Origin of the sequence: Paenibacillus sp. FSL R5-0490, assembly GCF_001956215.1 — a bacterium.
Classification (GTDB): Bacteria; Bacillota; Bacilli; order Bacillales; family Cytobacillaceae; genus Cytobacillus.
The window spans coordinates 56452-113921 of record NZ_MRTQ01000012.1; the positions used below are offsets into that span (position 1 = coordinate 56452).

At 42.9% G+C, this 57470-nt stretch carries 59 protein-coding genes, 1 tRNA gene, 1 other RNA gene and 1 riboswitch (2 of these 62 only partly in view); of the genes, 15 read left to right on the forward strand and 46 right to left on the reverse strand.

Annotated elements, in window-relative coordinates; all coding sequences use genetic code 11:
- Both BK139_RS11735 and BK139_RS11740 read right to left on the reverse strand, forming a co-directional pair.
- Positions 1–808, reverse strand: partial view of an acetyl-CoA C-acetyltransferase gene (locus BK139_RS11735; protein WP_076258844.1) — the 5' portion only. It extends 368 nt beyond the left edge of the window; 808 of the gene's 1176 nt are visible here — the first part of the coding sequence; it begins with the start codon at positions 806–808; its stop codon lies beyond the left edge, outside the window.
- A 39-nt stretch (positions 809–847) separates the two neighbouring features.
- The gene (locus BK139_RS11740) at positions 848–3229 is read right to left on the reverse strand and encodes a 3-hydroxyacyl-CoA dehydrogenase/enoyl-CoA hydratase family protein (protein WP_076259009.1); all 2382 of its coding nucleotides are present in this window, start codon (positions 3227–3229) and stop codon (positions 848–850) included.
- A gap of 263 nt (positions 3230–3492) precedes the next feature.
- On the opposite strand from BK139_RS11740, the gene BK139_RS11745 reads away from it, so the two are divergent.
- From BK139_RS11745 to BK139_RS11755, 3 genes are all read left to right on the forward strand, one after another.
- The gene (locus tag BK139_RS11745) at positions 3493–3624 is read left to right on the forward strand and encodes a YuzL family protein (protein ID WP_076258846.1); all 132 of its coding nucleotides are present in this window, start codon (positions 3493–3495) and stop codon (positions 3622–3624) included.
- Between the two features lie 144 nt (positions 3625–3768).
- Positions 3769–4041: a hypothetical protein gene (locus BK139_RS11750; protein WP_035329342.1), complete on the forward strand. Its 273-nt coding sequence runs from the start codon at positions 3769–3771 to the stop codon at positions 4039–4041.
- A 15-nt stretch (positions 4042–4056) separates the two neighbouring features.
- Complete coding sequence (locus BK139_RS11755) at positions 4057–4404, forward strand: spore coat protein (protein WP_053433798.1); 348 nt, start codon at positions 4057–4059, stop codon at positions 4402–4404.
- Between the two features lie 246 nt (positions 4405–4650).
- Here BK139_RS11755 and BK139_RS11760 read toward each other — a convergent pair whose 3' ends face one another.
- From BK139_RS11760 to BK139_RS11780, 5 genes are all read right to left on the reverse strand, one after another.
- On the reverse strand, positions 4651–4899 hold the full coding sequence (locus tag BK139_RS11760) for a YusU family protein (protein WP_076258848.1): 249 nt from the start codon (positions 4897–4899) through the stop codon (positions 4651–4653).
- Positions 4892–5659 carry an IucA/IucC family C-terminal-domain containing protein gene (locus BK139_RS11765; RefSeq protein WP_286148611.1) on the reverse strand — a complete coding sequence of 256 codons (768 nt, stop codon included), beginning with the start codon at positions 5657–5659 and terminating at the stop codon, positions 4892–4894. The genes BK139_RS11760 and BK139_RS11765 overlap by 8 nt, the downstream gene beginning before the upstream one ends.
- On the reverse strand, positions 5656–6480 hold the full coding sequence (locus tag BK139_RS11770; protein WP_076258855.1) for an ABC transporter ATP-binding protein: 825 nt from the start codon (positions 6478–6480) through the stop codon (positions 5656–5658). The genes BK139_RS11765 and BK139_RS11770 overlap by 4 nt, the downstream gene beginning before the upstream one ends.
- A gap of 81 nt (positions 6481–6561) precedes the next feature.
- Positions 6562–7617 (reverse strand): FecCD family ABC transporter permease, encoded by a 1056-nt coding sequence (locus BK139_RS11775; RefSeq protein ID WP_076258857.1) that lies wholly within the window; start codon positions 7615–7617, stop codon positions 6562–6564.
- Positions 7617–8618 (reverse strand): FecCD family ABC transporter permease, encoded by a 1002-nt coding sequence (locus tag BK139_RS11780; RefSeq protein WP_076258859.1) that lies wholly within the window; start codon positions 8616–8618, stop codon positions 7617–7619. Before BK139_RS11780 ends, BK139_RS11775 begins: the two co-directional genes overlap by 1 nt.
- 205 nt (positions 8619–8823) lie before the next feature.
- Here BK139_RS11780 and BK139_RS11785 point away from each other — a divergent pair, with 205 nt between their 5' ends.
- From BK139_RS11785 to BK139_RS11800, 4 genes are all read left to right on the forward strand, one after another.
- Positions 8824–9792 (forward strand): ABC transporter substrate-binding protein, encoded by a 969-nt coding sequence (locus BK139_RS11785; protein ID WP_076258861.1) that lies wholly within the window; start codon positions 8824–8826, stop codon positions 9790–9792.
- Positions 9793–10060: 268 nt separating this feature from the next.
- Entirely contained in the window at positions 10061–11554 is a 1494-nt protein-coding gene (locus BK139_RS11790) for a spore germination protein (RefSeq protein ID WP_076258864.1), read from the forward strand.
- A 54-nt stretch (positions 11555–11608) separates the two neighbouring features.
- Positions 11609–12709, forward strand: a complete 1101-nt coding sequence (locus tag BK139_RS11795) for a GerAB/ArcD/ProY family transporter (protein WP_076258866.1) — start codon at positions 11609–11611, stop codon at positions 12707–12709.
- On the forward strand, positions 12706–13764 hold the full coding sequence (locus BK139_RS11800) for a Ger(x)C family spore germination protein (RefSeq protein ID WP_076258868.1): 1059 nt from the start codon (positions 12706–12708) through the stop codon (positions 13762–13764). The genes BK139_RS11795 and BK139_RS11800 overlap by 4 nt, the downstream gene beginning before the upstream one ends.
- 31 nt (positions 13765–13795) lie before the next feature.
- Here the strand turns inward: BK139_RS11800 and rodA are convergent, their stop codons facing one another.
- The 4 genes from rodA to BK139_RS11820 all read right to left on the reverse strand — a co-directional run bounded on the left by rodA (position 13796) and on the right by BK139_RS11820 (position 17751).
- A complete protein-coding gene (gene rodA, locus BK139_RS11805; RefSeq protein ID WP_076258871.1) occupies positions 13796–14968 on the reverse strand; it encodes a rod shape-determining protein RodA in 1173 nt (390 codons plus the stop codon).
- 245 nt (positions 14969–15213) lie between these two features.
- Entirely contained in the window at positions 15214–15996 is a 783-nt protein-coding gene (locus BK139_RS11810) for a DUF4931 domain-containing protein (protein WP_076258872.1), read from the reverse strand.
- Positions 15997–16385: 389 nt separating this feature from the next.
- A complete protein-coding gene (locus BK139_RS11815) occupies positions 16386–17141 on the reverse strand; it encodes a FixH family protein (RefSeq protein WP_286148617.1) in 756 nt (251 codons plus the stop codon).
- Between the two features lie 154 nt (positions 17142–17295).
- A complete protein-coding gene (locus tag BK139_RS11820; RefSeq protein ID WP_286148618.1) occupies positions 17296–17751 on the reverse strand; it encodes a hypothetical protein in 456 nt (151 codons plus the stop codon).
- Between the two features lie 122 nt (positions 17752–17873).
- On the opposite strand from BK139_RS11820, the gene spoIIP reads away from it, so the two are divergent.
- Positions 17874–19007 carry a stage II sporulation protein P gene (gene spoIIP / locus BK139_RS11825; RefSeq protein WP_076258876.1) on the forward strand — a complete coding sequence of 378 codons (1134 nt, stop codon included), beginning with the start codon at positions 17874–17876 and terminating at the stop codon, positions 19005–19007.
- Between the two features lie 209 nt (positions 19008–19216).
- On the forward strand, positions 19217–19987 hold the full coding sequence (locus BK139_RS11830) for a (S)-benzoin forming benzil reductase (RefSeq protein ID WP_286148621.1): 771 nt from the start codon (positions 19217–19219) through the stop codon (positions 19985–19987).
- Positions 19988–20020: 33 nt separating this feature from the next.
- Here BK139_RS11830 and BK139_RS11835 read toward each other — a convergent pair whose 3' ends face one another.
- Positions 20021–20656, reverse strand: a complete 636-nt coding sequence (locus BK139_RS11835) for an adenine nucleotide alpha hydrolase family protein (RefSeq protein ID WP_076258878.1) — start codon at positions 20654–20656, stop codon at positions 20021–20023.
- Between the two features lie 265 nt (positions 20657–20921).
- Positions 20922–21749, reverse strand: a complete 828-nt coding sequence (locus tag BK139_RS11840) for a DUF2935 domain-containing protein (protein WP_076258880.1) — start codon at positions 21747–21749, stop codon at positions 20922–20924.
- Between the two features lie 126 nt (positions 21750–21875).
- Here BK139_RS11840 and BK139_RS24360 point away from each other — a divergent pair, with 126 nt between their 5' ends.
- Positions 21876–22007 (forward strand): hypothetical protein, encoded by a 132-nt coding sequence (locus BK139_RS24360; protein ID WP_258751946.1) that lies wholly within the window; start codon positions 21876–21878, stop codon positions 22005–22007.
- A 38-nt stretch (positions 22008–22045) separates the two neighbouring features.
- Here the strand turns inward: BK139_RS24360 and def are convergent, their stop codons facing one another.
- The 4 genes from def to BK139_RS11860 form a co-directional block, all read right to left on the reverse strand.
- Positions 22046–22624: a peptide deformylase gene (gene def / locus BK139_RS11845; RefSeq protein WP_076258883.1), complete on the reverse strand. Its 579-nt coding sequence runs from the start codon at positions 22622–22624 to the stop codon at positions 22046–22048.
- Positions 22617–22808, reverse strand: a complete 192-nt coding sequence (locus tag BK139_RS11850) for a helix-turn-helix transcriptional regulator (protein WP_076258886.1) — start codon at positions 22806–22808, stop codon at positions 22617–22619. Before BK139_RS11850 ends, def begins: the two co-directional genes overlap by 8 nt.
- Positions 22809–23019: 211 nt before the next feature.
- Entirely contained in the window at positions 23020–24510 is a 1491-nt protein-coding gene (locus BK139_RS11855; RefSeq protein ID WP_076258888.1) for a potassium/proton antiporter, read from the reverse strand.
- A 344-nt stretch (positions 24511–24854) separates the two neighbouring features.
- Positions 24855–25397: a GNAT family N-acetyltransferase gene (locus BK139_RS11860; protein WP_076258890.1), complete on the reverse strand. Its 543-nt coding sequence runs from the start codon at positions 25395–25397 to the stop codon at positions 24855–24857.
- Positions 25398–25668: 271 nt separating this feature from the next.
- On the opposite strand from BK139_RS11860, the gene liaG reads away from it, so the two are divergent.
- The gene (liaG, locus tag BK139_RS11865) at positions 25669–26523 is read left to right on the forward strand and encodes a LiaG family protein (RefSeq protein ID WP_076258893.1); all 855 of its coding nucleotides are present in this window, start codon (positions 25669–25671) and stop codon (positions 26521–26523) included.
- Between the two features lie 333 nt (positions 26524–26856).
- On the opposite strand, the gene BK139_RS11870 is transcribed toward liaG, so the two are convergent.
- The gene (locus BK139_RS11870; RefSeq protein WP_076258895.1) at positions 26857–27855 is read right to left on the reverse strand and encodes an LLM class flavin-dependent oxidoreductase; all 999 of its coding nucleotides are present in this window, start codon (positions 27853–27855) and stop codon (positions 26857–26859) included.
- Between the two features lie 139 nt (positions 27856–27994).
- On the opposite strand from BK139_RS11870, the gene BK139_RS11875 reads away from it, so the two are divergent.
- Positions 27995–28711 (forward strand): 3-ketoacyl-ACP reductase, encoded by a 717-nt coding sequence (locus BK139_RS11875; RefSeq protein ID WP_076258898.1) that lies wholly within the window; start codon positions 27995–27997, stop codon positions 28709–28711.
- A gap of 98 nt (positions 28712–28809) precedes the next feature.
- Here BK139_RS11875 and BK139_RS11880 read toward each other — a convergent pair whose 3' ends face one another.
- The 4 genes from BK139_RS11880 to BK139_RS11895 form a co-directional block, all read right to left on the reverse strand.
- Positions 28810–31938, reverse strand: a complete 3129-nt coding sequence (locus tag BK139_RS11880; protein WP_076258900.1) for an MMPL family transporter — start codon at positions 31936–31938, stop codon at positions 28810–28812.
- Positions 31939–32014: 76 nt separating this feature from the next.
- Positions 32015–32464, reverse strand: coding sequence for a MarR family winged helix-turn-helix transcriptional regulator (locus tag BK139_RS11885; protein ID WP_076258903.1), 450 nt, complete (start codon positions 32462–32464; stop codon positions 32015–32017).
- 231 nt (positions 32465–32695) lie between these two features.
- On the reverse strand, positions 32696–33331 hold the full coding sequence (locus BK139_RS11890; protein ID WP_076258906.1) for a DUF4352 domain-containing protein: 636 nt from the start codon (positions 33329–33331) through the stop codon (positions 32696–32698).
- Between the two features lie 67 nt (positions 33332–33398).
- Positions 33399–34775, reverse strand: coding sequence for an alkaline phosphatase (locus BK139_RS11895; RefSeq protein ID WP_076258908.1), 1377 nt, complete (start codon positions 34773–34775; stop codon positions 33399–33401).
- Positions 34776–34945: 170 nt separating this feature from the next.
- Between BK139_RS11895 and BK139_RS11900 the strand changes: the two genes are divergently transcribed.
- Complete coding sequence (locus BK139_RS11900; RefSeq protein WP_076258910.1) at positions 34946–35485, forward strand: flavodoxin family protein; 540 nt, start codon at positions 34946–34948, stop codon at positions 35483–35485.
- Positions 35486–35521: 36 nt separating this feature from the next.
- Here BK139_RS11900 and BK139_RS11905 read toward each other — a convergent pair whose 3' ends face one another.
- The 6 genes from BK139_RS11905 to BK139_RS11930 form a co-directional block, all read right to left on the reverse strand.
- On the reverse strand, positions 35522–36622 hold the full coding sequence (locus BK139_RS11905; protein ID WP_076258912.1) for a mechanosensitive ion channel family protein: 1101 nt from the start codon (positions 36620–36622) through the stop codon (positions 35522–35524).
- Positions 36623–36722: 100 nt separating this feature from the next.
- A complete protein-coding gene (crcB, locus tag BK139_RS11910) occupies positions 36723–37091 on the reverse strand; it encodes a fluoride efflux transporter CrcB (RefSeq protein WP_076258914.1) in 369 nt (122 codons plus the stop codon).
- Complete coding sequence (locus BK139_RS11915) at positions 37088–37465, reverse strand: fluoride efflux transporter FluC (protein WP_076258916.1); 378 nt, start codon at positions 37463–37465, stop codon at positions 37088–37090. The genes crcB and BK139_RS11915 overlap by 4 nt, the downstream gene beginning before the upstream one ends.
- A 60-nt stretch (positions 37466–37525) precedes the next feature.
- Positions 37526–37586: riboswitch (Fluoride riboswitch) on the reverse strand.
- A gap of 58 nt (positions 37587–37644) precedes the next feature.
- Complete coding sequence (locus BK139_RS11920) at positions 37645–38082, reverse strand: hypothetical protein (RefSeq protein ID WP_076258918.1); 438 nt, start codon at positions 38080–38082, stop codon at positions 37645–37647.
- Between the two features lie 41 nt (positions 38083–38123).
- Complete coding sequence (locus tag BK139_RS11925) at positions 38124–38285, reverse strand: anti-repressor SinI family protein (protein WP_286148630.1); 162 nt, start codon at positions 38283–38285, stop codon at positions 38124–38126.
- A gap of 34 nt (positions 38286–38319) precedes the next feature.
- A complete protein-coding gene (locus tag BK139_RS11930; protein ID WP_076258921.1) occupies positions 38320–38925 on the reverse strand; it encodes a TetR/AcrR family transcriptional regulator in 606 nt (201 codons plus the stop codon).
- Between the two features lie 160 nt (positions 38926–39085).
- Between BK139_RS11930 and BK139_RS11935 the strand changes: the two genes are divergently transcribed.
- Entirely contained in the window at positions 39086–39493 is a 408-nt protein-coding gene (locus BK139_RS11935) for an LAGLIDADG family homing endonuclease (protein ID WP_076258923.1), read from the forward strand.
- Between the two features lie 107 nt (positions 39494–39600).
- Here BK139_RS11935 and BK139_RS11940 read toward each other — a convergent pair whose 3' ends face one another.
- The 15 genes from BK139_RS11940 to BK139_RS12015 all read right to left on the reverse strand — a co-directional run bounded on the left by BK139_RS11940 (position 39601) and on the right by BK139_RS12015 (position 54601).
- Positions 39601–39849, reverse strand: a complete 249-nt coding sequence (locus BK139_RS11940) for a PepSY domain-containing protein (protein WP_076258925.1) — start codon at positions 39847–39849, stop codon at positions 39601–39603.
- Between the two features lie 538 nt (positions 39850–40387).
- Positions 40388–40724, reverse strand: a transfer-messenger RNA (tmRNA) gene (ssrA, locus tag BK139_RS11945).
- 152 nt (positions 40725–40876) lie between these two features.
- Positions 40877–41344 (reverse strand): SsrA-binding protein SmpB, encoded by a 468-nt coding sequence (gene smpB, locus BK139_RS11950; RefSeq protein WP_009331807.1) that lies wholly within the window; start codon positions 41342–41344, stop codon positions 40877–40879.
- Between the two features lie 149 nt (positions 41345–41493).
- On the reverse strand, positions 41494–43818 hold the full coding sequence (rnr, locus tag BK139_RS11955; RefSeq protein WP_076258928.1) for a ribonuclease R: 2325 nt from the start codon (positions 43816–43818) through the stop codon (positions 41494–41496).
- Positions 43819–43854: 36 nt separating this feature from the next.
- A complete protein-coding gene (locus BK139_RS11960) occupies positions 43855–44601 on the reverse strand; it encodes an alpha/beta hydrolase (RefSeq protein WP_076258930.1) in 747 nt (248 codons plus the stop codon).
- Between the two features lie 178 nt (positions 44602–44779).
- On the reverse strand, positions 44780–45013 hold the full coding sequence (gene secG, locus BK139_RS11965) for a preprotein translocase subunit SecG (RefSeq protein ID WP_035329304.1): 234 nt from the start codon (positions 45011–45013) through the stop codon (positions 44780–44782).
- A 184-nt stretch (positions 45014–45197) separates the two neighbouring features.
- Complete coding sequence (eno, locus tag BK139_RS11970; protein ID WP_048008419.1) at positions 45198–46493, reverse strand: phosphopyruvate hydratase; 1296 nt, start codon at positions 46491–46493, stop codon at positions 45198–45200.
- A 64-nt stretch (positions 46494–46557) separates the two neighbouring features.
- Entirely contained in the window at positions 46558–48093 is a 1536-nt protein-coding gene (gene gpmI / locus BK139_RS11975; RefSeq protein WP_076258933.1) for a 2,3-bisphosphoglycerate-independent phosphoglycerate mutase, read from the reverse strand.
- A complete protein-coding gene (tpiA, locus tag BK139_RS11980; RefSeq protein ID WP_076258936.1) occupies positions 48086–48847 on the reverse strand; it encodes a triose-phosphate isomerase in 762 nt (253 codons plus the stop codon). The genes gpmI and tpiA overlap by 8 nt, the downstream gene beginning before the upstream one ends.
- Before the next feature lie 73 nt (positions 48848–48920).
- Complete coding sequence (locus tag BK139_RS11985; protein ID WP_076258938.1) at positions 48921–50105, reverse strand: phosphoglycerate kinase; 1185 nt, start codon at positions 50103–50105, stop codon at positions 48921–48923.
- A 262-nt stretch (positions 50106–50367) separates the two neighbouring features.
- Positions 50368–51375 (reverse strand): type I glyceraldehyde-3-phosphate dehydrogenase, encoded by a 1008-nt coding sequence (gene gap / locus BK139_RS11990; RefSeq protein WP_076258940.1) that lies wholly within the window; start codon positions 51373–51375, stop codon positions 50368–50370.
- A gap of 45 nt (positions 51376–51420) precedes the next feature.
- Positions 51421–52443: a sugar-binding transcriptional regulator gene (locus BK139_RS11995; protein ID WP_076258943.1), complete on the reverse strand. Its 1023-nt coding sequence runs from the start codon at positions 52441–52443 to the stop codon at positions 51421–51423.
- Positions 52444–52578: 135 nt separating this feature from the next.
- Positions 52579–52827 carry a glutaredoxin family protein gene (locus BK139_RS12000; RefSeq protein WP_076258945.1) on the reverse strand — a complete coding sequence of 83 codons (249 nt, stop codon included), beginning with the start codon at positions 52825–52827 and terminating at the stop codon, positions 52579–52581.
- A 17-nt stretch (positions 52828–52844) separates the two neighbouring features.
- A complete protein-coding gene (gene rpoN, locus BK139_RS12005; protein WP_076258947.1) occupies positions 52845–54176 on the reverse strand; it encodes an RNA polymerase factor sigma-54 in 1332 nt (443 codons plus the stop codon).
- A 353-nt stretch (positions 54177–54529) separates the two neighbouring features.
- Positions 54530–54601: transfer RNA gene (locus BK139_RS12015), tRNA-Arg, on the reverse strand.
- Positions 54602–54907: 306 nt separating this feature from the next.
- Between BK139_RS12015 and clpP the strand changes: the two genes are divergently transcribed.
- Entirely contained in the window at positions 54908–55513 is a 606-nt protein-coding gene (clpP, locus tag BK139_RS12020; protein WP_061791821.1) for an ATP-dependent Clp endopeptidase proteolytic subunit ClpP, read from the forward strand.
- Positions 55514–55556: 43 nt separating this feature from the next.
- Here the strand turns inward: clpP and BK139_RS12025 are convergent, their stop codons facing one another.
- The 3 genes from BK139_RS12025 to BK139_RS12035 form a co-directional block, all read right to left on the reverse strand.
- Complete coding sequence (locus BK139_RS12025; protein WP_009331822.1) at positions 55557–55814, reverse strand: HPr family phosphocarrier protein; 258 nt, start codon at positions 55812–55814, stop codon at positions 55557–55559.
- Between the two features lie 29 nt (positions 55815–55843).
- Positions 55844–56794 carry a DNA-binding protein WhiA gene (whiA, locus tag BK139_RS12030; RefSeq protein WP_035329289.1) on the reverse strand — a complete coding sequence of 317 codons (951 nt, stop codon included), beginning with the start codon at positions 56792–56794 and terminating at the stop codon, positions 55844–55846.
- Between the two features lie 119 nt (positions 56795–56913).
- Positions 56914–57470, reverse strand: partial view of a gluconeogenesis factor YvcK family protein gene (locus BK139_RS12035; RefSeq protein ID WP_076258951.1) — the 3' portion only. Its footprint extends 421 nt past the window's final position; the window shows 557 of its 978 coding nt (coding positions 422–978); its start codon lies off the right edge, out of view; it ends in the stop codon at positions 56914–56916.

Genomic DNA, 57470 nt, shown 5'->3' on the forward strand with positions numbered 1-57470 from the left:
GCTTCAATCCTGATGATTCTGCTTTTTCCCGGTCCATAACCATTACGGCTGCTGCTCCATCACTTGTCTGAGATGAATTTCCGGCTGTGACACTTCCGGTTACCGAGAATGCGGGACGCAGTTTTCCAAGTGATTCCATCGTGGAATCTGCACGAACACCTTCATCCTGGCTAAATTGGATTGTTTTTTCTGTAAGCTTATTGTCTTTTCCAACAGATCTGAACGTTACGTCTACAGGTACAATTTCATCTGCAAATTTTCCTTCCTGGATTGCCTTAGCAGCCTTCTGATGACTTCTGACAGCAAATGCATCCTGGTCTTCACGTGTAATGCCATACTTTTTTGCAACCTCTTCAGCTGTATGTCCCATACCCATATAATATTGAGGAGCTGTTTCCGCCAGTTTGGCGTTCGGGCGGACTACATGCCCCATCATTGGCACCAGGCTCATAGATTCTGCTCCGCCGGCGATAATTGTATCTGCATGGCCAATCATGATTTTTTCAGCTGCATAGGCAATTGCCTGCAGGCCTGAAGAACAATAGCGATTGATCGTTATCCCCGGCACTTCATGTGAAAGTCCGGCAAGGGCGCCGATATTCCTGGCCATGTTCAGCCCCTGTTCTGCTTCAGGCATAGAACATCCGATAATTAAATCATCGATATTTCCTTCATAATTTCCTGCACGCTTTAGGGTTTCTTTTACTGCGAGTGCTCCTAAGTCATCCGGCCTGACATTTGCAAGCGTACCTTTTTTGGCTTTGCCGACCGGTGTCCTGGCACCTGCAACTATAACCGCTTCTCTCATCATGTTCCCTCTCTTTCTATTAATGTCCCACTCTATCACTTAATTGCGCAATGGTTTCCCTTTTAAAAGCATGTGCTGCATACGCTGCTGTGATTTTGGTTCCGCAACAAGGCTAAGGAATGCTTCGCGCTCCAAGTCAAGCAAGTATTGCTCATCAACTTCTGTTCCGTATGGCACTTTTCCGCCTGCAATTACATAGGCAAGCTTTTTGGCAATTTTCAAATCATGCTCTGAAATATAGCCGGAGTAAAGCATTGCCTGTGCTCCCAGCAGAAGGGTTGCATAACCTGTTTCACCGACAACAGGCACCTTTTTGCGGACAGGGGGCTTATAACCTTTCTCATGCAGTGCAAGGACAGCCTGCTTTGCATCATAAAGGAGATGATCCCCATTCACACTGATGCCATCTGCCAGGTTCAGGAAGTTATTGTCTCTTGCTTCCTCGCCAGATGTTGAAACTTTTGCCATTGCAATCGATTCAAACACTTTATTCGCAACCTTTTGAAGGTCAAATTCCACACCATTTGGCATATTTTCAAGATGCTTCAAATAAAGCTCCTTGTTTCCGCTTCCTCCCGGGATCAGGCCGACACCCGCTTCAACCAGCCCCATATATGTTTCGCTTGATGCCTGAATATGTGCAGCAGGCAGACATACCTCAGCCCCGCCGCCAAGTGTCATGCCAAATGGAGCGGCAACAACCGGCTTTGCGCTGTACTTAATTTTCATCATGGCATTCTGGAAGTGGCGGACTACCATATCCAGCTCATAAATATTGTCATCCTGCGCTTCCATGAGAATCATTCCAAGATTGGCGCCTACACAGAAGTTCTTGCCCTGATTCCCGATTACAAGCCCTTTGTAGTTCTTCTCCACTTCGTCTACCGCAAAGTTGATCATCTGGATAATATCCAATCCAATGGCATTGCTCTGCGAATGGAACTCCAGCAATGCAACCCCATCGCCTATATCAACAAGGCTTGCACCGGTATTCTTTTTAATAACACCTTTTTGCTTCTTAAGCTGTTTTAAATTAAGTACTTTAGGGTTTTCCTCGATTAATCTGTACTCGCCATTATGATAAAAATATTTCCGTCCCTCTTCTTCTTTGTAGAAGGAATTAATGCCTTTTTCCAGCATCTCTTTTACCCATGCCGGCACTTCTTCGCCTGCTTCCTCCATTTTTCGAACCGATTTCTCTACTCCAATGGCATCCCAGGTTTCAAACGGGCCCAGTTCCCAGCCAAAGCCCCATTTCATCGCACGGTCTATCGCTGTCACATCATCAGCTATTTCGCCGTGAAGCTGTGCTGAATAAAGAAGAGCCGGGCTTAGAATGTTCCACAATAATTGGCCAGAGCGATCATCTGAGTATACAAGCGCTTTCAATTTTCCCGCAGTGCCTTTTTCCTGTTTGGCCAGTTCAGTCGAAGCTGTCTTAAGCTTTTGGCGCGGGCCATATTCCAAAGTTTCCGGATTCAGCTCCAGAATCTCTTTGCCTTTTTTCAGGAAAAATCCTTGCCCTGTTTTGCTTCCAAGCCAGCCTTTTTCCTGCATCACTTTCATGAAGTCCGGAACTTCAAAAACATCCTTTTCTTTCCCATCCACCTGGCCATAAACATTGTTTGCCACGTGTATAAATGTATCAAGCCCTACCACATCAAGTGTTCTGAAGGTAGCACTTTTCGGCCTGCCTATCAGCGGCCCTGTGATGGAATCTACTTCGCCGACACTGTATCCGCCCTTCAGCATCTCCTGCACTGTAACCAGCAGGCCATACGTGCCGATCCGGTTGGCGATAAAGTTCGGTGTATCTTTTGCTTCAACTACTCCTTTACCCAGTACATCTTCGCCAAACTGCTTCATAAATGACAGCACTTCAGAAGAAGTGTTTTTAGTAGGTATGACTTCAAGAAGCTTTAAGTAGCGGGGAGGATTAAAGAAGTGCGTTCCCAGGAAGTGTTTTTGAAAATCTTCCGAGCGCCCTTCTGACATTGCTTCAACAGATATCCCTGACGTATTGGAGCTGACAATGCTCCCAGGCTTACGGTGCCGGTCTACTTTTTCAAAAACCTGCTTCTTTATGCTGAGGTTTTCCACAACAACTTCAATAATCCAATCGACATCCTTCAGACGCTCCATGTCATCTTCAAAGTTTCCTGCCTCAATCAAAGCCATATTCTTTTTAGAAGTTAATGGGGCGGGCTTTTGTTTTAACAGCTTTTGGCGGTTCCCTTCACTGATTCGATTGCGGACTGCTTTATTTTCAAGAGTAAGACCCTTCGCCTTTTCGGCATCCGTTAATTCGCGAGGCGCGATATCCAGTAAAAGTGTTGGAATTCCGATATTGGCCAGATGGGCTGCGATCCCCGATCCCATTACTCCTGAGCCTAAAACTGCCGCCTTTTTTATTTGTTGGATCAACTTTGTTTCCCCCTTTTGCTTTTTTGAATGAATACTCATTCATTTTATTTTCAAAAAAAATATGCTTCTCTTCTGAATGAGTTCTGTTAGTTATAACTATAAAATATTTGCAAAATTTACGCAATGATTTTAAGCGGAAATTTAAAAATGTTTTGAAATTTTATATTGTCTCAGCTGTAATTTTTTTGTGCAATTTGTGATAAGTGTTTTGGACACTCTAAAAAGGAAACATTTTTAATTCGTGAGCAGAGGTGAAAGAAATGGGAAAAATGAAAAAAGATCCTTCTAAGGCAGGAGTCAGCGCTGCTAGTGTCCAGGGAGATGCAGGCCCGACTGTTGAGAGGGAAGGACCTAAGAAAAGAAATAGCCAAAATAATCAATATAAGCGATGAGCCGTTTTTTTTGAAAACAGGCTGCCTTCGGTCTTTTTATAATTTGCATTATGCAGATAGGTAAATCATCTTCAGCAGAATAGCAAACATTTTTCAGAGGCAAGATATGTTCGAATAACGCTATTAGAATTGGAGGAACAAATTATGCAGCAGCAAAATATGAACATGCAGAATCAGCAGGGCATTATGCAGCAGCCTCCTGCTGTCATTTCCACTAAAGATGCCCTTTACTTAACAGACATGCTTTCATGGAATCTTCTGGCATGTAAAAAAGCGCATTTTTACGCGCAGCAATGCCAGGACCAGGAGCTAAAAACACATTTCGAGCAATGCGGCCAAATGCATCAGCGTCACTATGAACAGCTGCTTGTTCATTTAAACCAGCAAAGTCAGCAAAACTTTATGGGAATGCAATAGGAAGGAGCATTGAAAATGAACCAGAACCAGAATCCCAATACGATTCAAAATCCCGAAACACAGGTAAATAAAACACCCCAAATGAATGAGCGGGATTTTACAAATGATATTCTATCTACTGAAAAGTATATGACAGATGCCTATTCGGTTGCCTTAAATGAGGCAAGCCACCAAAGCCTGTATCAGGATATTCTTGCGGCATTTAATGAAACACAAAACCAGCAGAGAGAATTTTACAATCTAATGTTCAGAAAAGGCTGGTATAAGGTTGAAGCTGCAGATCAGCAAAAGCTCCAGCAATCCTATCAGCAGTTTCAGGGCTACACCAATCAATTGCCTTATGGCAATGGCCAGATGCAATAAGAAAAGCGGAAGCGCCTTGTCCACCCCCGACAAGCACAAGACGAGCCTCACGGAAAGGCGTTCTTTGCCTTTTTGGGAGGCTTGGCTTGTGACCTCGAGGGGGTAGGCGCTCCTCCTAAAAGCTAACGCTTTTAGTCGTGCGATGATGTTGCTGTCGAAGTGTTCCTTGTGGAGCTAGACAATTATTGCAATATGCTAAAAGAACCGCTGCTTTTGATGGCAGCGGTTTATTTAAATACATAAGGTTTACTTTTTTTTGCTTCTCATCTCTTCATTCAGTGTTTTTATTTCAGCTATGAGAGTTTTCATTTCTTCTTTTGCATCAGGATAAGTATCATTCCAGTGCTTAGCTAAAGGCGGCATGGATTTCGCAATAAAAGAGTACAGTGCCCATGCTTCAACCTTTTCTTTTAACTCCGGAGAGGCCTCGCCGATTAGGAGTTCGGTATATTTTTCAAGCAGGCCATCCAGCTGTTCCTTCAAACGATCATTCATCAGGAATCCTCCTTTTACTGTTGCAGGAAAGTGGACAAGTCCCGCATCGTTTACCGCTGCTGGTCAAGTAGGAGTAGCAGCATGTTTTCCTGGGCCTTACTGCTGTGCCGGTGTTTTCAATTACAATTTTCCTGCTGTCAAATTTCTTTAAGGGATTCGTATTTTCATCGCCGAATAAATTGCCCGGAGCTTGCTCCAGGATAAACCTATAATCTTCAGCCGCCCTTTCCGAATGTGTTTCCAGGGGTAAAATCTTTTCGTAAAGCCAGAACAGATAAATGGCTATATTCTCCCAAAGAATTAGTTTAGAGACTTTTCCTTCGCTAGCTATTCTATTGATCAGCGGAAAGATATGGCCATTAAAAAGAGTCCTCACCGCATCCTCTCTCCATTGATCCCTATCCATCCCGGCCCCTTGGCCCTGAAGGCGGGTAAAGTGAAAGCCCGGAAGCCACAGACCGTCTATTTCCTGACTTAGAAATGTTATATTTTCATGGCTGATATCCAATTTCACGTTCCAGGATGACATGCAATACAAGTAAATGACAGGCAGAAAGGCATACCTTTTTATTAAAATAGAAGCTGCCGTTTTATTATCAGGTGCTCCTAAATGGTTTTTCACTTCCTTCAGATATGCCCCCGTTTGAGATGGGTCCAGCAAATTTTCCACTTTAATGGTTAAAGGAGAGCTTTCCCCTGAATCCCGGGCAAGTCTGAATTTCCCGAGAGCTTCTGCCTGTTCTCCTGTTAATTTAATCATCCCTGAAGTCCTTGCCCCTTTAAAATACATCGCCCTTTTCCATACGGGATGCATAGCGGTGTGCCGAATAATGGATCTATCGTCACTTCGCATTCCATGCCAAACACGTTTTTAACCAATCCGCAATTAATGACATGTTCCGGCTTGCCCTGAGCAAAAACCTTTTGATCCTTTATCGCAACAATATTATGAGCATAGCGGCAGGCCAAATTCAGATCATGAAGCACCATGACGATGGTACGCTGTTCCATTTCATTCAGCTCGAATAATAAATCAAGGATTTCAATTTGATGTGTCATATCCAAATAGGTTGTTGGCTCATCCAGCAGAATAGTATCTGTATCCTGTGCCAAAGTCATGGCAATCCAAGCCCTCTGACGCTGCCCCCCTGATAGGGAATCGACTGTCCGGTCTTTCAATTCTTCCATACCTGTTGCCTTCAAAGCATTTCTGACTTTTAATTCGTCTTCAGTAGACCATTGCTTCAGCCATGTTTGATAGGGGTATCTTCCCTGTTTGACAAGCTGAAGAACTGTAAGCCCTTCCGGAGCTGAAGGAGATTGTGGCAGAATCGCCATCTTTCTGGCAACATCTTTTGTGGAAAGTTTGGCTATAGCTTCACCTTCCAATAATACAGCACCAGATTTCGGCTTTAGCAGCCTGGCAATAGATCTTAGCAATGTCGATTTCCCGCAGCCATTTCCACCAATAAATACAGTGATTTCCCCTTTAGGTATTTCCAGGTCCAGTTCATTAATAATAATGGTGTCTCCATATGACAAGGTTAAGTCTTTGGTAGCGATTGCTTGCCCTGCTGTCATCTCTGCCCTCTCCTTTTCCTAATATTTATATCTATAGGCTCTCCAGTTGCCTGTATCATACGAGTTTCAAGCTTTTCCAGCTTATGCGTTTCTTGTCTTGAAAAGCAGGTAAATGAAGTAAGGTGCGCCAATGCTTGCTGTAAACACCCCCGCCGGAATTTCAAGCGGCGAGAACAAAGTCCTGCCTATCAGATCGGCTGCCATGACCAGGATTCCTCCAATCAATGCAGAAGCCGGAAGCAAAGCGCCAAAAGCAGAGCCTACCATCCTTCGTGCCATATGAGGAGCCATTAAGCCGACAAAGCCTATCCCTCCGCCGAATGCGACAGCTCCGCCAATTAATGCCGTGCTGACCATCAGCAGCAGAAAACGGTATTTCTGTACAGTGCTGCCTACACCCATGGCAATATCATCGCCAAGTTCCTGGATATTGACATTACGTGACAGAACAAACGCCAGTACCAGAAACACGAGCGTCCAAGGGACCAATATGGCGACATTATCCCAATTTGAACCGTAAACTGTTCCGGTTATCCAGATATTCGCCTGGCTGGCCTGGTAAATTGGTCCAAAGACCATCATCAAAGTGGTCAGCGCCTTCATTAAACTTGCAAGTCCAATTCCAATTAAAACAAGGCGTATTGGCGACACTCCATCCTTGTAGGCCAGAAAATAAACAAGGAAAGCCAGAATAGCAGCACCCGCAAAAGCTGCAAGAGGCATCCAATTAATACTTACAGTTAATGCATTGTTTTTATCACTAAAGAAAGCAAGAAAACCTACAACTGCTACAGATGCTCCCCCTGTAATCCCGATAATATCAGGAGATGCAAGCGGATTTCTAATAATCCCCTGCAGAATGCCCCCCGCTGCAGCAAGCGCCATTCCCACCATCAAGGCAACGATGATTCTTGGAAGTCTGAATGACTGAATGATCAGCCTATCCATATCCGAACCACCGCCAAAGAATACCTGCACTACCTTTAGAGGGCTGATCTTCATTTCACCCGTGCCGGTGCTGATCACGAATACTCCAGCAGCAGCTGCTACCAATAATAAAAATGTGATAAGTGCTTTCCTGTTTACTAAAAAAGATATCTTATCGCCAAAAAAGCGCAAATTATAATATTTTTTCATTATTTATTGAACCCCCTTCTGGCAATATATACAAAGAAAGGAGTTCCAATAACGGCGGTCATGACACCGACAGGTACTTCCTGCGGCATGATGATGTACCTGGATGCTATGTCTGCAATCAGAAGGAGCATCCCGCCGAGAAGACCCGCATAAGGAATAACCCAGCGATGATCAATGCCTACGACAGCCCGGGTCAAATGTGGAATGACAATGCCGAGGAAACCAATGGGACCTGCGACAGCTACCGCCCCTCCTGACAGAAGAACAATAACAATGCCTGCACCCAATTTAAGCAATCCTGTTTTCAAGCCCAGCCCCTTCGCAACATCCTCACCCATTGACAGGACGTTCAATTTTCCAGCAATGATGAGTGAAAAGATCCAGCCGGCCAGTAAATATGGGAATACAGCTGCGAGGGTCTCAAGCTTCCTTCCGGATACAGACCCCGCCAGCCAAAACAGCACCTGCTCAAGGGCAGTCTCATTAATGACGAGAAAGCCTTGTGTCATTGAAGCAAACATGGCACTCATCGCCGCACCGGCAAGGGTTAATTTCATAGGCGTCAGCCCTTCCCTGCCGATAGAGCCGATAATATATACAAATATAAATGAAACAGCTGCTCCCAGAAATGATACCCATGTAAAGACCTGCAGATTACTGATGGAAAATAGCGTTACTGTAATGACAACTGCAAATCCGGCACCTGCGTTAATTCCGAAGATTTCAGGAGCAGCAAGAGGATTCTTTGTTAATGACTGGAGCAGGACACCCGCAATGGCTAAGCTTGCCCCTACCGCCGCGGCAATCAAAGCTCTCGGCAGACGGACAGATTGAATGATTATGTGTTCATTCGTTCCATCAAAGTTTGTAAATGCATCAATTGCCATCTTCCAGGTTGTGTCGGTATATCCGTATACAATACTGAAAGACATTAATACTAATAAAAGGAGAACAGCTGCCAATAGCCCAGCCCATCTCAGAGAATTTGTTTTTAATAGCATAGCGAGACCCTTCTTGCGTCTATTTTATAAGGTATAGTTACATTTTCAGTCTATTGTACAGAGGATTAGCTGTCAACGAGTTTGAAAATCATTTTCAATGAAAATGATTTTCAATTACCTATTGACAATATAAAGCGTTCACATTAGTATAAAAATATCAAATGAAAATGATTATCATTAACAACGAAAAATGGAGGAGTACATAATGAAATTCAAGTCTTTACTAGCCATTCTTTCAGTTTTCACAATCTTGTTCCTGGCTGCCTGCGGGAATAACAGTGAACAGGATGAGAAAGCCGATAAGGAAAAAGAAGGAACCAAAACAGAAGATACAGGCTATACAGTTGAGCATGCAATGGGCACAACTGAGCTTGATAAAGCACCTGAAAAAGTTGTCATTTTGACTAACGAAGGTACTGAAGCATTACTTTCCATGGGTGTTACTCCAGTTGGTGCCGTTCAGTCCTGGACTGGCGATCCGTGGTATGACCATATCGCTGATGATATGAAAGATGTTCAGATTGTTGGTACAGAAAGTGAAGTCAATGTAGAAGCAATAGCAGCGCTGCAGCCGGACCTTATTATCGGCAACAAAATGCGCCAGGAAAAAATCTTTGATCAATTAAATGACATTGCTCCTACTGTCTTTGCTGAAACATTACGCGGAGACTGGAAGGAAAATTTCGAGCTTTACGCAAAAGCTATCAATAAAGAAGAAGAAGGCAAAAAAGTCCTTGCTGATTATGACAGCCGCATCGAAGAAATTAAAACGAGCCTTGGCGATAAATTAGACCAGGAAGTTTCCATTGTCCGCTTCATGGCTGGGGACGTCCGCATCTACCATAAAGACTCCTTCTCAGGCGTCATTCTTGATCAAATTGGACTTGCACGTCCGGAAAGCCAGAATGTTGATGACTTCGCTGAAAAGAATGCTACGAAAGAGCGCATTCCTGCCATGGATGGAGATGTTTTATTCTACTTCACATATGAAACAGGGGATGGCGAAGCAAATAAACTTGCTAAAGAATGGATTGAAGATCCATTATTCAAGAACCTTAAAGTAGCTCAGGAAGGCAATGTTCATGAAGTCAGCGACACCATCTGGAATACTGCCGGAGGCGTTATTGCTGCTAACCTGCTATTGGATGACATTGAGAAATACCTTGTGAAGTAATGCAAAACTTGTGATTGCGCTCCCATAATACCCCCTCTTTTATGAGAGCTCAAATATATATTAACTTCGGCGCCTGCCTAACGGACTCGAGTGGCCAGGCACCGGAGCTTAATAAAAAAGGAACCTGACCCAGGTTCCTTTTTTATTTGCCCTCACTATCTTCTTAAAGTACCCCGACACCTAAACATTATTTTTGTTGCCTTCCATTCATAAGTTTTCCAAAACCGGCAACAATAAGCGTAATGCCGAAAATGATGGTGATTTACCTATGAGGAAATGGTTGAAGAATAAACGGATTAAAGAGGATATAGAGCATAAGGAATGGGAGCAATCCTTCATTAAATCCAAAGACTTTAAAAAAATCTTTTATTATAACCAAAAAACGAATGTGCGTTTTGGACTTACTTTCATGGCTACGTTAATCGATGAAAATATTATCCAGGATGGCATTCTCCCAAACCTGCTCGAAGACGAGTTTCGGGAAATCGAGGACATTAAACAGCTTGTTCCTGTAGCTGATGTGCAGATTTGCGACGACCCTTCTTTAATTGAACAAAAGCTGATGAATGGCTACGTCATGCTGACGATTGAGACAGAGCTCAAACATTTCGGCTTTATAGCTGCGCAAAAAGAAATAGTCAGAGGTTTAAGCCAGCCTGAGGTTGAGTTTTCTGTTATCGGTCCCAAGGAAGCCTTTGTAGAATCAATGGGCCAAAATTTGAATTTAATCCGGAAACGCCTGCCTGTAAAAGAACTGATCATTGAAGAATTCACACTGGGAAGTCTGTCAAAGACTTCAGTCGCAATTCTTTATATGGAAAATATCACGAATGAGGATAATGTAGACACTGTCAGGCAGAGACTTAAGAACGTACAGTTTGATGCCATCACAGACAGCTCTTATATTGTCCAGCTGATTAGCGATAACTCCAATTCCCCTTTCCCTCAGCTGCTTGATACAGAGCGGCCTGATAGGGTCGCGGGGATTTTGGCAGAGGGAAAAATCGCTATTGTGGTTGACGGATCACCCCATGTATTAATAACGCCAACCACCCTCGTTGAGTTTTTCAGCTCTTTTGAAGATTATTTTTTAAATTGGATTTTATCTTCTTTTTTCCGGCTTATCCGCTTGTTCGCGGTTGCGTTTTCTATTCTGATTACACCTATTTATGTAGCAACTCTTTCATATCATTATGAATTGATTCCAAAGGATTTGATGAGTACTTTAATCACATCAAGGCGGGAGATTCCGCTTCCTCCTATTCTTGAAGCGCTGTTTTTAGAGCTTACGATTGAATTGCTTCGCGAGGCTGGAGCACGTCTTCCGACGAAGGTCGGCCAGACAATCGGTATCGTGGGAGGAATTGTAATAGGAACTGCATCAGTAGAAGCAGGCCTGACGAGTAACGTCCTGCTAATTATTGTAGCCCTTGCAGCTCTCGCTTCCTTTACAACACCTGTATACAGGATGGGCAATACGATTCGTTTGCTTCGCTTTCCTTTTCTGTTTTTCGCAGAGTTATGGGGCCTGCTCGGAATTGTATTTTGCTTCTGTGTACTGTTGACTCATTTAACCAGGCTGACTTCACTTGGAAGGCCATTCCTTGAACCGCTCTACCCCCCTCGGGTGGTGGATATGAAGGATGCCCTTATCCGGCTTCCATTTGAAGCACAATCCAAAAGGCCGATTTTTTTAAGAACTAAAAATCCTATCCGTTTTAACAAGAAAAAAGCAAAAAAGAAAAAAGATATTGATGAATAATGAAGCAGGTATCTGCGCAGAGCGTTTTGAGATTATCATATGGAGGTGAACCAGATGAAGGAACAGCCTATACCAGAGAGATTACAAATATCCCCCTTTTTAGTATTTTACATGGTTATGTCCATACAAATCGGAATTGGCGTGTTAGGTTATCAGAGAATTATTGCAATGGATGCAGGATATGATGCCTGGATATCCATTTTATTTGCCGGCGGATGCATTCACGTAATTATTTGGTTAATCTATAAAATCTGCGAGACTGCTGGCGGTGATATTGTAACTGCACATAAATACGTCGCAGGAAACTTTATTGGCAAAGCACTCAGCGCCATTTTCATTGGCTATTTTATCCTTTTTTCCTTAACAGTTTTAAGGACATTTATAGAAGTCATTCAGGTTTGGATGTTTCCGGAAATCAACACCTTCTGGTTCTCCTTCGGCTTTTTGGCGCTTTGTGTATACATTATTTTTGGGGGATTTAGGACTGTCGTGGGTATCGCATTCTTTGGGCTTGTTTTGCCGGCCTACCTTCTCCTTACATTTGGCTGGGCGCTTAAATTCTCCAATTTTTACAATCTGCTGCCCATTTGGGATCATTCCGTAAAAGAGCTGCTTACAGCTTCTTTTCATATGTCCCTTACTTTTATTGGGTTTGAAAGTATCATTTTTTTCTATCCTTTTATTAAAGAACCAAGGAAATCCCAGAAATGGGCTCATTTGGCCGTAATGACAACTACTCTTATATATACAATTTTAGCCATCATTACCTTTGCCTATTTTTCCGAAGACCAGCTGTCTAAACAAATTTGGGCCAGTTTAACAATGTGGAAAATAGTGGAGATGCCCTTTGTTGAACGTTTTGAATATATTGGAATCGCCAACTGGAACTTAATCATTCTTCCTAATATATGCATATCTGTCTGGATCGCCTCACGGCTCATTAAAAGGGTTTTTAATATCCGCCAGAAAGTGGGCGTATTTTTTGTTGTTGCCGCAGTGCTATCCATTATTACTTTCATGGATACAAGAGAAAAAATTAATATGCTTAATGACTATGTTGGTAAAATGGGATTTATTTTTAACTTTATTTATATTCCTTTGCTTTTCGCTGCGGTTATGATTGCCAAAAAGCTGAAAAAGGGGAAGAAGAAATGAAAAATCTGCTGCTTATTTGTTTAGTGCTGCTGCTAGCCGGCTGTGTGGACAAAGAAATACTGGATGATATTAACATTGAAGTAGGAGTTGGCTACGATTTAGCAGAGGATTCAAAAGACAAATACAGAGGGACAGTATTATTTCAGGAATTTCAGCCTGATAAAAGCGTGATAAACCGGACCTTTTCAGGAAATGGTAAGCTCCGCCAAGATCTTTTATTAGATGTAACCCGGCAATCATCTGAGCCGGTTGTGACAGGCGGATTAAAGGTGGCGGTCTTCGGGCCTAAAATTTCGAGGCAAGGGATCTATGACCTTATAGATTCTTTTCAAAGAGACCCAAGTATTGGTGCACGGGTATTTGTTGTGACTTCGGAGGATAAAGCGGAAGACGTAATGATGGGAGAGTATGGAACAAGGGGAAATTCAACTTACATATATAATTTGATACAGCATAATATTGAGCATCGGGATATTCCGAAAACCAACCTCCACATTGCTTCCCGTAATTATTACGAGAAAGGGAGAGACACATTTCTTCCCCGCATCAAAAAGATTGCGGATGATAAAGTGGAGATCATTGGAGTTAGCCTTTTCGACCAGGATAGGGAGGTAGAAATCCTGCCTTTAAAGGATTTGTTCTTTTTTAAGCTGCTGGTTGACAAATATAGTGAAGGAAATTTCGACGTTAAGTTAGAAAAAGGAAATCTTGCTGCTGTAAAGAGCATTAAATCCAAACATAAAATTAAAATTACTGATAATCATGCTTCCATCAACATTAATATTGAAGGCATTATCCGTGAGTATACCGGCACTAAACTGTCTTCAAAGGTGGTTAAGGACGTAGAAAAAAAACTGGAGAAAAAGGTTGAAAAGGAATGTCTCAAGCTGCTTAAACAGTTTCAGGAGCTTGGAATTGATCCAGTTGGACTGGGCCAAATTAAAAAAACACAGCACAGGAATTTTGATTATAAAAAGTGGGAGGATGAATATAAAACGCTTAATTTTGATGTAAAATGCAATGTCACTGTCGAAGAAACCGGCATTATTGAGTAAGAACGGGCTGTCATAAGCCCGCTCTTTCTATTTAATCACTAGTTGAGAACATATATTTTTTATAATGGTAGCGAATCGAGAATATCAGTCCCATGGCCAGCATATTCCCCATCAGCGAGCTTCCCCCATAGCTGATGAAAGGAAGCGGAATGCCTGTGATAGGCAAAAGGCCGATGGTCATTCCGATATTCTGAAAGACATGGAAGGTAACCATGCTGATAACACCTACACAAATATAGGTATAGAAATTGTTCTTCGTTTCCATGCCAATCTTGGTAATATGGTAAATCAGCAGGAAGAAAAGGCTGACCACAATGCTAGCCCCTACAAAACCAAATTCTTCGCCTACAATACTGAAAATAAAATCGGTATGGCTCTCAGGCAGATAGACTTCCCTCGTTCCATATCCTTTCCCGCTTGTTTCCCCTGATCCAATGGCAAGGAGAGAACGTGTCAGCTGAAACCCGGTTGAACTTTGGTAATTATAGGGGTCAATCCAGGAATAGATGCGCGCAAACTGATATTCCTTTACTCCCAGATACTTCTCAAGGATATCCGGATGCCATAAAACAAAATATAAAATGGTGCCTGCGAGAGCCGCACCTGTTCCAAATATAGGCGCAAGCAGCTTCCAGCTGATTCCTGAAATGAAGATCATGCCAAGCATGATTGCCAGAAAGACAAGGCTTGTCCCTAAATCGGGCTGCTGCATAACCAGCAGCAGAGGCACCATTGTTAATCCAGCCAATTTAATCAGCAGCCATAAATCAGTCTGCATGGTTTTGTATTGATTTTTTTGATGATGCTCATCGATCGTTTTCGCTAATACCAGAATAATGAACACTTTAACAAGCTCAGCTGGCTGAAGGGATCCCATCCCAGGAACCTTGTACCATGCTTTTGCCCCATTAATGACAGGAGCTATGCTTGCTGGCGCCACAACCAGGAATCCAAGCAGTACAATGCCGAGGCCATACACATACCAGGAAATTTTCTTCAGCTGATCGGAATCCAGTGTGATTACGGCAGCGATGATTCCTGTTCCAACGGCATACCAGACAACCTGCTTCAATAGGAAGTTTTCTGTATATTGTCCTGTAGTCTGTGCGCTGTAAATAGAGATAGCACTTACCAGGAATAGCAGCATCAATATTAATACTAAGCCCCAATCCAGCTTAGGAGGTGTATATCGATTTGAGGTCATGATCATTCTCCTTTAAAAAACAAAACCATTTACCTTTTAAGGCATAACGGAGCACAGTGCAAGGAATAGCATATGTACCTCACAATATTCCTCGCTACAATATTTCATTATATTTTTTATAGAGACAAATCACAACTTCTAAAAGCGAATGGTTATTATTTCAAATTTTTACGATTACTGAGAATAGTTATTTACGGCCATATTCAGCACAGTCTAAGATTCTCTTTTTTCGGATGCAAAAGGCATTAAGACCCGGTTCTAAACTCTCCGCTAAAATATCTCACTTTTATATCATCTCTCATCCACTCGAGATTATTAGGCACCTGGGGGATGCTGTATCCAATGAAAATAGGCGTAGTAATATAGCGCGGAACAATTTTCGCGTAAATCTCCCTGCCCAGCTTGTAGAAAAACAAGTTATAACTATTACTTGGAAAAGGGAAGGCATTCAGAATATAATGCGCTGCAGTCTGGATGCATTTCGCAAAGTACGGAATATCATCCTGATCGGCAAGCTTCACATTAAATTCATAAAAGCCGATTCTCGGGGAAGTCGATAAAGTGAACACCGTTCCGCTTTCCTCATGAATAAGGAGCCCTTCAAAATCCTGCACCTGAATTCTTTCCTTGTAATCAATATTTTTTAATCCCACAATCTGCATATGCGGGTGGGCGATACTTCCCCCGGATAATGGCCCATGGTTTTTGAAAAATAATACAGATTCATATTCCCCGCTTTCTTCCATTAGCAGCCAATGTTTTAAACCAAATGAAATTAACCTGACCAAATGCTCTTCAGGATAAACCGACAGCTCACCGTCACATTGATCCGTTTCAATCAGCACCGTCTGATAGGAGTTTTCCAGAACAGGAAACTTATTTTTCAGCAAAATAATTGAATCCTCTACGGCAATGATATCGGTCAGCTCCTCCCTTGCACAAAAAGGGCAGCTGATATCCTTATTCCGAATGCTATTAGGCTTTTGGACCCCAATCCCCGTATTAAAATGCAAATGTGTATCTGACATCTCTTTGACACCTGCTTTTCTGTAATCTCTCCTTCTATATTATCATGAAACTGTGAGTGGGGTATCTGTGCCAGTTTCATCGGTGCTCTTAATCGATGATGCTCTTGGGGGCCGGGGAGGGGTTCGGACATTCATCGGATTTTTTCGGGGGTGAGTCTGAAGCTGCACCCTGTTCGGACTCAAACTGGCCGGTTCCTGCCGCTTGTGTCTGAAGTTGCTCTGACTTCCGACTCAAATTGACTTTATCCTGTGGTTTGTGTCTGAAGTTGCTCCGACTTCGGACTTTCACCGGGCTTTTCGGGGGTTTTGTGTCCGAAGTCCCCGCCAAAACTTTATCTGGTAAACTAAAAGAATCAGCGGGGTAATTAATCCTCCCCGCTGAAAAGTATTTAATGCACCGTTAATTCAGTTTCTGTGTGCTCGTGAATGTCGTCGCCTTTTTCGACATGTGTCGTGATGGTGTATGTGCCTGCATTTGTAAACTGATGGCCGGCAGTGTATTTGCCCGGTTCTGGTTCAGACATATTCACCCATTGAGGTGTTTCACCATTCAGCGAGATTTCAAGTTTTACTTTAGCATCCGCGAGCGGTTCCCCTTCATTATCAACCAGGGCAGATAGTTGTGTTTGTTCGTTTGCATGGACTTGGTCAGGGGCCTGCAGCTCAATGGACACCTCACCGCCATGGCCGTGAGAGTGGCCATCTTCATTTTCTTGATCATGCCCCGTTTCTGAGTCCCCTGCTTTGACTTCACCCACTTGTACCGAAACCATTGGCATCGTATGCTGGCTTCTTGCCGTAACATGGGACTGAACATAGTAAAGGCCTTCTTCTGCGAAAGCATGTTCAGCGGTATATTTCCCCTCTGACCCGTGCTTTGCCTCTATCATTTTACCGTTTTCTTTTTGTCCTTCCTGCCAGACTTCAAATTTCACCTCATCCGCATCTTTTACGGCCTCCCCGCCTTGTTTGACAGTGACAGCAAGGGTCACCCTCTCACCAGGATTAATGGTTTCAGGCACCTCGATGACAGCTTCAATAATCTGCGGCACTTCGTCGTTTTTTGCAGGCTTTTCTTCATCAGATTGGCTGCATCCGCCAAGAACCAGCAATCCCGCCATTAGGCTGAATAATATCTTTTTCAATTTAGTGTCCCTCTCTTTATCTATAATGTTCTTTGATAATCTAACTATAAAAGCCATTTGTGATAAAACAATGAAATCTTTTCAAAAAATAAAAGGCCCTTTCAGGCCTTTTGAGATTTAGTACAAAGGATTGCTTTTTATTATGTATTTTATACTAAATGGTTGCAAGATCATTCAGAACCACTTTTTTGTCCTCTTCTTTTGCGATCTCTTCGGCAGCCTCGAAAGCAAGCTTTTTATATTGCTGTACATTTTCTTCATCGCCGGCTATTTTATAGGCGCGGGCCAACGCTTCATAGGCGAATGCCAAATCAAAGTCCCCAATTTTGTTAGAAAGACAAATTTCAAGATTTCTTTTAGCATGAAATAGAGCGGGTTCAGCCCGGTTTAAGACTGTATATACCCTGGATATCTGCCACTCTCCCCTTGAAAGGTTAACAGGGTGCCCGACAATTCCCCAATGATAGCGCGATGTATGTACCATATGGATCATTTCGAGGTTTTCTTCTTCCGTTCTATCAGGATTTTCCATCAGGTCCCATACTTTGTTGAATAAGCTGATGGCCAATTTTCTATGTTCGTCTTTTTCCATTAATACTTGCTGTACCATTTCAGTCATCTCCCTTTTATAGACTCTTTTAATAAATTCGTTAAAAAGCCCGATTTCCCTTTGGCTCTCTTATCTTCTAATTCAGCTTATCCGTCATATATTTAGAGAGTGGAGGGATTGATATGAATTCTAAATTAAGCGTCCATTCTCTTTTCTTTTATATAAACAGCTGGCTTTTCAGTATTTGTGCAGTCATGGCGCTTGCCGGGGCTGTTACGCTTTATCCGGCTGCCTTTTCTTCGTCACATATGAATGTGCTGCTAAAGGATATTAAAGCCGGCCAGCTCTTCATTCACTTTTTAAAAGCTGAGAATCATTATTTTTATAAGGAAGCTCCTGCCGAAAGCTACTCCCTGTCCGGAACCCTATTTAAGCTGGCAACCAATACACAGCCGCAGGATATTAGAACGTTCCTTGGCCGGGAGCTCCCTGGTTTTTCGATTTTTGATACCAGTATTGCCGTTGCCGGAGAGGGTACCGATTTCACCAACCTGCCAGTGGAATCCGCCCCTCCCCTTGAAGTTCTTTTAAAAGAAAAAGAACTGGCTATGAATAACGGCCAGAGTGAGGAAAATGGTGCTCCCCCGGTAATTCCGGACGAAAAGGGGGTTTTCATTTACCATTCCCACAGCTGGGAATCGTTTGCTCCATTATTAAAAGATGTAAAAAATACAGATGAGGCCGTCAGCCCCAATGAACAGGTGAATATTATTGCTGTCGGGAAAAAGCTTAGTGAAGAATTGGCTAGAAAAGGCATAGGTGCGGAGCATGATAAAACCAACATAGCCGCAGAACTGAAAAAGAAGGGCTGGAACTGGGAAAATTCCTATGCGATGTCCAGAGAAACTGTCCAGACTGCCATGACAGAGAATAAAGATGTTAAATTCCTGATTGATATCCACAGGGATTCACTGCCTCGCGGGAAGACTACCGCATTAATTGGCCAGGAGCCATACGCTCGACTGTTTTTTGTCGTGGGCAAGGAGCACAAAAGCTATGAGCAGAACTTAAAAGTGGCTACGGAGCTCCACCAGGCACTGGAAGAAAAATATAAGGGAATTAGCAGGGGGGTCATTGTGAAAGGAAAAAGTGAAGGCAACGGCATATATAACCAGGATCTTTCCGAACGGGCCCTTCTGCTGGAATTCGGAGGTGTGGAAAATAATCTGGATGAACTGAATAACTCCATTAAAGCTTTTGCGGATGTATTCAGTGATTATTACTTGAAGGCAGAGCCGGTCAATGCGAAAGATTAGCGCATGCCACTATTGTCTCCTGTTTACTTTTTTCAGCACCTGTTTTCTTTACCTTCTGTTTGGCATAAGCACGATTACGGTTGCCTGCCTGTTTTCAGGAATGTCCCTCTCCATTATCAATTTAATAGAGGATGAAATGAAGGCATTCAGACAGGAACACAATGGCCGATACAGGAAAAAATAATTGTTTTCTGCTTTAATAGGAGATAATGAAGCAGAAAATAGGAGTGATGAAAGTGAAATTGGCTATTATAACAGGCGCATCAAAAGGGTTAGGAGCGGCCATTGCGAGGAGAATGATGTCTGAAGGAACAGGAATCATATCTGTATCAAGGACCGAAAACCCAGAATTGGCAAAAATTGCTGCAGAGAACAACGTGTTCTTCGCTCAATATTTCTGCAACCTGTCCTCACCGGATGAGCTTGAAACTGTTTTCAGCAAACTGACAGCCTTATTGCAGGAAAAAAATCCGGAGACCGTATATGTATTTAACAACGCAGGGATCATAGATCCAATCGGGACAGCCGGGAATCTCAATCATGCGGCATTAATTCAAAATGCTCATGTTAATTTGATTGCTCCTATGATGATTTCGAACATCCTGCTGCGTGAAGTTTCAAGTGAAATGATCATTATCAATATTACTTCAGGCGCTGCAGAAAGGCCCATACAGGGGTGGAGTGCTTACTGCAGCACCAAGGCCGGAATAAATATGTTCACGGAAACTGCTGCACTGGAATTGCAGACAGCAGGAAGCAGCCATAAGATTATTGCCTTTAGTCCAGGTGTCATGGACACAGATATGCAGGGAACCATTCGCTCTTCAGCAAAGGAAGCATTTCATGATCTGGAGAAATTCCAGGAATATAAGGAGAAAGGAATGCTAAGGGATACGGAAACTGTGGCAAACGCATTGGCAGGTCTGCTTCATAAGGAGATTGAGAGCGGAAAAGTTTATTATGTAAACGACTTCATTTAAAGATGTCAAAAGCCGGCTGGCGGGCCGGCTTTCTTATTTATCTTCCAATATATTACTATCGACGACACCATGGTGAATACGCAGCACTTCATGGTTATTTTCTCTTTGTATAACAAAAAAACCATTTGAGAAGTCGGAGGATAATTCTTTAAAGAAGATGCCCATTATCCCATTCTCATTACTTTCTCCAATGACTAGATGATAATCGGAGCCTTTTTTGACGATCTGGGCCGGCAGCCCTTTATCAGTATCATCAGAAGGATCATAGACCTTTCTGGAAACTTCTGCGACAAGAATATCCACCCCATCAAGCAGCTGGAATAATTCATTGACCAGGGAAGGCTTTACCATCCGCTCCAGCCTGGTTTGAACAGCCTGTCCAATAATAATCTGGGTAATTTTGTACTCCTGTACCACATCAGCGATCACCTTGGCTGTTTTTTTGCCCCCGGCATACTTGGCGAGCATCTCCAGCCCGTATTTCTCTGCTAAACTTTCGAACAAGTATTTTGTCTGAAGCTCGTTAAAGTTAAACTCTTCCTGTTTCCGGTTTTCTACGGAGAGTATATAGCCCTCTCCCTGAAAAGCTTCCTTCAGTTTTTTTCCTCTCTGGGCCAGTCTTTCCGCATGATTGGGATTGCTTACACAAATTAAAATATTTTCCTTCATTTTAACACCTCTCCACCGGATTCTATTTTCAGTATAGCACGAATACCATGGAATAAACCTGGGGCACAAGGGAACCAAAAGTTTGAATCAAAACTTTTTTAGAAAATATGAATAATAATTTTTTTGTCCGGGCATACTAATCCTACAAGTGTAAATCCCCCTTTTTTCAGCTTCCTTTCAAGGAAGCATTTTTTTTGCAAAATTGCCTATTTGCCCGCCAATACAAAAAATAACCCGCCTTTTTAAGAGAGGGTTCCACTAGATATTATCCATAAGACGGTTTTTTTAAAGAACATTTTGAAGCTTCTCCCGCCAGCTCGGGAGCATAATAACTGAGCTTTTTAATTAAATAGCAGGCTTCCGGGAAATGATGCTCGAGAAATCTCAGAGTCGTTTTATTGAGAATTCTTTTGCCGGCATATTTTTGGACTATACCTTTAATATATTCATTCATTTCAATGACAGCAGCTCCCACGTCCCTCGCCATTTCCTGCTGGCGCGGAAACCCCGGCTCCGTGAATCGGAGATACCCCTTCATATGGCGGTTCTGCACGAGGAACCCCTGAAAAATCCTCGTATAAATTTGAGCCTGTTCCTCTACAAAAACCTCAATTGGATCAATTGAATTCCTCAAAAGAATAATATGCCCCAGCTGGTCCTCGAGCCACAAATCCAGCAGATCAAAAAGAGATTGCGGCGGAGCTGTAAGCCCTTTTGCATAATAAAAAAGAAGCCTCAGATATTCCTGATTCTCACTTAATGTGCCGTTAAAATACGTGGGCGAAAGATTAATATTGATCATGTTTTTGATTCTAAGGTTCTGAATTTTTCCTTCAAATTGAAAATAGCCATTTGCAATTGGCCATATCTCCATCACCATTGCAACAGCCTCCCGGGATTCTGCCTGTACAGATGGGGATAATTCGTTAAGCCTAATCCTGAGATCCCGGAAGGCTTGTCTGTAATCATCCGCTCTTTTTACATACTTGCCTTCAGCCGGAGAAAGATGGTCCCTGACAAAAATCGCATGATCTTCAAGAATCTCCAGCCAAAAAGCATGCTCCTCCCACGGTGTCAAACCTATTTCATTCATCCAAATCCCCCCAAAATAATCCTTGTAAATGTATATGCAATTTAAAAGGAAACATGAAGGCCGGTCCGGATAAAAAGGAAGTAATTCAGAAAAAATAAGGTAGCAATCAAAGAAAGGAGAATCGCCATGACAAAGAAGTTCAACAAAGGCAGTAATAATCAAAATTCACCAAGAGGGAATCAATCCCCGATCAGCGGTGATAACAGCAAGGGCAACAAGAGGAATAAGGACCAAAAAGATAAGACTGATTTGGATTAAGAGAAAACCGGCTTCCTGTTGGGAGCCGGTTTTCAATATTAAAAACTATCCATAACTGAGTTTTCCGGAACTTTGAACGGGTCGTTTTTATCAATTCGATCATAAAACATAATTCCGTTCAGGTGGTCGATCTCATGCTGCATGATGATAGACGGAATCCCCTTAAACCGGAGTGTCACTTCCTCGCCATCAAGATTATATGCTTTTACCTTAATGCGCTCATAACGGGGCACATACCCTTTTACATCACGGTCTACAGACAGGCAGCCTTCACCCTCCGGAAGAAAAATGACACCGACAGAGTGGCTGATAATTTTTGGGTTAATTACATAATGTTCCTGTGGCTCACCTTTTTCATTGGTAAAATAAGCTGTAAACATGCGCTTGTTCAGGCCAATTTGGTTGGCGGATAGCCCAATGCCCGGACGCAAGCCATATTTCTTTGCAGGTGCAGGGTCCTGGCTGTTCTTCAAATACTGCATCATCGCAATCAGCGTTCCGCGATCTTCTTCAGTCAAAGGCATTGTGACTTCTTTTGTAACTTCACGCAGGATCGGATCACCCTCACGTACAATATCCTTCATCGTAATGATTGTATCAGCATTAAATTTACTCATAAATAAACAATTCATCTACCTTTACTTTTAGTGTTTTAGATATTTTAAAAGCAAGCTCCAATGTGGGATTATATTTATTATTTTCTATGCAGTTAATTGTCTGCCTGGCCACACTGCATTCTTGAGCGAGCCTTTTCTGAGTTATTCCCAGCTTTTTTCGTATTTCCTTTATTTTATTTTTCATCCTGCCACCTTATGGGCCGAAACTGTTCTTATGGTAGCATTTCAGATGTGAGGATGTCTAATAGTTTGGACATTCACAGCTCCACAAAAAATTTTTTCGTGAAAAATGGAAGATAACCTCGAAATTTTGATTTTTTCCGTTATCTAACTTGCTTATCCGTGAAAATGCAAAAAGCCAGTGCAGATCTTCTCCACACTGGTTCCCTATTTGACTACGCCTCTGCTTCAACCAGAGTTTCAGCTGGTTTTTTCTTTTTCAGCAGCAGCTTTAGCTCTCTTTTATATTTTCTCTTAGTAAGGATGTAAAGAAAATCTCCCTCCTCAATCTGGGTGTTGCCTGTTGGAGTAATTAACTCATCTTTACGAATGATTGCATTGACGAGTGCTCCTTCAGGAAAAGGGATCTCCATCAGATTTTGCCCGATAATGAATGCATCTTCTTCGATTTCGAATTCAATCATTTCAGCATCTGCTTTCCCAAGGGAAACCAATTCCAGGGAATGCATCGGAGTAGCCTTCTCAGGCCCAGTCAGACCGAGCTTTTCAGCTAACAATGTTATGGTTGATCCCTGGATAAGAGCGCTGGTCAGGACAACGAAAAAGACAACATTGAAAATTTCGTGACTTCCTTCCACGCCGGATAGCAGCGGAAAAGTGGCCAGCACAATTGGCACAGCCCCTTTTAATCCTGCCCAGGATAAGAAGATCAATTCTTTCATCGAAAAGCCCATTTTAATGGTGGTTAGAAAAACAGCAGCAGGTCTGGCAACAAATATGAGAAGTGCTGAAAGAGCCAGGCCTTTTAGCAAAATGTCAGATTGGAAAAGTTCATTCGGAAAGACCAGAAGGCCTAAAATAACGAACATCGCAATTTGCATCATCCAGGCAAAACCTTCCGTAAAACGGAAAACAGAGTGGCGATAGGCAATGTCTGCGTTGCCAATCATAATACCGGCCACATATACAGCAAGAAGGCCGCTGCCTCCCAGATAAGCTGTTATTCCATATGTCAGCATGGCAAAACCAGTTGCAAACACAGGATAAAGGCCGCTTGAATCCAAGTTAATTTTATTCAATGACCATATTGCGAACTTGCCAAACAACAGACCGGCTATTGCTCCCACTCCCATTTGGATAAAGAAGGAACCAACAAGTGCGAAAATGCCGGAGCCGGGAGTCATGATCAGCTCAATCATGGCAACTGTCAGGAACACTGCCATGGGATCATTGGAGCCGGACTCGGCTTCCAGTGTTGCGGAAATCCTGGGCTGTATATTTTGCCCTTTTAAAACAGCAAAAACGGCAGCTGCATCAGTTGAACCGACAATCGCACCAAATAGCACTGCGACAGGCCAATCTACACCGAGAATAAACTTTGCTGCCACAGCAACAAGTCCGGTGGTAATCACAACACCTAAGGTTGCCAATGATAAAGAGGGTACAATGACCGTCCGAGCTGTTTTCCAGTTCGTCTGCAGTCCGCCTTCAAACAAAATAATGATAAAGGCTAAAACCCCAATCATCTGCGCAATTCTCGCATTATCAAAATAAATGAATTGCCCCAATCCCATTCCGACCGCGATAAACAGAACAAGAGCTGGGACGCCAAGCCGTGCAGAAAATTTAGTTGTCATTACTCCAATAATAAAAAGAATAGCAGCCAGCAGGATAAGTGCATCTGTGTGCCAAATAAATTCAGCCAATACGATCACCTTCTTTATTCAGATTTAATCAAAGGATATAGGTTATAAAAAATGTTTTTTCTTTGTTGAGGATTACTTTTTATTGCACCAGGAACAGGATAATGCCAGGAGAGATGATGACAGCAGCTCATTGCGGATCTAGCATGGCGCAGAGCTGCTATTAGAAAGAAGTGACAGTGAGTCGCTGGCTTTGTTTCCCGTATACGAGTATCTTTTGCAGCTTCCACTGTCTTTATCGGTTGTTAATGTAACATAAATACATTATAACATATATTATGTAACATCTCACTTCATATGCATGCTTTTTTTTAAAAAAAAATCGGACTTGCCCTTAGGCAAATCCGCTAAATTTCTTTGTATAGATGGATCATCTCATCTTCCACTTTAAACTCCTTATATCCGCAGCGTTTATAGAGGTTTACCGCACTATCCCAGGCAATATTTGTTTCCAGGACAATTTTTATGTAACCGGCTGCTTTGGCATGATCCTCCAGTTTCCGTACCATCATTCCGGCAAGGCCATGACCCCGGAATTCCTTTTTTACAGACATTCGCTGCAGCCTGCACTCCCCATTGCCTTCATGGGTAATTGCACCTGTACACACCAGTTCATTATCAATTAAACCAGCCAAAAAAAGGGCACCTTCAGCGTTATATGTTTCTATAAGGCAGTACAAATCAGGATTTAAGGAATGGTCAATAAACCCGAAGCGTTCCTGGAATCCATTCAATATTAATTCTTTTGCAGCAGTTTCGTAATCTTTTGAGAGCGGTACAATCTTTAAATGCGATTTAATTTTTTTCAGTTCAGCAGCAGTCTGCTTTATTTCACATACCTCAGTCAAACCCACATTAATTGTTTTTCCATTAACAGTTGTTGTTTTCATAGATTCTCCTGTTTTTTCCTTTTATAATAAGGTATTAGCAGTGAAAAGAGAATTCATTCTAGAGAGTAAATATAGACAGAGCTTCTCTCTGGAATTTCTGCTGTTCTGAATACACTCAGTTTCCACTTCCCCGCCAGACGAAAAAGCGTAATCCTATATCCCATACGCCTCAAGTCCTAGCAGGAAATAAAGCTGCGGCTCAATGCGCAAAGACTTCGCCTTTTGTAAGATATACTTAAGAAATCTATAGAATGAAAGCAGGGGAATCACTTTGAAAAGGATACTTGTAATATTTATTATTTTAATCAGTTCCTATTTGCTCTTTACCGGCGTGAACAGCTGGCTCAGCTTTGGAGGCAACAGTACCGAAGCTTCTCTCAGCAAGAGGATAAATACTATCAGCATAGATGTATCAAGCTCAGATACAGTCATTATTCCTGAAAAGAGAAATGATGTCAGAGCGGAGCTTGACGGTAAAGGCAAAGTGAGAGTAAATAAGTCTGGAAACGAAATTCGTGTAGAATATAAAAGAAAGTGGCTGGATGGCTTTCAGTTTTTCAATAACAAAAGCAATCTGAAAGTTTACGTTCCTGAAGATTTCAATAAATCCATGTCCATTGACATCGGTTCCGGCCGTTTGAATTTCGCCGGTGAATCTGAGAGCAAGCCTTTCGAGCTTGAGAGCCTGGATGTTAATATGAGCTCGGGAAAAGTCAGCCTGGCCAACATTAAGACGGATGAATTTGAGCATGAAGGCTCCTCGGGAATGATGGATGCCAATCACTTATTTGCCCGATCAGGCGAAATAGATATGAGTTCAGGCAAAGTGAAGATCCGCAACTACCAGGGCAAGCTTGACGCCGGGGTCTCATCTGGACATCTCGATATAATGGTCGGCAAGCTGATTGACTCTATTAAAGTGGAAGCCAGTTCAGGCTTTGTCCGCCTTGACTTGCCTGATGATGCAGACTTCATCTTAAAAGGCAAAGCAAGCAGCGGCCATATCAGCAGCACTTTCGAATTGGATGATGAAGAGCGGGATAAAAATGATATTTCAGGCAAACATGGATCAGGTGAACACGACATCCGCATCTCTGTATCCAGCGGGAAAGCCGAAATTAATTAAGTCCGGGAAACCGGGCTTTTTTTGATGCTGAATGAGGATAAGGAGAGGTTCATTGCCGGATGGGAACAGATAGGAAGACAGGCAATTACTTATGTGGAAAAATAAAAAGACGGCCATGAATGGGGATAACTTTTTATCCCGGTTATGATTACCTATGTGGATAACTCTATTTTCTCCATGAATTATCCACGCTGTGTGGATGAAACGGGCAAAAAACAACTTTAATTGTGGATACTTCTGAAAAATTCAAAAAATCAATGAATTAGTTATTCACATTTTGAAACAGCGGGAAGTTAATCCTCAACCGCTGGATTAATTGTGGATTACAAATACTCAACTTAATCCGAAAGCTTCAGCCAGCATTGTGTATGAATTTAGCTTGCCCTGAAAATCATGGATATTGGTGATGATCATAAACTCATCTGTTGCGTAGATTTCGCTGAGCAGCTGCAATTCTTCTTTTATTTTTCGGGGAGTACCAACCAGCATTCTTTTGCGGTTTTCAGCTATTTTCTTTTTTTCCGCATGTGTGAGCTGGATACTTTCAGATTCTGTGCTTGGGATTAATCTAGTATCCCTCCCTTTTTCAACTGCCAGAAGCCACATATCCTGGCTCAATGCCAGCTTTTCAGCCTCTTCCTGTGTCTGTGCGCATACAATAAAAATACACACATTTGCTTTCGGTTCAGACAAAGCTGCTGAAGGCTGGAATTGACTGAAATATGTATCCATTACTCTCTTTCCATTGGCAGGATTGATAAAGTGCCCATACGTAAAGGCAGCTCCCGCTTCCGCAGCCAGCCTTGCTCCGCGATGTGTGATTCCAAGAAGCCACAATAGTGCAGGGTCTTCAGCCTCTGGAAAAGCTTTGACTTGCTGATAAGGATGTCCTTCTGGAAGCTCCTTGTTCAAAAACCCCTGCAAATCCCTAAGCTGTCTCGGAAATTCATTCAGACTTTTCCTTACGCCATCTGTCAGGGCAAGCCGGGTGGATGCGGATCCTCCGGGGGACCTCCCAACGCCCAAATCGATTCTTCCAGGAAATAATGTCTGGAGAACATTAAAATTTTCGGCAATTTTATAAGGACTGTATTGCGGCAAAAGTACACCGCCTGAACCAACCCTGATTTCGCTGGTGCTTGATGCAATATGTGAGATAAGAATTTCCGGTGAGGAGCCAGCCATTCCATTCGAATTATGATGCTCAGCCACCCAAAAACGAGTGTAGCCAAGCTGTTCTGCCATTTGAGCTAGCTTGACTGTTTTACGAAAAGTTTCAGCGGCAGTATCCCCTTTCGCCACGACTGATTGATCCAATACACTGAGCTTCATGAGAACTCCCCTTTCATTGAAGTGATCTTATCATAATGTCTGCAGCTTCCTCAAACGTGTCAGCTGCGCAAGCGGTTTATTAGGAAATTCACCTCCTTTCTGGTAGTATATGAATGATTTTTTTAGAGGAGGAAAAACGATGCATACATTAAAAGGCAAAACAGCTCTCATCACGGGAGCAGGCAGAGGAATCGGCCGTGCAGCAGCCATAGCGCTCGCAAAAGAAGGCGTCCATATTGGTTTGCTTGGCCGCACGATTGAAAATCTGGAAAAAGTGGCGGATGAACTTAGCCAGTACGATGTGAATGTATCTGCTGCAGCAGCCGATGTTGCCGACCTCGAAGCTGTTACTCATGCAGTCGAGCATATTAAGTCAGACCTTGGCTCTGTGGATATCCTGATTAACAATGCCGGAATCGCCAAGTTTGGAGGATTCCTGGAGCTTTCTCCCGCTGAGTGGGAAAGCATCATTAAGGTCAACTTGATGGGTGTTTATAATGTTACAAGAGCGGTTCTTCCTGAAATGATTGAACAGAAGTCCGGAGATATTATCAACATTGCATCCACAGCAGGCCAAAAAGGTGCGCCTGTCACCAGTGCATACAGCGCATCCAAATTTGCCGTTTTAGGCTTAACAGAGTCCCTGATGCTTGAAGTTAGAAAACACAATATTCGAGTTAGCGCGTTGACTCCAAGTACGGTTGCCACTGACCTTGCGATTGAAACAAACCTGACTGACGGCAACCCTGAAAAAGTCATGCAGCCGGAAGATCTGGCAGAATTCATGGTAGCACAGCTGAAATTGAACCCTCGGGTGTTTGTGAAAACAGCCGGCATGTGGTCGACAAATCCATAAGGTTTAGCAGAAAGCCTCAATGCATAATTGGGGCTTTCTGCTTCTGCTTGAAATTAACCATCAAAAAAAGACTGCCATAAAGACAGTCTCCACTTAAATTAATTTGCATTTCTTTTAAACGGCCACCAGTTTGCCTGACCGAAGTTTTTGACCATGACCGGTATAAATAGCGGAAGCACGACCAGTGCGTAAAGCATCAATCCGATCAGAACGATGGACGCGATCTGCAATAGCGACAGCATTCCGGACGGCATCATAGCAGCGAATGTTCCGCCCAGGATTACAGCAGCTGAAATAATAACAGTACCCATCTTTTTCATGGATAACAGCATTGCATCTGCGATTGAAAGGTCACGATATTCATTAAATCGGTCCATTAAGAAAATGCTGTAGTCAACCCCAAGCGCAACGAGAATAACGAAAGCAAAGAATGGAACCGCCCAGCTGATGCCTGTATACCCAAGCAGATTCACAAAAATCGCTTCGTTCATTGCCATACTTGTATAGTAGGTCAGAATCAATGAACCAATTAAATAGATTGGCATGATGATAGACCTGAAAAGGAACACAAGGATGATGGAAATGCCCAGCAGCATCAATACGACTGTACGGGAATAATCCTGATCAGACATTGTGCTTAAATCAGCATTGGTACTTGTAATCCCGCCTACTGCGACAATCGCATTTTCAAGCTTAGTCCCCTTTGTCGCTCTTTCCACAGCTTCCTTAATTTCATCTACCTGGTTAATGGCTTCATTAGAATAAGGATTTGCTTCAAGCACAACATCCATTGTCATGACTTTACGGTCCTCAGACAAATAGACATCAAACACCTGGGCAAACTCTTCATCCTCCAAAACTTCAGGCGGCAGATAGAAACCATCCATATTATCTGAGTTTGAAAGACCTGCCAGGTAATTCTGTGCAGAACCGAGTCCTTCAGATACCTGCTCAAGCCCATCTGCACTCTGGCCAAGGCCATCTGTCAGCTGGCTGATTTGTCCGCCAAGATCGCCAAATCCGGCAAGAAGCTGTTCCTGCCCGCCATTGATTCCGGCTAAACCATTTGTCAGCTTTGGAAAATTATTAACAATTTGTCCCTGGCCGTCTGCAAGCTGATTAAGTCCTGCCTGCTGGGCTTCGATTCCATCGATCAGCTGCTGGAGTCCCGAAGCTAATTCCTTTTGGCCGGATATGGCGGTTCCGAAGTTTTTATTTGCTTTTGCCAAGCCGTTTTGCAGCTGTGTTAAGCCCCTATTAGCAGCATTGATACCCTCTGAAACTTTTGGAAGCTGCTGCTGCAGGCCAGCTACTTGACCTTTGATTGCTTGATATTGAGGGTCTTGGGCCAGCTCAGGGTCCTTGGTTTCAACATAGCCAAACAGTGCATCATTCGCCTGTTTAATGCCATCCGATAGCTGATTTAAATTCGTCTGGATTTCTGTATAGCCCGCCATTAAGGAAGGAATGGCCTCTTCTGCTGACTGATACCCAACTAGCAGCTGTTGATAACCGGCAAGAAGCTCTTCGGCACCAGCTTTGGATTTTTCCAAACCATCTTTAATTTGATCTGAACCTGCCGACCCTTGACGTATACCATCTTCGATTTTTGCCAGGTTCGTCTGAATTTCACCTAGACCCGACTTGATTTCATTGGTGCCGGAAATCAAATCATTAATTCCTTTTGTGGCATCCTGCAACTCAGGTTCTGATTTGGATAGTTCGCTGCTTGCTTCATTCAAGCCATCCGAAATTTTGTTCAGTCCATTTTTCCCTTCCCCGAGGCCTTCTTCAAGCGTTTCAGCTTGTTTGGCAACAAAGAAGTCTTCAATGGGCTCACCAGTTGGTCTTGTAACAGAGCGAACCGTGTCCACTAAATCTACTTTTTCAACCTCTCGGCTGATTTTCTCAGCCAGGCCTACATATTCTGCTGAATCCATTTCCTCATCGTTTTTCAAAACGATCTGCGTTGGCATGGATTCTCCCGGCCCAAAGCTGTCAGCTATTGCATTAAACGCCTTAATGGAATTAACATCTCCGCCGATTTCCTCAAGGGAGTTGTAGGAAAGTTCTCCGTCATATGTTACCAGGAATGGCACACAAACAGCTGCCACGATAAGCAATGCCAGGAATGGACGCGCCAGCGAGAATCGGCCGACCGTACCCCATAGCTTGCTTTCCCCATGCTCGGCACTCTTTTTCGAAGGCCAAAAAATTTTCTGTCCCAGCACTGCCATAAAGAATGGCACAATGGTAAATAAAGCAATTAAGAGAATGGCTACACCAATAGCAACAGCTGCAGCTGACTGGTAGAGAATAAACTGTGAGAAGCCAATTGCCGCAAAGCCAATCATAACAGCAAGGCCGCTGAAAAATACTGTGCGCCCCGCATTTCGATATGTTGCCACAATGGCGTCTGCTGTGCTTTCGTTATAGGAAAGTTCTTCTTTAAAACGGCTAAGCAGCAGGATACAATAGTCTGTTCCAATCCCAAACAGAATCGCTACAAGGAAAATCTGGGTATAGTTCGAAATTGGAAAATCAAGTCTATCCACTAAAAATGCCACAATGGATTGTGAAGCAAGATAAGTGAATCCCACTGTCAGGAGCGGAATAATTGGCGCAACCACTGATCGGAATACCAGCAGCAAAACGACTAGAATAAAGACAACTGTGATTCCTTCCGTCTTTTTCAGCCCTTCCTGCGAACTGTTCATAAGATCTTCATTGATCAGCCATTCACTCGTATAATAATGATCTACCTTTGCATCATCAATAGCTGAATAAAGCTCTTCACTAAGTTCAGCTGGCTCTCGGTCGTTCCAGCTTACGTTGACAGAAGCTAGAATCGACTTGCCATCCTCTGAAACAAGCTGGTCTTTCAAGCTTTCTTCATTAAAATGGCTAAGAACTTCTGTAATGCCCAATTCGCTGCTTCTGTCTTCAAGAATGCGGATAGCTTTCTCCGCTTCTTTGATTTCTTCTCCTGTGAGCTTTTTATCATTATGAAAAACAAGTGCGATCTGGGTCTCGTCCCCGCCGCCTTCCTGTTTCTGCACTTCTTGCATGATATCCCCGGCAAGTGTGGATGAATATTCTTCAGGCACAGTAATCTGCCCTTTATCACGGACCAGATCTGTCATGTTTGGTGCTGCCATAAACAAGCCGGCAGCCACTGCGATCCAGACGACAATGACAAGCCATTTTCTTTTAATAATTGAATACACTATTTTATCCCCCGCTTTGTTTTCTGATAAAGTGAAAGCTCAATCATCGGAAACTTTCCCCCGCTGATTGTTAGTCTTACTGCCCGGTAGACTGTGATAGTACTTTATCCAATTTTTCAAAGGTTTCAATGAACTGCTGGATTTCAGCCTGATCAAATCTGTTTATCAGTGACTCTACAAGATTATGAATCTTTTCTTCTGCTTTGACGTACAGCTCATTTCCCTTTTCGGTAAGTGTCAGATAGACTACCCTGCGATCATTTTCATCACGTGTCCGTTGAATCAGACCCTTTTCCCACATGCGCGTAATCATTGCGGTGATCGCACTCTTTTTTACATCAAACACTTCCGCAAGCTCTGACGAAGTACAGGAACCTGCCTGATTTATGTACCTCAGAGTAAAATGCTGATCATTGGTCAGATCGCTGCCAATCTGATTTTTTACAAGTGACGCAGCCTTTTTCTCAACAGAAAAAGAAACGGCAATATACCGGTCGACCAAATCCTTAATGTCTGGCACACTCACTTATATATTCACCTCACAGTGTGATTATTCTATCGTTTAACTGTTCAACTACTTAACTATTAACGTAGTTAACTTTAATATAGGGAAGGATTGTTGTCAATTTAACTTTATCAACTGGAATAAAATAAAGTTTACCTTGCTCATTTGCGATAACAGCGAAGTTTTTCTAATTCATTGAGTTTGAACTTATCGGCGAAACTAAAAAAAGACCCCATCTCTGGAGCCTTGTCCTTAAAATTCGATTTTAATCTTTTCTGCATCTTCAATCTTGTTCTTATCACCACCAAACACGTCGCTGGTAGTTATTTCAATACTTTTCAGATCCGATTTTTCAATAATAAAGCCAACATTGCCGGCTTTGGTTTCGTTAGGCTCCATTTCTTCGTTAAGCCCATCAAGATAAATATCTTTCTCCCAGGTTATTTGCTCGCCTTCGCTTGTTTCCAGGATGGCTGCCGGGGCAAAATTCACTTTTTGATCAGAGGTGTTCTTTATTTGCACAAAAACCTTAACAAAATCGAATTCCTCGTCATGGGTCAAGGTGTGAAAATAGTCTACCAGACTGTAGTCAGGCTTCAGATGCATCACTTTGGCATCAGTTATTTTCATTTCGATTGGGCCAATCTTATAATTTCCGTCTACAGTTTTTGCTTTTTTTAACGTGATTTCACCTTTTTCATCTATGTGAGTCTTCCCTTCTTTCCACAGCTGCCGGTCGTCCGGAACCTGAGGGTTTGGGGCATAATTTTTCACCGTTTCGTTTTCCGCCGGAACTTCTGCCTTAACCTCAGCAGGCTGTTCCGGGGAATTTGAGCAGCCGAACAGGACAATGGATAAGAGAGTAATCATTGTAATTAGTTTTTTCATGATGATCCCCCTTCAGTTGGTGTAAAAAAGTTCCCGCTGCATTCCGAAAGCAGCGGGAGATAAAAATTTATTTATCTTCAATCTTTACTTTAGACTTTAATATCTCAAAGATCAGTTTAGCCTGGTCAGTATTCTCAATTTGCCCTGCAAATCGGTCGCTGGCTGGGCCAAATGCGTAGACAGGCACATCTTCACCTGTATGTCCTCCTGTTGTCCAGCCCGTATGGGAGCGCTGGTTGAAAATTTCTTCAATGGCATTATCGATGTCAGATGCCTTTTTTGTTTCAGCAGCTTTTTTAACAGATTGAATTTCTTCTTCTTTTAAATCAAGATCAATATATTCCTTTAACGTTTCTTCCACACCGGCTCCATTGGCAATTTCCTGAGCCATGAAATCTGGTGTGCGCTTCGCTGCTTTAACTGGCTCGCTGAACCAGTTGTAGTTGCCATCTGAACCGATGGAATAGCCGCCAGTTGAATGATCGGCAGTTGCCACAACAAGGGTGTGCTTGTCCTTCTTGGCAAACTCGATCGCTGCTTTGAATGCTTTCTCGAAGTCTTCCATTTCACTCATTGCGCTGACGATGTCATTATCATGGCCTGCCCAGTCTACCTGACTTCCTTCTATCATCAGGAAGAAGCCGTCTTTATCTTTGTTCAAACGCTCGATTGCAGAAGCAGTCATATCTTTCAATGAAGGTGTGTCTTCTGTGCGGTCAATCATTTTTGGCATTCCGCGTTCTGCAAACAGACCAAGGACTTGTTCATTTTTATCTGCCAATAATTCTTTACGGTCTGTTACATAGCTGTAACCGTCCTTCTTGAATTCCGCCGCGATGTTTCTGTCTTTGCGGACAAGCAGATCAGTTCCTCCGCCAAGAAGAACATCTACTTTGTGCTTGCCATTGATAAGTTCATCATAATAATCATCGGCAATGGCATTCATATTTTGCCGGCTTTCGTCATGCGACCCGAATGAGGCAGGAGTGGCATGCGTAATTTCTGATGTAGCTACAAGACCAGTCGCTTTTCCTTGCTCTTTCGCTGCTTCCAAAACTGTTCTTACCTCAGAACCGTCATTATCAACAGCAATGGCATTGTTATATGTTTTAATACCCGCAGACATCGCTGTCGCTGCAGAGGCAGAGTCAGTTACATTTTGTTCAGGATCTTCAGGGTAAGTCATTTGCTGGCCAACCAAATATTTATCTAACTCAGTACGTTCAACAAATTTTGTGGTGGGATCGTCTTTTAAATAGCGGAATGCAGACGTGTATGATACGCCCATCCCGTCGCCGATAAGAAAAATAACATTTTTGATTTCTCTTTTATCTGATTGTCCTTTAGCTTCTGTTTGCTGTACTGAACCCATAAGTCCGCCAAACGCAACTGCAGAAGCAGCAAGGATTGGAAGCGTCTTTTTTGTAAATTTCTTATATTTCATTCTATGAACCTCCCTTTGTTAACCTACACGAGTAGTATAGAATCCTAATGTAAATGAGAGATTAATAGAATGTAAAAATGAATTAACACTTATGTAAAGATGCTTTTTTTGCTTCCACAAATATTTTTATGTAAAATTCATACAAAGAGATAGTCGAAGGAGAGATTTCAATGAAAGTATTGGCTTTGCTGGGCAGTACCAGAGAAAATGGGAACTCAGAGTATTTGGCAAAGAGGATTGTGGAAGGGACTGATTACACCCTGGTAAAATTAGCAGACCTGCATATCGAACCAATTGTGGATAAAAGGCATGCAGATGGCGGCTTTACAACGGTTAATGACGACTATGAACAATTAGTGAAACACATGCTGACACATGATGTTTTCGTATTCGCCACCCCTTTATATTGGTATGGAATGAGCGGCCCCATGAAGGATTTCTTTGATCGCTGGTCACAGTATCTAAGGGATGAGCGCTTTAATCTGAAAGAAGAGCTGGCAAAGAAGAAAGCTTACGTTGTTATTACCGGCGGCAGCAGTGCGAAAGTAAAAGGACTTCCTCTTGTTCAGCAATTTCAATACATTTTTGATTTTGTCGGGATGGAATTTGCGGACTATATCATCGGGAGCGGAGTAAAGCCGGGAGAAGTTAAAGAGGACACTCTTGCTTTAGCGAAGGCCGACCAGTGGAATACACTATTGTCAAAATAAAAAGGCGGACTCTCATGGTTCCGCCTTTTTTACTTATCATGATTCCTGTCTCACCCTGGAATCTTTTTTCAGCTGATTTTCCCCATCAGGGTCTAAATACAACTTCCTGCTTGGCATAGCAACATAAACACGCTCATTTTCAAGAATGTCCATGATCTCAAAATTGATTTCTTCCTTAATTTTAAGGAATTCTCCCCAATTTGTTGTTTTAGTGAAGAAATAAAGGAAGATATCGAGCCCATTTTCTTTGTAGTCGTCAAAAGTAACAAGAATGGTTTCCGGATGAATATCCGGATGATTTTTTAACAGATACTCGATCTGCCCGACGACATTGGCCATTTGATCTTTGGTTGTATCATGGGTAACACGCAGTCTAAAGCTGATCTGTCTTTTTCCCATCTTGCTCCAGTTGGTAATGGATTCATTTGCTAAAGTTGCATTAGGAACAGTAACAAGCGCCTGGGCGAATGTTCTTACTCTCGTGCTTCGGAAAGAAATATCTTCTACGGTTCCCTCGACACTTGGCGTCATTATCCAATCACCAATCGTGAACGGCTTTTCTGTTATAATGACGAAGCCGCCTAACAAGTTGCCCAGTACGTCCTTAGCGGCAAAAGCAATGGCAACTCCGCCTAACCCGAGTCCCGCCACAAAACCATTCACATCATAGTTAAATTCTTGAGCAACAATGCTGATGCTAATTGCCACAAGCACGAATCTCAATGCCTTAGAAATGAAAGGAATGAGAATATCATCAATTTCCAGATCGTACTTAACTTTTAGGCTTGTGAAAAGGGCTGAAGATGCCGATGCCATATTGTACAAGCCCCATGTGAGCATGATAATGACAGATGCTCTAATAATATCCAGGAACAGTGAATTATGCTGATTCAGATAAGGAAAATAACCAACAGAAACATAGATTCCTATAATAATGAATAAAAACTGAATCGGCTTTTGGAATGAAACAAATACGTGTGAGAAAAAGTCATTTGGGGCTTTTCTGCTAAGCCTTAATAATAGTGTAAATACATATTTGGCAAAAAGCTTCCGAAAAATTAAAAACAGCAGGAAAATTCCAATTGATATTCCCAAGTCCACTAATATATCTTCTCTCATGTAAGTCTCCCAGAACATATGAATAACCTCCTTGATGCTATTTGTTATCATAACATAATTCTGTAAGACAGGTTATCATACGATATTCCCTAAAAAACGCATTGGAAAAACCTTCTCTTCATCCGAGGAGCATTCCCAGTTCAATACCGAGAAAAGCCAAAAGAATTCCTCCGCCATAGCTCAATATATTATATAGAATAAACTCCTTTTTCCTTTTATCCATGTGCAGCTGTATCGCTTCCAGCTTAAAGGTAGAAAAAGTAGTGAAAGCCCCCATAAATCCTGTGCCAAGCAGCATTATAAGGCTGCCTTTTATCCCTGAGCCCACCATGATTCCGAGAAAGAGTGAACCCATTAAATTAATGATGAGCGTGGCAGCAGGGAAAACCGACACCAACCTTTTACTAATAAACTGACTGACCCAAAGCCGGGAAATCGCTCCAAAGAAACCGCCTATCCCCACTAGAAGAATATGAAATGAACTCATCCCGTTTCTTCTCCTTTCCTGACCCTAAAACCCAATCGGCTCATCCATAATCCGCCAATGATGCTGGCTGCGATATACAAAACGGCCAGGGCTGTTTTTCCATCGAGAAAGAGTGCTGCCGTTTCAACGCTTAATGTTGAAAAGGTGGTAAAGGATCCCACAAAACCAGTTCCGAGTGCTGTTTTTATATGAGCCGACAAAGAAAAACGAACCATCAGCCCCGTCGTCAGCCAAGCCAGGAGAAAACTTCCCAGAAGATTAACCGTCAAAGTGGCAAAAGGAAAAACAGCATTTTCCTGAAAAAGAAAAACACCAATGCTATAACGTAATGCGGCACCTAAAAACCCTGCTGCGCCAACCAGTATATAAACCATCCAGACCCCTCCATTTCCCTTAGTTTACCCAAAACAAAAAGACTCCTGCCAGTTACCACAAAACTGACAGGAGTCATTAGCCAAAAGGCGGTTAAAGGTGAACTCCATCACCTAATTAGACGTATCTTTACTAACACTATAAAACATATTAACAAGGATTAAAAGACCTTTATCCTAATTCAGTAAGAATTCCCCTTTTTTATAAACAGCAAAGAAAGCAGCAGACCATATAACAGATGGCCAAGAAGCCAGAAAAATAGGGCAGGTAAAGATGTAAGTTCAGGGGTTCGATCGGATAATGCAGTTGTCGGATAAAGCAGAACTCCTATGGAAAAGGTGATGAATAATGTACGGACGATGATTCGGGTCCTGTTCCAGCGGTATTTTTTTATTATTAATAATAAGCTGATTGCCACTATAACTGAAATGATCAGATGAAATCCAAATTCGATTAATTCGGGAAAATAATAGTTTTTTAAAATCGGAAAGTAATCCACATTTAATAGCAATGTGTACACTTTTATTCCAGTGGATATCTCAATCATTTTCAAGAATAACCCCAGAAAAATTCCAGATAGCAATCCTGTAAATGCACCCAATACCCAAAGTCTCCGCATTGATCCTATCCTTCCCATTAATCGCAGGATAATCAAGCTATTTATGATTTTTCCTGAATCCTGCCTTTATTAGACCCACTTTTGGATTGTTTAATAAAGTCCTGTATTTCCTCAATTGTTAACCCCAGCTGTTTGGCTGTCAATATGAGCTCTACCCATTCTTTATCAATTTTCCCCTCACAGGTTTCCATTCCCTTTTCCACTCTCCCGTAAAGATTCTGTTCCCCTAAGAAGTCTTCATTGATTGCTGCTTTTATTAATCATTCCATAAAGGAATAAATGGACAACTTCTTTTGCTAAATCTTCTGGAGCCTTTATCCCTTTAAATAATCTGGTTAATGTCAGGCGTTCAATAATCCCCGTCAGACTCTCTGCGACAGTTCCCATATCAATATCTTCCCTGAAGTATCCTGCCTGCTGCTCTGACAAGAGGTTGGATTCAATTTGACCAGCAAGTATCTCCTTAAATTCGTCGGCATCCGAAGCCATAAAAAATCCGATGCGGGTTAAATTTTGGTTTTCCATAAAAAATTTAAAAATAGCAGATAGGCCTGAGGTTATTCGTTCAGGAAGTGCAGGTAAATCAAGGCCTGATTCCACACGGCTATTGGACGTAAGTTCGGAAAGCCGGGTACGAAACAAATCGACCAGTTCTCGGAAAATTGCGTCTTTACTTTCAAAGTACAGGTAAAACGATGGCTGTGTCAAACCTGCCCTTTTCACAATATCGCTGATTTTTGTATGAAAATAGCCTTTCTGCGCAAATTCCTCCGCGGCAACTTCAAGAAGCAATGCGCGGCTCTGCTCCCCGCTGGCTCCTATTTTCCGTCCTCTGTGCCCCATAAATAACAGCTCCGTCTGCATTATATTACTCAGAAGTATTATCTACCATCACTATTGGGAAAGTCAACCAATTATCTGAATTTTTTATTAATAAACAGAGAAAGTTATGTTATACTCAAAAAGGGAACGTACATTCTTATTTTACACTGGGGGATGGGAAATGGAAAGTTTTGAAGCAGCTTATATTGCAGGAATTATCGATGGTGAAGGAACAATTACTCTAACCAGAATGCATGCGAGTGAGCATCGCCGACCTTGCATAACTATAGCATCTACTGATAAGGAGCTGTTAGACTATTTACAAACATTAGCAGGCGGGACAATTATAAATAAAAAGAATTACAAGCCAGGTATTCACAAAAATTCCTTTTCTTTGAATATAAAACAAAAGGAAAAAGTTATGTACTTGTTAAAACAAATATCACCTTATTTAAGAGTGGACAAAAAGAGAAATCGGGCTTTTTGGATCCTTGATAATTATGATAGAGTAACTCCCAGAAATGGAAAATATAATGTAAATAAGTTAAAACAGAAGATTTTATTTGAAGAAGATTTTTTTAAGATATAAAAACAGTCATACTAAAAGGCAGCAAAGGCTGCCTTTCTTCACTCCTCTTGAATATAAAATGAATGCCGGATGCAATTTAAACCTAAAGTCCAGCCTATAGGGGAGTATTAATCAAAATCATTTTCTTCTTCAATCTTTAATACTTTTCCTGTTTTTGCAATAATCTCTACCTCGAATATTCTGTTATCGGGTGTTAAAATGAAAACTTCATAAACTAAGACACCATTTTCTAAATCCATATCTACATGTTGAATTTTTCCCGGTACATTTTTAAGGGCAATTTCTTGAGCTTGTTCCTTCGTAATTCTTTGTCTATACATGGGTATTTGGTTGCCATAATAATAATTTTCATACATTGACATTTCCCTCCTACATAGTTCAACCTTATTTATCCGTATGTATTTGACAAACTCTATGTGCTTTTCCATAATTTCTTTTTACTAACCTGAATTTTAAAGAGGTGCGGCAATCCTTTGATACATTGGCTCTTCAGCTTAATAAGGAATTAGTTACTCCGAAAAATAAATTAAAGCATAAGCTTTCCAAAAGGAAAACTTATGCTTTACATTAAAAGACAAATAAAAAACCACCAAATATGTATTTGGTGGAGACGGTGGGACGTGCACTTCCATGCTTTCGTCATGGCACTGACTATATCTTGAACCTGTCTTAACAGGTCCTTCGGCGTATTATGCGAAATATATATTTACCTGAGATCAGGCAGGATTTCGCATCCTAGTACTACCACTTCTGTGGCAGCCTATAAGTCGATACACGGCTGTTGGATTGCTCCACATACCGCTCGGCATTGCCTTATCGCCAGTCAGGCGACTTAGGTTTCACCGATAAAGCCGAATTTTCACTTGTGTGTTGCCACACAAGGCGACTAATAATTAATCGAACCCACGTCCAGAAATATCGGCACTTAAGCTTCTACGAGTGTAGTCGATATATTCGCGATTCGCTGATCCTTATGCCTATCGACGGGCGTCCGGCCAGCTAGCCTGGTTGTTCTCTTCCTTCATCCTCAGGCGGTGGAATCCGGCGTAGCCCACTAAGAGTGAGTCCGCTACCCTACCACATGGGCGATGGAGGGGCGAACCGCTAAAGGCCTATTAGGCAGCTAAAGCGAAGTTGTTTTGAGTTTTGCCAGTTATAGGCTTTGACGTTTTAACGAGGCCGATCCCCTCGACTCGCAACCTAAGCTCGAACTATCCCTGTCGAATCCGTAGCGTCCCCATTATAATAGGTCTGCGCCGAATCTTATTCAGCACGCTGACGTTCGGATAAGCTCGAAATAGATGAGCTAAAGTTTGTGTCACTCGCTGTGACAATTACTATTATAGCACACTGAGCAAATTTTTCAATTGTAAGGTTCTGGATTTACATTTTCTGCCTTTCGCGGAAAGCACGCTCAACTTCACGCTTGGCTTCTTTCTTCTTCAGATCCTCACGCTTGTCATATTTCTTTTTACCCCTTGCCAGGCCAATTAAAACTTTTGCATAACCATTCTTGAGGTACATTTTTAATGGAACGATCGAGTAGCCGACTTCCTTCGACTCACCAATCAGCTTGCTGATTTCTTTTCTGTGAAGTAGAAGCTTTCTGGTCCTTAGCGGATCGTGATTGTAGCGGTTTCCCTGCTCATAAGGACTGACATGCATGCCGAAAAGATAGATTTCATTGTTTTGAATTCTGGCATATGAGTCCTTCAGGTTCACCTTGCCCGCTCGGATCGATTTAATCTCCGTCCCCTGCAGAACAATTCCCGCTTCATATGTTTCTTCTATAGCATAGTCATGATAGGCCTTTTTATTTTGCGCAACCATTTTGCCAGTTCCTTTTGGCATGTTGAATCCCCCTTTGCTCCCCTTTCCTGTTATCAGGAAATGCAGCATCCGTTCTCTAGCGGTTCCTCTATTATAGCAAAATTGCGTGCCCCTCTCAACGAGGAGCCCTGCCGGGAAGGAAAGAGAGAGCCTTTAAGGCCCTCCCGCTTTTACCGCTTCTTTTTCTTCCGCTTTGCTTTTGGCGCATTTTCGTAATGCTTTTTCTCTTTTTTCTTTCTTGGGCCGCCTGAACTGTTTCCTTTGCCCTGATCAGACTTCCCTCTGCGCGGCTTTTTCTCGGTGCTGCCAGTCTTGAACACTTTTGGCGCTTCCCGGGTTTCCCGTCTGCGGGTTCCCTTCATGCCGACGATTTCGAAATCAATCGAGCGTTCATCTTTGTTTACATTAACGACACGGACTGTAATCTCGTCGCCAATGCGGTAGACATTGCCTGTACGCTCCCCGATCATCGCCATCTGGCGCTCGTCATAGCGGTAATAATCGTCTGTCATATAGCTGACATGAATAAGTCCTTCAATCGTGTTTGGAAGCTCAACAAACATGCCAAAGTTTGTAACAGAGCTGATGATCCCATCATATTCCTCGCCGATTTTATCAGCCATATATTCCGCTTTCTTCAGTTCATCTGTTTCCCGTTCTGCTTCAACTGCTCGGCGCTCCATATTGGAAGAGTGCTCGGCAATATCAGGCAGCTGTACATTCCATTTTTCCCTTGTCGCCTGATCCAGCTTGCCTTCAATTAAGTAGGTGCGGATAAGTCTGTGGACAATTAAGTCCGGGTAACGGCGGATCGGTGATGTGAAGTGTGTGTAAAACTCTGTTGATAACCCGAAGTGCCCAAGGCTCTCTTCAAAGTATTTAGCCTGCTGCATAGAACGCAGCATCACTGTGCTGACAACCATTTCTTCCGGTTTTCCCTGAACCTCTTCAATGATTCCCTGTAGGGCACGCGGGTGAACGGAATTAGCTGTTCCTTTTACGATATAGCCGAAGTTTGTAATAAACTCAAAAAATCTTCTAAGCTTATCTTCTTTTGGATCTTCATGGATACGGTAAATGAACGGTACTTCCATCCAATGGAAGTGCTCAGCAACCGTTTCATTGGCTGCGAGCATAAACTCTTCAATCAGGCGCTCTGCAATCGAGCGCTCGCGCAATGCGACTTCTGTCGGGTTGCCCTCTTCATCCACAATGACCTTCGCTTCTTTAAAATCAAAGTCGATGGCTCCTCGATGCATTCTCTTTTTTCGCAGGATTAGTGAAAGTTCCTTCATCAGTTCGAACATCGGCACAAGCGGCTGGTACCTGTTGATAAGTTCTTCGTCCTGCTCTTCTAAGATCTTATTCACATCTGAATAAGTCATTCGTTCCGTTGTTTTAATCACACTCTGGAAAATCTCGTGGTTGACCACTTCCCCATCCGATGTGATTTCCATCTCACAAGAAAGGGTAAGCCGGTCCACTTTCGGATTCAATGAACAAATGCCATTTGATAAGCGATGCGGGATCATCGGGATTACCCGGTCCACTAAATACACAGAGGTTGCCCGCTCTTCCGCTTCCCTGTCAATCGGGGAATCCTCACGGACATAGTATGTGACATCGGCAATATGAACGCCAAGCTTGTAATTGCCGTTATCCAGTTTTTTAACCATTACTGCATCATCAAGATCCTTTGCATCCGCACCGTCTATTGTGACAATAACTTCATTTCTCAAGTCACGGCGGTTTTCAAGCTCACTTGGATCAATTGTATCCGGCGTTTCTTCAGCCTGCTTAAGCACCTCATCAGGAAACTCAAGCGGAAGGCCATGCTTGTGAATAACAGAGAGAATATCCACACCGGGGTCGTTTTTATGCCCAAGTATGTCGATCACTTCTCCTTCTGCACTCTTTCTGCCTTCTGGATAAGTGGTCAGTTTCACAACGACCTTATGCCCTTCAACCGCACCTTTTGATGCTGCTTTGGGGATAAAAATATCGCTGGCAAACTTTTTGTCATCCGGGATAACAAAACCAAAGTGCTTGCTTTCCGTATACGTTCCAACAATTTGTGTCACACCGCGCTCTAAGATGCGGACAATCGTGCCTTCCCGCCTCTGGCCGGAACTCTCAGACGTCACACGCGCGAGAACAATATCTCCATTTAAGGCATTATTCGTTTCATTGGGCGGGATAAATATATCATCCATTCCCTGCTCTTCCGGAATGACAAACGCAAATCCCTTTGCATGGCCGGAAAGCTTCCCGCGGATCAGGTTCATTTTTTCAGGCAGGCCATAGCGATTGCTTCTCGTTCTGACGACAAGCCCTTTTTCCTCCATGACAACAAGCGCCTTAACGAAATCTTTGAAGCCTGTGGAATCCTCTATTCCAAATGCGGCTTCCAGCTCCTGGACCGTCAATGGCTTATAGGCTTCATCCTTCATATAATGAAGCAGCTTGTCGATCAGCTGTTGTATATTATTTTCCATATCTTCATCCCTCCTCAGGGAGATTTTCTTTTGTTATTATTCTTCCCACTCAAGCTTTTCTAAAAACTCATATACATCTTCATGCAGCTGGTCACGCTCTTTATCAAGAGTAATGACGTGGCCGGATTCTTCGTACCACTTGAGCTGCTTTAGGTCATTCTCCACTTCATTAAAAATGATATTCGCGCTGTCCGTGTTGATCATATGGTCATGTCGTGCCTGAACAACAAATGTCGGGGAGTAAATCATATCCACATGATTGCGCACATCCGCGATCAGCTCCTGGAGTGCCTTTAATGTATTCATCGGTGTTTTCTGGAATTCTTCCATTTCCTGCTCAATTTGGTCTTCCGTCTTTCCTTCAAGTCTTTTATATTCTCTTGCGTAGCTCAGAATTCCTTCATACATGACTTCTTCGCTTTTTATGTACATAGGTGCGCACATCGGGACAATACCCTTTACAGGTACAGTGTAACCCAATTTAAGGGAAAATACGCCGCCAAGTGAAAGTCCGGCCACTGCAATTTCTTTATGCCCCTTATTTTTCAGAAATTCGTACCCTTCCATCACATCTTTCCACCAGTCTTCCGGGCCTGTATGAACAAGCTCTTCGGGCGGAACCCCATGCCCCTTATATTGCGGTGCATGGCATGTGTAGCCCTTCGTTTCAAGAAACCTTGCCATCATTCTGACATCTGCTGTATTTCCGGTAAAACCATGCAGCAGCAGGACTGCTCTTTTTCCATCTCCAAATGTAAACGGTTTTGGTGCAACAACTCTCATTGATAAAACTCCTTTTACCTTATGATTCCTATAATTTTATTAATCAAACGTTTGATTGAACCTGCATTCCTTATTTTTAGCAAACAGCGGGGGAACATGCCAATAAAAAGCTTTCTTAGCCAAAACTGCCGAAGAAAAATAAAAGCCTGACCTTCTGAAGGCCAGGCGCTGCGTTCATTTATATCGCAAAATAAGAAACTAACACAGTAAGCACAAAGAATAAGACAGAAAGAACAACCGTGATGCGGTGAAGAACCAGATCAATACCGCGTGCTTTTTGCTTTCCAAAAAGCTGCTCTGCTCCCCCTGAAATCGCACCGGATAGACCTGCGCTTTTACCAGATTGAAGGAGTACAACTACAATAAGGCCAATCGAAACAATGACTAAAAGGGTAATCAATAATGTATGCATGAAGCCACCTCCTGAAAACGTACAATCACATTATTCTTAATTTATCACATTTTGGTGGTATTCACAATAAGATTTTGAGGTTCGCACAAGAGTGAAAGTAAAATCCTTTTTTGTGCATCAGGCAGCTCTTGGCCAAACCATCAAAAAAACAGCCGCCCCAGCCGGGACGGCTGCACAAGCAAGATTACTTGCTCAAGTTATAGAAAGATTTTAAGCCATCGTATACAGCTAAGTCGCCAAGCTCGTCTTCGATGCGAAGAAGCTGGTTGTATTTAGCGATACGGTCAGTACGGGACATTGAACCAGTTTTGATCTGGCCAGCGTTTGTTGCAACAGCGATGTCAGCGATTGTCGCATCTTCTGTTTCACCTGATCGGTGGGATACAACTGCAGTGTAGCCGGCACGCTTCGCCATTTCGATTGCTTCGAAAGTTTCTGTTAATGTACCGATTTGGTTTACTTTGATCAGGATTGAGTTGCCTACGCCCTGCTCGATTCCTTGAGCAAGCTTCTTCGTGTTAGTAACGAACAAGTCGTCACCAACAAGCTGAACTTTTCCGCCGATGCGGTCAGTTAATAGCTTATGGCCTTCCCAGTCGTTTTCGTCAAGACCATCTTCAATTGAGATGATAGGGAACTCGTTTACAAGCTCTTCGTAGAAGTTAACCATATCTTCTGAAGTTAAACCAGTGCGGCCTTCGCCTGCAAGATCGTATTTGCCGGTTTCTTTGTTGTAGAACTCAGAAGAAGCAACGTCCATTGCAAGATAGATGTCTTTGCCAGCTTCGTAGCCAGCGTTAGAGATTGCTTCGATGATAACTTCAAGAGCTTCACGGTTAGAACCAAGGTTAGGAGCGAATCCGCCTTCGTCACCTACAGCAGTATTAAGACCTTTTCCAGATAAAACTTTTTTCAATGAATGGAATACTTCAGCACCCATGCGGATGGCTTCCTTGAAAGTAGGAGCTCCTACAGGCATGATCATGAATTCCTGGAAGTCCACGTTGTTGTCAGCATGAGATCCGCCGTTGATGATGTTCATCATTGGTGTTGGAAGCTGCTTCGCGTTGAAGCCTCCAAGATAACGGTATAAAGGAAGTCCTACAGACTCAGCAGCTGCATGTGCACAAGCCATGGATACGCCAAGGATTGCGTTTGCGCCAAGCTTGCCTTTGTTTTCAGTTCCATCTAACGCGATCATTGTGCGGTCGATGCCAACCTGGTCTGTAACGTCCAAGCCGATTACAGCTTCTGCAATCAGGTTGTTCACGTTGTCTACCGCTTTTTGAACACCTTTTCCAAGATAACGGGACTTGTCGCCGTCACGAAGTTCTACTGCTTCGTGCTCACCAGTTGATGCTCCAGAAGGAACAATCGCGCGTCCAAAGAATCCTGATTCTGTTAAAACTTCAACTTCAACTGTTGGGTTACCGCGTGAATCCAATACTTCACGTGCATATACTTGTTCGATAAATGGCATAGTAATTCTCTCCTTTATGATAAAAAATTGTAATCGACAATATTCGGGTGGTGCCTGTCACCAGTTATTTTTTCAGTAATGAGGTTCCTGTCATTTCAGCCGGTTTTTCCAGTCCAAGCAGGTCCAGAACTGTTGGAGCAAGGTCTCCTAAAATTCCGTCTGTACGGAGTTCTGCGCCGTCCTGTGTGACGATGACTGGAACCGGGTTTGTTGTGTGGGCAGTCATCGGGCCGCCTTCTAGCGTAACCACCTCATCGGCATTTCCGTGGTCAGCTGTGATGATCGCTTTTCCGCCTTTTGAAATAATCAGGTCAACAATTTTGCCAAGGCATTCATCAACAGTCTCAACCGCCTTAATCGTTGGCTCAAGCATGCCTGAGTGCCCCACCATGTCCGGGTTGGCAAAGTTCAGGATGATCGCATCGAAATTGTCAGCTTCCACTTCCTTCAGCAACGCGTCCGTCACTTCATAAGCACTCATTTCAGGCTTAAGGTCATAGGTAGCTACTTTCGGTGAGTCGATCAAGATCCGCTCTTCGCCAGGGAATTTCTCTTCCCGTCCGCCGCTCATAAAGAACGTTACATGAGGGTATTTCTCTGTCTCTGCAATGCGGAGCTGTGTTTTTCCGTTTTGCGCTAAAACCTCACCCAGGGTATTATCAAGGTTTGTCGGTTTGAAGGCAACATATCCGTCAACCGTTTCACTGAAGTGGGTCAAACATACGAAATATAAGTTTTCAGGATGTCCAGGCCCTCTATCAAAGGAACGGAAATCTTTATTTGTAAAAGTATTCGAAATCTGTATTGCCCGGTCCGGACGGAAGTTATAGAAAATAACTGCATCATCCTTCTTAATTGTTGCAACCGGCTTCCCATCTTCTGCAGTAATGACAGATGGAATGACGAACTCATCAAAGATACCATTTTTATAGTTATCTTCAACTAAATCCATGGGATCGCTATAAGCAGGGCCATCTCCATACACCATGGAACGGTAAGACTTCTCAACACGCTCCCAGCGTTTGTCGCGGTCCATGGAATAATAACGGCCGGAAATCGTCGCAAATTTGCCGACTCCGTATTCTTTCATTTTTTCCTGAGCTTCTTTAATATAGCCTGCTGCGGTTTGCGGCCCAACATCACGTCCATCCAGGAATCCATGAACATAGACATTCTTCACGCCTTCCTCAGCAGCCATGCGAAGCAGGGCAAATAAGTGCTGAATATGGCTGTGAACGCCTCCATCTGACAGAAGTCCCATCAAATGAAGATCCGTGCCATTCTTTTTCACATGATCAATCGCAGAACGGAACGTTTCGTTTTTCTCAAACTGTCCTTCACGAATGGCCACGTTCACTCTTGTTAAACTCTGATATACAATCCGGCCTGCACCGATGTTTAAATGTCCTACTTCCGAGTTTCCCATTTGCCCTTCCGGAAGACCTACTGCTTCGCCGCTTGCTGTCAGCGTTGCGTTAGGGTAGGTATTCCAGTAACGTTCGAAGTTTGGCTTCTTTGCCTGGGCAACGGCATTTCCCATCCGCTCGCCACGCAATGCGAAACCATCTAAGATGATTAATGCAACTGGAGATTTACTCATTCTTGCCTGCCTCCAATAATTGAAGGAAGTCTGTAGGCTGCAGGCTGGCTCCGCCAACAAGAGCTCCATCAATATCAGGCTGGCTCATATATTCTTTAATGTTTGCAGGCTTTACGCTGCCGCCGTACTGAATGCGGACTGCATCTGCCGCAGCCTGTGAAAATTGCTTAGCAACAACAGAGCGGATATGTGCACATACTTCATTCGCATCTGCAGAAGTTGAAGATTTGCCAGTTCCGATTGCCCAGATTGGCTCATATGCAATAACAGTCTGCTTTACCTGCTCTTCAGTTAAGCCATTTAAGGCCTTCTCAACCTGTGAGCCTACAAGATCCATTGTTTCGCCGTTTTCCCGCTGTTCCAGCGATTCACCGACACAAACGATTGGAGTTAAGTTGTGTTTGAATGCAGCCAAGGTCTTTTTATTAACAGCCTCATCAGTCTCATTAAACATCTCACGGCGTTCTGAATGGCCAAGGATTACGTATTTCACCCCAAGATCTTCAAGTGCCACAGGGCTGACTTCACCTGTAAAAGCGCCGTTTTCTTCAAAGTGCATGTTCTGTGCGCCGATTTCAACATCTGAATCCTTTGAGTTTTCGACAAGACGATCAAGGAATAAGGCAGGAGCACATACAACTGTATCTACCTGCTCCTTCCCAGGAACTAAGCCGTTAATTTCTTCAAGAAAGACTTTCGCTTCCGGAAGTGTTTTATGCATTTTCCAGTTTCCTGCGATAATTGGTTTACGCATGTTGCACGTCCTTTCATGCATTTTTATTAGTGTCCTATATTCGACAAATTTCGGGTGGTGCCTGTCACCAATATTATTTATCGTTTAAAGCAACTACACCAGGCAGGGCTTTTCCTTCCATAAACTCAAGGGAAGCGCCTCCGCCTGTTGAGATATGGCTCATGCGGTCTGCAAGATGGAATTTTTCAACTGCAGCTGCAGAATCGCCGCCGCCAATGACTGAATATGTATCATTTGCTTCTGCTAAAGCCTCAGCCACTGCTCTTGTACCGCCTGCAAATTTATTTAATTCGAATACACCCATTGGTCCGTTCCAGATAACAAGCTTTGAATTCTGGATTACATCGCTGTAGATATCGCGTGTTTTAGGTCCGATATCAAGTGCTTCCCAATCAGAAGGAATTTCTTCGATTGCTACTGTTTTAATATTGGCCTCTTCAGAAAAATCGTCTGCCACAACGACATCAACAGGCATGTAGAAGTTCACGCCTTTTTCTTTCGCTTTTTCCATAAACGATTTGGCAAGGTCAATTTTATCTTCTTCTAATAGTGACTTTCCTACTTCATGGCCGTTTGCTTTTACAAATGTATAAGCCAGCCCTCCGCCAATGATCAGGTTGTCTACCTTTTCAAGAAGGTTTTCGATTACGCCAATCTTATCTTTAACCTTTGCACCGCCGATAATAGCTGTAAATGGGCGTTCAGGATTTGAAAGAGCTTTTCCAAGTACATCAAGTTCTTTTTCCATCAGGAGTCCTGATACGGCAGGAAGATGATGCGCAATTCCTTCCGTTGAAGCATGCGCACGGTGTGCTGCTCCGAATGCATCATTTACATAGACATCTGCAAGCTCAGCAAATGCCTTTGCAAGTTCAGGATCATTCTTTTCCTCGCCAGCATAGAAACGCACGTTTTCAAGGAGAAGAACATCGCCTTCACTTAACGCGTCAACCATAGCTTTTACAGAATCGCCATATGCTTCATCCGCCTTCTTCACTTCTTTGCCAAGAAGCTCGGACAAACGCTTTGCTACTGGTGTTAAACGCAATTCTTCAACAACTGAACCCTTCGGACGGCCCAAATGGCTGGCTAAAATCACTTTTGCACCCTGGTTCATCAAGTATTCAATCGTTGGAAGAGCTGCTTTGATGCGAGTTTCATCCGTTACTTGTCCCTCTTTCATGGGAACGTTGAAATCAACCCGGCAGAATACACGCTTACCTTTTAACTCCACATCTTTAACGCTTTTTTTGTTCATAGCAAAAGGACCTCCTTACCAGAAAAGCGGAAGCGCCTTGCCTGACGGCTCATAGATTCAAGCCTCCAGGTTCCGGAGCTAAGCACCATCCCGGTTAAATAGTTTTACTTAAAACAAAAGGGAGAGGGAATGTTTCCCTGCTCCCCTTTTACCCTTATCCATTATAGACGTTAGCGAATTGAATATCCAACAAGTTGAGGTGTTTTTCCGGAGAAAAAATTCATCTTATGAATGCTTCGCAAAACGAATATTTTCGTGAAAATTAAAGTCCTTTTTGAGCGATGTAATCAACAAGGTCAACTACACGGTTAGAGTAACCAGATTCGTTATCATACCAAGAGATTACTTTTACCATGTTGCCTTCCATAACCATAGTAGAAAGTGCATCGATTGTAGAAGATGCAGGGTTTCCGTTGTAGTCGCCAGAAACTAATGGCTCTTCGCTGTATGCAAGGATGCCTTTCAGATCGCCTTCAGCAGCTGCTTTAAGAGCATTGTTTACTTCTTCAGCAGTTACGTCTTTGTCAAGCTCCACAACAAGGTCTACAAGAGAAACGTTTGGAGTTGGAACACGCATAGCTCCACCGTTCAATTTGCCTTTTAGTTCAGGCAATACTAGAGATACTGCTTTTGCAGCTCCAGTAGTTGTAGGAATGATGTTTTCTGCTGCTGCACGTGCACGGCGGTAGTCCTTGTGAGGCAAGTCAAGGATTTGCTGGTCATTTGTATATGAGTGAACAGTTGTCATCATACCGCGTTTGATGCCGAAGCTGTCGTTCAATACTTTTGCAAATGGAGCCAGGCAGTTTGTTGTACAAGAAGCATTAGAGATTACATGATGGTTTGCAGCATCATATTTCTCGTGGTTAACACCCATAACAACTGTGATATCTTCGTCAGATGCAGGAGCTGAGATAATTACTTTCTTAGCACCAGCTTCAAGGTGTTTCGCAGCGTCAGCACGCTTTGTGAAACGTCCAGTAGATTCTACTACTACTTCTACGCCAAGATCTCCCCATCCTAATTGAGCAGGATCGCGCTCTGCAATAACTTTTACTTTATGGCCGCCAACAACAAGATAATCGCCGTCAACTGTTACTTCTTCATTTAGAGTTCCGTGTACGGAATCGTATTTTAAAAGGTGTGCCAGCATGTTTGCATCTGTAAGGTCATTTACTGCTACAACCTCTACGTTAGGGTTTTTAAGAGCTGCACGGAAAACAACGCGCCCGATTCTTCCAAATCCGTTAATACCAACTTTAACTGCCATGATTATTTCCTCCTTGAAAAGGTAGATTTTATATTTGAAAAGGGATTACCCTTTTATCAACTGTTTTGCTGCACCCTCATCTGTCACTAAAATGGTAGAGGATGGTGCCCGTTTCATGTATGCAGCGATGGCTTTTGCCTTTGTGGAGCCGCCTGCCACTGCAATGACATGTTCAATTTGTGATAGGTCATCCAGCTGAAGGCCGATGGTCTGAACCTTATGTACAACCTCGCCGCCTTCGTTGAAGTAATAGCCAAATGATTCACCGACTGCTTTGGCTTGCTTGATTTTAACCAAATCTTCTTCACTGGTTTTGCGGCGTTCCGCCATTGTAATAGCGTCCCCAATCCCGTGCAGAACCATGCTTGCCGATTTGATCTGGGTGATTACTTCTTTAATATTGGGTTCTTTAATAATGCTTTCATACATCTCCCTGCTTACCTGGTCCGGCACATACAGGACACGGTGCCTGGAATCAGTATGATCAGCCATTTTGGCACAAATGGTGTTAGCCTGGTTTTTAACATCTTCGCCTATTCCGCCACGAGCCGGCACAAACAGCCAATCGCGTTCAGCAAGATCAGGAGTCAGCATCTCCGCTACGGCTGCCATTGTGGATCCGCCGGTAACTGCGATGATATTTTTTCCTTTGAGCCTTGATTTCATACACATTGCTGTGGCTCTGCCAAGCTCCTGCTTCACCCATGGAGATTCATCGCTGTTTCCGGAAACAATGATCGCCTGGCGTATGCCAAGCTTTCGTGATAATTCCTGCTCCATTACGGCTATACCCGAAATATCTCTCATTATTCCTTCAAGAGCTTCGAGTAATTCTTTGCCATCGGAAGAAAGGCTCATTCCTGTACTTGAAATGCGGATCAGGTTCTGGTCTTTTAGAAATTCAACCTCACTTCTCAGCACTCTTTCCGTCAAACCCATACTGACTGCAAGGCTTCTTCTTCCAACCGGCTCCATCAGCCCTATATAATGAAGAATCCCATAACGCTTCTGCATAACCGCAAGCATATCAGGCAATAATCTTTTTTGAATATCAATTAGTGAGTACATCCGGAAAGCTCCTTCATCATATGTGGTCATTTTTTGTCCCGCACAGACATATTATGTCCCACTTACCGTAAAAAAAATCACCCTTGCTTCTCCTCAATAATAGCAAGAGTGAGTATTGAAATCAACTGATAAAACTCAGTTTTTTTCTGTAAGCGCTTCACCTACTGTAATGGGATCAATATGCCCGAACTGCACTTCACGCCCATCAATTTCAACAACCGGAATCATGAGTCCGTACTTCTCAGTCAGGTCATCGCTCTCATCAATATCTTTTTCAATTAACGTAAATTCATATTCTTTCTCCAATTCAACTAATACACTCTTAGCTTTATCACACAGCGGGCATCTGCTGCGTGTGTAAAACACTAACTCTGGCTGTTTCAATCAGCAAATCTCCTTTATCAGTCATACCTTTTCCGTTTGGATGATGACGGGATGCCCAGCTGATCCCGATATTTTGCAATCGTCCTTCTGCTGACTACCATCCCCTCTTGTTCCTTCAGCAGCTTCACAAGCTCCTGATCGGATAAAGGCTTTTGTTTATTTTCTTTTTCTATCATTTTACCAATAATCGTCTTGACCTGCTGTGAAGACGTATTCTCATCAGATGTCGTTTTGATCGTGCTGGAGAAGAACGATCTCAGCTCATACGTCCCAAATGGCGTTTGCGCATATTTTTCCCGGACAGCCCTGCTCACTGTTGATTCATGAATGTCGAGTTCATCTGATATTTCCTTCATCGTCATCGGCTTCAGATATGCAGGGCCTTTAATGAAAAAGTCCTGCTGCTTTTCAACGATTTTAAGAGTCACATTTGCAAGAGTCTCTTTCCTTTGCTCAATGCTTCTTATAATCCACTGATAATCCTGCTGCTTTTCCTGCAGGAAGCGGCTGACATTTCGATCACCACTTGCCGAAAACTTTTTAAAATAAGGTTCATTAAAACTAATTTTAGGAAGCACTTCATCAAACACGCTGACGGAAAAAGAGCTGCCATCCCACTGAATAATCACGTCCGGTGTTATATAAGCGGATCTTTCACTCTGGAAGGATGAAGCCGGTCTTGGATTCAAGGTCTGGACAAGGTCGAATACTGCCTGTATGTCTTTAAGCTCCACACCGAGCTGTTTTGCGATTTCCTTCCATTTCTTCTCAGCAAAAAGAGTAAAGTAGTCATCTATAAGGATTTCAGCCAGTTCATTTTCTTCTGGCAATCTCTTAATCTGCAGGGACAGGCACTCCTGGAGATTCCTTGCGCCAACGCCGGCAGGCTCGAGTTCCTGCAGCTCTTCAAGCATCTGCTCCACTTTCTCAAGAGGCATCTTAAGAGTATCAGCTGATGCCTTTAGATCCGCCCGGAAGTAACCGTTTTCATCAAGACTGTCAATAAGATGCTCAATCACTTTTTGGTCATCCCTGTTTAATTTCAAATGAAGCTGCGATTTCAAATATTCATCAAGCAGCATGGTCTTTCCGCAGCCAATCTGCTCAATCCAATTTATTTTATCTTTTTCTGCTTTTATCCTCGTCGGTTTGACACGGTCATAACGGGGATCCATCGTCTGGACATGACCGGACTCTACTTTTAAAAGGGGATTTTCAAGCGCCTTGCTTTCCAGGAAAGCAGAAAGCTCCTGTGTGCTGTATTGCAGAAGAGCAATCGCCTGCGTCAGCTCCTGTGTCATTGTTAATTTCATTGTCTGCTGCTGCCATAACCCAGCTTTCAAATTCATCGTACATTCCCCCTGTCCCCATTTTACAATATTCACAGAAAATGTTGTATGGAAATATGCTGGCAATCCCCAATTGCACCGGCACTTCTTTCTGAATACTTCACAATATGCATGGCTGAGGGGGGAATATTCATTTTTTATGGTGAAACCTGCGGATTTTAAGGATTTTTTTGAAATTCAGGCTTAAATTCAGGAAGTTTTTTAAATTTATGTGCGGATAGTGGAATTTTATTTGCGGATCAGGCCCATTTACTTGCGGATAAATTTTTTTATGTGCGCATAGAAGGGATTTATGTGCGGATAGCGTAAAAAGTAAAAACTCCCTGTCCATATCAGACAAGGAGTTTTGGCAGCGCCCTCGGCAGGAATCGAACCCACATCTCAAGAACCGGAATCTTACGTGCTATCCGTTGCACCACGAGGGCATGTGTTTTATTAACTGGCTGACCAGGCGCTCAGCCGCTACGATAACTAATTATATGCTATGTTTAATCACTTTGCAAGCCTCCTTTTAGTTTTAAAAATCGGAACAATGGGTATCATGGAATGAGATAGAACATCACAGAAAAAAGTGTCGAACAAATCAGGGGCTATTTCCATGCGATTCGTTTGACCTTAATTGACCATCAGTGTATCATGATAATACATAGGAGTTAAAAAATTTTCTTTACTTGGAAGAACATGCTTGTTCATCTTGTATGTTGACCTTATTTTGAAGGAGGAATTGGAAAATGAACTTAATCCCTACAGTTATTGAACAAACAAATCGCGGGGAGCGTGCTTATGATATTTACTCCCGCCTTTTAAAAGACCGCATCATTATGCTCGGAAGCGCAATTGATGATAATGTGGCAAACTCCATTGTTGCCCAGCTGTTATTCCTTGAAGCAGAAAACCCTGAAAAGGACATTTCCATTTACATTAATAGCCCTGGCGGAAGCATTACAGCTGGTATGGCTATTTATGATACGATGCAATTCATCAAGCCTAAGGTACAAACCATTTGTATCGGTATGGCTGCATCCATGGGTGCATTCCTTCTTGCAGCAGGTGAAAAAGGAAAGCGTTTTGCTCTTCCAAACGCTGAAGTTATGATTCACCAGCCACTTGGCGGTGCACAGGGACAGGCGACTGAAATTGAAATCGCTGCAAAGCGCATCCTTTTCCTTCGCGAAAAATTAAACACGATCCTATCAGAGCGCACTGGACAGCCGCTTGAAGTCATTGCAAAAGACACAGACCGCGATAACTTCATGACAGCTGAAAGAGCTCTTGAATACGGTTTGGTTGACCAAATCATTACAAGAAACTCTTTGGATGAAAAGAAAGATAAATAATATGCATAAAAAAACAACTCGCATCTTCCCGATGCGAGTTGTTTTAGTTTTCCTTCTGAATATAGTTTGCAAGTGCTTCGAGAGCTTCGTTTTCGTCGTTCCCCTCAGCCTTCAGGGTAATGACTGATCCTGAGCTTACAGCCAGGCTCATTAGCCCCATAATGCTTTTCGCATTTACCTTCTTTCCATCCTTCTCCAGGAAAATATCGGATGAGAACCGATTGGCCTCTTGTACGAACAATGCCGCCGGACGGGCCTGCAATCCTGTCTTTAGCTTAACTTCTACCTGTTTTTCTGCCATTGTATATCTCCTCCCTGCTGATGCCTCTGTCAGTGAGCATCTATGGTGCTTCCTGCCCTGAGTTTCTCAGCGATTTCGTCTATTTTTCTTAATCTGTGATTAATGCCTGATTTGCTGATATTTCCGCCTGAGACCATTTCCCCAAGCTCCTTTAAGGTGACATCCTGGTATGCTACACGCAATTCGGCTATTTCTCTCAGTTTGTCAGGCAGAACCTGAAGTCCAACTGTCTGGTCAATAAACCGGATATTCTCCACTTGGCGCAAGGCAGCCCCGATTGTTTTGTTTAAGTTCGCTGTTTCACAATTCACGAGCCGATTGACCGAGTTTCTCATATCGCGGACAATCCGGATGTCTTCAAACCGGAGCAGTGATGCATGTGCTCCGATGATATTCAGGAATTCCGTTATTTTTTCGGCTTCCTTTAAATACGTGATATAGCCTTTTTTCCGTTCAAGCGTTTTGCTGTTCAGCCCGAACGTATTCATCAGTTCACAAAGGGAGTCGTTATGCTCCTTGTAAAGTGAAGCGATCTCCAGATGATAGGAGGAGGTTTCCGGATTATTAACCGATCCCCCGGCAAGGAATGCACCGCGCAGATAAGAACGCTTACAGCATTTCTTTTTTATGAGCTCTTTGGAGATATCGTGTGTAAATACGAATCCCTCACTTAAAATTTTCAGGTCATCAAGAATCATGCTGGCCTGTTCCGACAGCCTGACAATATATACATTGTTTTTTTTCAGCCGCATTTTTTTCCGGACCAGGAGCTCTACCTGAACGCTGTAATTCCTTTTAATCAGTGTGTAAATCCTTCTTGCAATGGCTGCATTCTCCGTCTGGATATCAACGATCAATTTCCGGCTGGAAAAAGAAAGTGAACCATTCATCCGGATCAAGGCGGACAATTCCGCTTTGCCGCAGCAGTCTTTTAATTCCAGGTTCGTCAATTCTTTTTTCGTTTCCGAAGCGAAAGACATCCCTTCACCCCCTATCTGTAAAAGTGCTTAGCCAGAGACATATAAAAAGATATTCTTCACTGAGCAAACGTATGCACAGTTTATTTTTTTACTGACAAAAGCCCTTTTACACCTTTATATTACGCGTTAAAACGCCTATTGGTTTCATGTAAAATTAAATTATAAAGCATTTGGGCAACCTCTTTTGTATCATGGCGTATGATCCCGCCTTCGTGGCTGACAATTTCACCGTGCATAATATTAAGGCCCAATTCGGCTAGAGCACCTGTATCATACACAACAGGCCTTGCCTTTTCCTCGCTGTACCGCTCCTGAATATGGGCAGGAATTTCTTCATTGTTTACCAGGATGGTATTAATAAAAGCACAGCTCATATGATCATAAAGTGCTTTTACATGGTCACTTGCTGTATAATCGAGCGTCTCGCCTGCCTGTGTCATTAAATTGCATATATAGACTTTTTTTGCTCTCGATTGACAGACCTCACGTCCGAGCCTGGGAACAAGCAAGTTTGGAAGAATACTTGTATATAAGCTTCCAGGGCCAATGATGATCATGTCAGCCTGTCTGATTGCCTGCAGTGATTCAGGCAGGGCTTTAATATTTTTAGGAGTTAAAAATACCCGCTTGATTTTTTTGCCGGAATAAGGAATTTTTGATTCTCCCGATACGATAG

Coding starts and splice junctions, on each gene's coding strand:
- BK139_RS11745 (WP_076258846.1), top strand. CDS start 3,493: ATGGGAAAAATGAAAAAAGATCCTTCTAAGGCAGGAGTCAGCGCTGCT.
- BK139_RS11750 (WP_035329342.1), top strand. CDS start 3,769: ATGCAGCAGCAAAATATGAACATGCAGAATCAGCAGGGCATTATGCAG.
- BK139_RS11755 (WP_053433798.1), top strand. CDS start 4,057: ATGAACCAGAACCAGAATCCCAATACGATTCAAAATCCCGAAACACAG.
- BK139_RS11760 (WP_076258848.1), bottom strand. CDS start 4,899: ATGAATGATCGTTTGAAGGAACAGCTGGATGGCCTGCTTGAAAAATAT.
- BK139_RS11765 (WP_286148611.1), bottom strand. CDS start 5,659: ATGATTAAATTAACAGGAGAACAGGCAGAAGCTCTCGGGAAATTCAGA.
- BK139_RS11770 (WP_076258855.1), bottom strand. CDS start 6,480: ATGACAGCAGGGCAAGCAATCGCTACCAAAGACTTAACCTTGTCATAT.
- BK139_RS11775 (WP_076258857.1), bottom strand. CDS start 7,617: ATGAAAAAATATTATAATTTGCGCTTTTTTGGCGATAAGATATCTTTT.
- BK139_RS11780 (WP_076258859.1), bottom strand. CDS start 8,618: ATGCTATTAAAAACAAATTCTCTGAGATGGGCTGGGCTATTGGCAGCT.
- BK139_RS11785 (WP_076258861.1), top strand. CDS start 8,824: ATGAAATTCAAGTCTTTACTAGCCATTCTTTCAGTTTTCACAATCTTG.
- BK139_RS11790 (WP_076258864.1), top strand. CDS start 10,061: ATGAGGAAATGGTTGAAGAATAAACGGATTAAAGAGGATATAGAGCAT.
- BK139_RS11795 (WP_076258866.1), top strand. CDS start 11,609: ATGAAGGAACAGCCTATACCAGAGAGATTACAAATATCCCCCTTTTTA.
- BK139_RS11800 (WP_076258868.1), top strand. CDS start 12,706: ATGAAAAATCTGCTGCTTATTTGTTTAGTGCTGCTGCTAGCCGGCTGT.
- rodA (WP_076258871.1), bottom strand. CDS start 14,968: ATGACCTCAAATCGATATACACCTCCTAAGCTGGATTGGGGCTTAGTA.
- BK139_RS11810 (WP_076258872.1), bottom strand. CDS start 15,996: ATGTCAGATACACATTTGCATTTTAATACGGGGATTGGGGTCCAAAAG.
- BK139_RS11820 (WP_286148618.1), bottom strand. CDS start 17,751: ATGGTACAGCAAGTATTAATGGAAAAAGACGAACATAGAAAATTGGCC.
- spoIIP (WP_076258876.1), top strand. CDS start 17,874: ATGAATTCTAAATTAAGCGTCCATTCTCTTTTCTTTTATATAAACAGC.
- BK139_RS11830 (WP_286148621.1), top strand. CDS start 19,217: ATGAAGCAGAAAATAGGAGTGATGAAAGTGAAATTGGCTATTATAACA.
- BK139_RS11835 (WP_076258878.1), bottom strand. CDS start 20,656: ATGAAGGAAAATATTTTAATTTGTGTAAGCAATCCCAATCATGCGGAA.
- BK139_RS11840 (WP_076258880.1), bottom strand. CDS start 21,749: ATGAATGAAATAGGTTTGACACCGTGGGAGGAGCATGCTTTTTGGCTG.
- BK139_RS24360 (WP_258751946.1), top strand. CDS start 21,876: ATGACAAAGAAGTTCAACAAAGGCAGTAATAATCAAAATTCACCAAGA.
- def (WP_076258883.1), bottom strand. CDS start 22,624: ATGAGTAAATTTAATGCTGATACAATCATTACGATGAAGGATATTGTA.
- BK139_RS11850 (WP_076258886.1), bottom strand. CDS start 22,808: ATGAAAAATAAAATAAAGGAAATACGAAAAAAGCTGGGAATAACTCAG.
- BK139_RS11860 (WP_076258890.1), bottom strand. CDS start 25,397: ATGAAAACAACAACTGTTAATGGAAAAACAATTAATGTGGGTTTGACT.
- BK139_RS11870 (WP_076258895.1), bottom strand. CDS start 27,855: ATGAAGCTCAGTGTATTGGATCAATCAGTCGTGGCGAAAGGGGATACT.
- BK139_RS11875 (WP_076258898.1), top strand. CDS start 27,995: ATGCATACATTAAAAGGCAAAACAGCTCTCATCACGGGAGCAGGCAGA.
- BK139_RS11890 (WP_076258906.1), bottom strand. CDS start 33,331: ATGAAAAAACTAATTACAATGATTACTCTCTTATCCATTGTCCTGTTC.
- BK139_RS11895 (WP_076258908.1), bottom strand. CDS start 34,775: ATGAAATATAAGAAATTTACAAAAAAGACGCTTCCAATCCTTGCTGCT.
- BK139_RS11900 (WP_076258910.1), top strand. CDS start 34,946: ATGAAAGTATTGGCTTTGCTGGGCAGTACCAGAGAAAATGGGAACTCA.
- BK139_RS11905 (WP_076258912.1), bottom strand. CDS start 36,622: ATGTTCTGGGAGACTTACATGAGAGAAGATATATTAGTGGACTTGGGA.
- crcB (WP_076258914.1), bottom strand. CDS start 37,091: ATGAGTTCATTTCATATTCTTCTAGTGGGGATAGGCGGTTTCTTTGGA.
- BK139_RS11915 (WP_076258916.1), bottom strand. CDS start 37,465: ATGGTTTATATACTGGTTGGCGCAGCAGGGTTTTTAGGTGCCGCATTA.
- BK139_RS11920 (WP_076258918.1), bottom strand. CDS start 38,082: ATGCGGAGACTTTGGGTATTGGGTGCATTTACAGGATTGCTATCTGGA.
- BK139_RS11930 (WP_076258921.1), bottom strand. CDS start 38,925: ATGGGGCACAGAGGACGGAAAATAGGAGCCAGCGGGGAGCAGAGCCGC.
- BK139_RS11935 (WP_076258923.1), top strand. CDS start 39,086: ATGGAAAGTTTTGAAGCAGCTTATATTGCAGGAATTATCGATGGTGAA.
- BK139_RS11940 (WP_076258925.1), bottom strand. CDS start 39,849: ATGTATGAAAATTATTATTATGGCAACCAAATACCCATGTATAGACAA.
- smpB (WP_009331807.1), bottom strand. CDS start 41,344: ATGCCAAAAGGAACTGGCAAAATGGTTGCGCAAAATAAAAAGGCCTAT.
- rnr (WP_076258928.1), bottom strand. CDS start 43,818: ATGGAAAATAATATACAACAGCTGATCGACAAGCTGCTTCATTATATG.
- BK139_RS11960 (WP_076258930.1), bottom strand. CDS start 44,601: ATGAGAGTTGTTGCACCAAAACCGTTTACATTTGGAGATGGAAAAAGA.
- secG (WP_035329304.1), bottom strand. CDS start 45,013: ATGCATACATTATTGATTACCCTTTTAGTCATTGTTTCGATTGGCCTT.
- eno (WP_048008419.1), bottom strand. CDS start 46,493: ATGCCATTTATCGAACAAGTATATGCACGTGAAGTATTGGATTCACGC.
- gpmI (WP_076258933.1), bottom strand. CDS start 48,093: ATGAGTAAATCTCCAGTTGCATTAATCATCTTAGATGGTTTCGCATTG.
- tpiA (WP_076258936.1), bottom strand. CDS start 48,847: ATGCGTAAACCAATTATCGCAGGAAACTGGAAAATGCATAAAACACTT.
- BK139_RS11985 (WP_076258938.1), bottom strand. CDS start 50,105: ATGAACAAAAAAAGCGTTAAAGATGTGGAGTTAAAAGGTAAGCGTGTA.
- gap (WP_076258940.1), bottom strand. CDS start 51,375: ATGGCAGTTAAAGTTGGTATTAACGGATTTGGAAGAATCGGGCGCGTT.
- BK139_RS11995 (WP_076258943.1), bottom strand. CDS start 52,443: ATGTACTCACTAATTGATATTCAAAAAAGATTATTGCCTGATATGCTT.
- rpoN (WP_076258947.1), bottom strand. CDS start 54,176: ATGAATTTGAAAGCTGGGTTATGGCAGCAGCAGACAATGAAATTAACA.
- clpP (WP_061791821.1), top strand. CDS start 54,908: ATGAACTTAATCCCTACAGTTATTGAACAAACAAATCGCGGGGAGCGT.
- BK139_RS12025 (WP_009331822.1), bottom strand. CDS start 55,814: ATGGCAGAAAAACAGGTAGAAGTTAAGCTAAAGACAGGATTGCAGGCC.
- whiA (WP_035329289.1), bottom strand. CDS start 56,794: ATGTCTTTCGCTTCGGAAACGAAAAAAGAATTGACGAACCTGGAATTA.